The 57,671-nt window shown below is 40.9% G+C and carries 60 protein-coding genes, 9 pseudogenes, 1 riboswitch and 1 other annotated feature; all 69 genes and pseudogenes read right to left on the bottom strand.

Features of this window, described 5'->3' with window-relative positions:
- Positions 1-14 precede the first annotated feature (14 nt).
- The 69 genes and pseudogenes from JCM19043_RS08880 to JCM19043_RS08545 all read right to left on the bottom strand — a co-directional run bounded on the left by JCM19043_RS08880 (position 15) and on the right by JCM19043_RS08545 (position 57,531).
- Positions 15-811, bottom strand: a pseudogene (locus JCM19043_RS08880) (energy-coupling factor transporter transmembrane protein EcfT).
- A pseudogene (locus JCM19043_RS08875) lies at positions 811-1,673 on the bottom strand (energy-coupling factor ABC transporter ATP-binding protein). The pseudogenes JCM19043_RS08880 and JCM19043_RS08875 overlap by 1 nt, the downstream one beginning before the upstream one ends.
- Positions 1,649-2,485, bottom strand: a complete 837-nt coding sequence (locus tag JCM19043_RS08870; protein WP_062321818.1) for an energy-coupling factor ABC transporter ATP-binding protein — start codon at positions 2,483-2,485, stop codon at positions 1,649-1,651. The pseudogene JCM19043_RS08875 and the gene JCM19043_RS08870 overlap by 25 nt, the downstream one beginning before the upstream one ends.
- 268 nt (positions 2,486-2,753) lie before the next feature.
- Positions 2,754-3,107, bottom strand: a complete 354-nt coding sequence (rplQ, locus tag JCM19043_RS08865) for a 50S ribosomal protein L17 (protein ID WP_062321816.1) — start codon at positions 3,105-3,107, stop codon at positions 2,754-2,756.
- A 30-nt stretch (positions 3,108-3,137) separates the two neighbouring features.
- Positions 3,138-4,094, bottom strand: a complete 957-nt coding sequence (locus JCM19043_RS08860) for a DNA-directed RNA polymerase subunit alpha (protein WP_062321813.1) — start codon at positions 4,092-4,094, stop codon at positions 3,138-3,140.
- A 222-nt stretch (positions 4,095-4,316) separates the two neighbouring features.
- Positions 4,317-4,706, bottom strand: coding sequence for a 30S ribosomal protein S11 (rpsK, locus tag JCM19043_RS08855; RefSeq protein ID WP_062321811.1), 390 nt, complete (start codon positions 4,704-4,706; stop codon positions 4,317-4,319).
- Positions 4,707-4,731: 25 nt separating this feature from the next.
- A complete protein-coding gene (gene rpsM / locus JCM19043_RS08850) occupies positions 4,732-5,097 on the bottom strand; it encodes a 30S ribosomal protein S13 (RefSeq protein WP_062321809.1) in 366 nt (121 codons plus the stop codon).
- A 24-nt stretch (positions 5,098-5,121) separates the two neighbouring features.
- Complete coding sequence (rpmJ, locus tag JCM19043_RS08845; RefSeq protein WP_017473641.1) at positions 5,122-5,235, bottom strand: 50S ribosomal protein L36; 114 nt, start codon at positions 5,233-5,235, stop codon at positions 5,122-5,124.
- A gap of 33 nt (positions 5,236-5,268) precedes the next feature.
- Complete coding sequence (infA, locus tag JCM19043_RS08840) at positions 5,269-5,487, bottom strand: translation initiation factor IF-1 (RefSeq protein ID WP_062321807.1); 219 nt, start codon at positions 5,485-5,487, stop codon at positions 5,269-5,271.
- Positions 5,465-5,800 (bottom strand): KOW domain-containing RNA-binding protein, encoded by a 336-nt coding sequence (locus JCM19043_RS08835; RefSeq protein ID WP_062321805.1) that lies wholly within the window; start codon positions 5,798-5,800, stop codon positions 5,465-5,467. The genes infA and JCM19043_RS08835 overlap by 23 nt, the downstream gene beginning before the upstream one ends.
- A gap of 265 nt (positions 5,801-6,065) precedes the next feature.
- On the bottom strand, positions 6,066-6,716 hold the full coding sequence (locus JCM19043_RS08830; RefSeq protein WP_062321802.1) for an adenylate kinase: 651 nt from the start codon (positions 6,714-6,716) through the stop codon (positions 6,066-6,068).
- Between the two features lie 47 nt (positions 6,717-6,763).
- Positions 6,764-8,059, bottom strand: a complete 1,296-nt coding sequence (secY, locus tag JCM19043_RS08825) for a preprotein translocase subunit SecY (protein WP_062321800.1) — start codon at positions 8,057-8,059, stop codon at positions 6,764-6,766.
- On the bottom strand, positions 8,059-8,496 hold the full coding sequence (rplO, locus tag JCM19043_RS08820; RefSeq protein WP_062321798.1) for a 50S ribosomal protein L15: 438 nt from the start codon (positions 8,494-8,496) through the stop codon (positions 8,059-8,061). Before rplO ends, secY begins: the two co-directional genes overlap by 1 nt.
- Before the next feature lie 25 nt (positions 8,497-8,521).
- Positions 8,522-8,707, bottom strand: coding sequence for a 50S ribosomal protein L30 (gene rpmD, locus JCM19043_RS08815; RefSeq protein ID WP_062321796.1), 186 nt, complete (start codon positions 8,705-8,707; stop codon positions 8,522-8,524).
- Between the two features lie 13 nt (positions 8,708-8,720).
- Positions 8,721-9,212 carry a 30S ribosomal protein S5 gene (gene rpsE / locus JCM19043_RS08810; RefSeq protein ID WP_369813832.1) on the bottom strand — a complete coding sequence of 164 codons (492 nt, stop codon included), beginning with the start codon at positions 9,210-9,212 and terminating at the stop codon, positions 8,721-8,723.
- Between the two features lie 33 nt (positions 9,213-9,245).
- Entirely contained in the window at positions 9,246-9,608 is a 363-nt protein-coding gene (gene rplR, locus JCM19043_RS08805) for a 50S ribosomal protein L18 (RefSeq protein ID WP_062321792.1), read from the bottom strand.
- A gap of 64 nt (positions 9,609-9,672) precedes the next feature.
- Complete coding sequence (gene rplF, locus JCM19043_RS08800) at positions 9,673-10,209, bottom strand: 50S ribosomal protein L6 (RefSeq protein WP_062321790.1); 537 nt, start codon at positions 10,207-10,209, stop codon at positions 9,673-9,675.
- A 34-nt stretch (positions 10,210-10,243) separates the two neighbouring features.
- Complete coding sequence (rpsH, locus tag JCM19043_RS08795) at positions 10,244-10,642, bottom strand: 30S ribosomal protein S8 (protein ID WP_062321788.1); 399 nt, start codon at positions 10,640-10,642, stop codon at positions 10,244-10,246.
- Positions 10,643-10,670: 28 nt separating this feature from the next.
- On the bottom strand, positions 10,671-10,856 hold the full coding sequence (locus JCM19043_RS08790) for a type Z 30S ribosomal protein S14 (RefSeq protein WP_062321786.1): 186 nt from the start codon (positions 10,854-10,856) through the stop codon (positions 10,671-10,673).
- Between the two features lie 30 nt (positions 10,857-10,886).
- Entirely contained in the window at positions 10,887-11,426 is a 540-nt protein-coding gene (gene rplE / locus JCM19043_RS08785; protein ID WP_062321784.1) for a 50S ribosomal protein L5, read from the bottom strand.
- 26 nt (positions 11,427-11,452) lie between these two features.
- Positions 11,453-11,764, bottom strand: a complete 312-nt coding sequence (rplX, locus tag JCM19043_RS08780) for a 50S ribosomal protein L24 (RefSeq protein WP_062321782.1) — start codon at positions 11,762-11,764, stop codon at positions 11,453-11,455.
- Between the two features lie 63 nt (positions 11,765-11,827).
- Complete coding sequence (rplN, locus tag JCM19043_RS08775) at positions 11,828-12,196, bottom strand: 50S ribosomal protein L14 (RefSeq protein WP_062321780.1); 369 nt, start codon at positions 12,194-12,196, stop codon at positions 11,828-11,830.
- A 46-nt stretch (positions 12,197-12,242) separates the two neighbouring features.
- Positions 12,243-12,506, bottom strand: coding sequence for a 30S ribosomal protein S17 (rpsQ, locus tag JCM19043_RS08770; RefSeq protein ID WP_062321778.1), 264 nt, complete (start codon positions 12,504-12,506; stop codon positions 12,243-12,245).
- Between the two features lie 26 nt (positions 12,507-12,532).
- A complete protein-coding gene (rpmC, locus tag JCM19043_RS08765) occupies positions 12,533-12,733 on the bottom strand; it encodes a 50S ribosomal protein L29 (RefSeq protein WP_018934219.1) in 201 nt (66 codons plus the stop codon).
- Positions 12,723-13,157, bottom strand: coding sequence for a 50S ribosomal protein L16 (gene rplP, locus JCM19043_RS08760; RefSeq protein ID WP_062321776.1), 435 nt, complete (start codon positions 13,155-13,157; stop codon positions 12,723-12,725). The genes rpmC and rplP overlap by 11 nt, the downstream gene beginning before the upstream one ends.
- 17 nt (positions 13,158-13,174) lie before the next feature.
- Positions 13,175-13,816, bottom strand: a complete 642-nt coding sequence (rpsC, locus tag JCM19043_RS08755; protein WP_062321774.1) for a 30S ribosomal protein S3 — start codon at positions 13,814-13,816, stop codon at positions 13,175-13,177.
- A gap of 3 nt (positions 13,817-13,819) precedes the next feature.
- Positions 13,820-14,161, bottom strand: coding sequence for a 50S ribosomal protein L22 (rplV, locus tag JCM19043_RS08750; protein WP_062321772.1), 342 nt, complete (start codon positions 14,159-14,161; stop codon positions 13,820-13,822).
- A gap of 20 nt (positions 14,162-14,181) precedes the next feature.
- Positions 14,182-14,460 (bottom strand): 30S ribosomal protein S19, encoded by a 279-nt coding sequence (gene rpsS, locus JCM19043_RS08745; protein ID WP_062321770.1) that lies wholly within the window; start codon positions 14,458-14,460, stop codon positions 14,182-14,184.
- 57 nt (positions 14,461-14,517) lie between these two features.
- Complete coding sequence (gene rplB, locus JCM19043_RS08740; RefSeq protein WP_062321769.1) at positions 14,518-15,348, bottom strand: 50S ribosomal protein L2; 831 nt, start codon at positions 15,346-15,348, stop codon at positions 14,518-14,520.
- 31 nt (positions 15,349-15,379) lie between these two features.
- Positions 15,380-15,673, bottom strand: a complete 294-nt coding sequence (gene rplW / locus JCM19043_RS08735; RefSeq protein WP_062321767.1) for a 50S ribosomal protein L23 — start codon at positions 15,671-15,673, stop codon at positions 15,380-15,382.
- Positions 15,673-16,296, bottom strand: coding sequence for a 50S ribosomal protein L4 (gene rplD, locus JCM19043_RS08730; protein ID WP_062321764.1), 624 nt, complete (start codon positions 16,294-16,296; stop codon positions 15,673-15,675). Before rplD ends, rplW begins: the two co-directional genes overlap by 1 nt.
- A 20-nt stretch (positions 16,297-16,316) precedes the next feature.
- The gene (rplC, locus tag JCM19043_RS08725; protein WP_062321762.1) at positions 16,317-16,952 is read right to left on the bottom strand and encodes a 50S ribosomal protein L3; all 636 of its coding nucleotides are present in this window, start codon (positions 16,950-16,952) and stop codon (positions 16,317-16,319) included.
- Positions 16,953-16,980: 28 nt separating this feature from the next.
- The gene (rpsJ, locus tag JCM19043_RS08720) at positions 16,981-17,289 is read right to left on the bottom strand and encodes a 30S ribosomal protein S10 (RefSeq protein ID WP_062321760.1); all 309 of its coding nucleotides are present in this window, start codon (positions 17,287-17,289) and stop codon (positions 16,981-16,983) included.
- Between the two features lie 509 nt (positions 17,290-17,798).
- Complete coding sequence (gene tuf, locus JCM19043_RS08715; RefSeq protein ID WP_062321758.1) at positions 17,799-18,989, bottom strand: elongation factor Tu; 1,191 nt, start codon at positions 18,987-18,989, stop codon at positions 17,799-17,801.
- Between the two features lie 116 nt (positions 18,990-19,105).
- Positions 19,106-21,183: pseudogene (gene fusA, locus JCM19043_RS08710) on the bottom strand (elongation factor G).
- Between the two features lie 87 nt (positions 21,184-21,270).
- Positions 21,271-21,741 carry a 30S ribosomal protein S7 gene (gene rpsG / locus JCM19043_RS08705; RefSeq protein ID WP_062321755.1) on the bottom strand — a complete coding sequence of 157 codons (471 nt, stop codon included), beginning with the start codon at positions 21,739-21,741 and terminating at the stop codon, positions 21,271-21,273.
- A 45-nt stretch (positions 21,742-21,786) separates the two neighbouring features.
- Positions 21,787-22,206 (bottom strand): 30S ribosomal protein S12, encoded by a 420-nt coding sequence (gene rpsL, locus JCM19043_RS08700; RefSeq protein ID WP_062321752.1) that lies wholly within the window; start codon positions 22,204-22,206, stop codon positions 21,787-21,789.
- Between the two features lie 109 nt (positions 22,207-22,315).
- On the bottom strand, positions 22,316-22,567 hold the full coding sequence (locus JCM19043_RS08695) for a 50S ribosomal protein L7ae-like protein (protein WP_062321750.1): 252 nt from the start codon (positions 22,565-22,567) through the stop codon (positions 22,316-22,318).
- A 156-nt stretch (positions 22,568-22,723) separates the two neighbouring features.
- Positions 22,724-26,339 (bottom strand): annotated as a pseudogene (gene rpoC, locus JCM19043_RS08690) (DNA-directed RNA polymerase subunit beta').
- 70 nt (positions 26,340-26,409) lie between these two features.
- Positions 26,410-29,946: a DNA-directed RNA polymerase subunit beta gene (gene rpoB / locus JCM19043_RS08685; protein ID WP_062321748.1), complete on the bottom strand. Its 3,537-nt coding sequence runs from the start codon at positions 29,944-29,946 to the stop codon at positions 26,410-26,412.
- 467 nt (positions 29,947-30,413) lie between these two features.
- Positions 30,414-31,010, bottom strand: a pseudogene (locus tag JCM19043_RS08680) (class I SAM-dependent methyltransferase).
- A 127-nt stretch (positions 31,011-31,137) separates the two neighbouring features.
- The gene (rplL, locus tag JCM19043_RS08675) at positions 31,138-31,500 is read right to left on the bottom strand and encodes a 50S ribosomal protein L7/L12 (protein ID WP_062321746.1); all 363 of its coding nucleotides are present in this window, start codon (positions 31,498-31,500) and stop codon (positions 31,138-31,140) included.
- 59 nt (positions 31,501-31,559) lie between these two features.
- Entirely contained in the window at positions 31,560-32,060 is a 501-nt protein-coding gene (gene rplJ / locus JCM19043_RS08670; protein WP_062321744.1) for a 50S ribosomal protein L10, read from the bottom strand.
- A 51-nt stretch (positions 32,061-32,111) separates the two neighbouring features.
- Positions 32,112-32,260 (bottom strand) — a sequence feature (ribosomal protein L10 leader region).
- Between the two features lie 40 nt (positions 32,261-32,300).
- Positions 32,301-32,995 (bottom strand): annotated as a pseudogene (rplA, locus tag JCM19043_RS08665) (50S ribosomal protein L1).
- Positions 32,996-33,171: 176 nt separating this feature from the next.
- On the bottom strand, positions 33,172-33,597 hold the full coding sequence (gene rplK / locus JCM19043_RS08660; protein WP_062321740.1) for a 50S ribosomal protein L11: 426 nt from the start codon (positions 33,595-33,597) through the stop codon (positions 33,172-33,174).
- A gap of 164 nt (positions 33,598-33,761) precedes the next feature.
- The gene (gene nusG / locus JCM19043_RS08655; protein WP_062321738.1) at positions 33,762-34,298 is read right to left on the bottom strand and encodes a transcription termination/antitermination protein NusG; all 537 of its coding nucleotides are present in this window, start codon (positions 34,296-34,298) and stop codon (positions 33,762-33,764) included.
- A gap of 191 nt (positions 34,299-34,489) precedes the next feature.
- Complete coding sequence (secE, locus tag JCM19043_RS08650) at positions 34,490-34,669, bottom strand: preprotein translocase subunit SecE (protein ID WP_177220708.1); 180 nt, start codon at positions 34,667-34,669, stop codon at positions 34,490-34,492.
- A gap of 45 nt (positions 34,670-34,714) precedes the next feature.
- Positions 34,715-34,861 carry a 50S ribosomal protein L33 gene (rpmG, locus tag JCM19043_RS16030; RefSeq protein WP_082394497.1) on the bottom strand — a complete coding sequence of 49 codons (147 nt, stop codon included), beginning with the start codon at positions 34,859-34,861 and terminating at the stop codon, positions 34,715-34,717.
- Positions 34,862-34,951: 90 nt separating this feature from the next.
- Positions 34,952-35,629, bottom strand: a complete 678-nt coding sequence (gene sigH, locus JCM19043_RS08645; protein WP_255349951.1) for an RNA polymerase sporulation sigma factor SigH — start codon at positions 35,627-35,629, stop codon at positions 34,952-34,954.
- Positions 35,630-35,684: 55 nt separating this feature from the next.
- Positions 35,685-36,194 carry an NYN domain-containing protein gene (locus tag JCM19043_RS08640; RefSeq protein ID WP_062321737.1) on the bottom strand — a complete coding sequence of 170 codons (510 nt, stop codon included), beginning with the start codon at positions 36,192-36,194 and terminating at the stop codon, positions 35,685-35,687.
- Positions 36,194-36,940, bottom strand: coding sequence for a 23S rRNA (guanosine(2251)-2'-O)-methyltransferase RlmB (gene rlmB / locus JCM19043_RS08635; protein ID WP_062321735.1), 747 nt, complete (start codon positions 36,938-36,940; stop codon positions 36,194-36,196). The genes JCM19043_RS08640 and rlmB overlap by 1 nt, the downstream gene beginning before the upstream one ends.
- Positions 36,937-37,296 carry a ribonuclease III domain-containing protein gene (locus JCM19043_RS08630; RefSeq protein WP_062321733.1) on the bottom strand — a complete coding sequence of 120 codons (360 nt, stop codon included), beginning with the start codon at positions 37,294-37,296 and terminating at the stop codon, positions 36,937-36,939. The genes rlmB and JCM19043_RS08630 overlap by 4 nt, the downstream gene beginning before the upstream one ends.
- A gap of 18 nt (positions 37,297-37,314) precedes the next feature.
- Positions 37,315-38,736 (bottom strand): cysteine--tRNA ligase, encoded by a 1,422-nt coding sequence (gene cysS / locus JCM19043_RS08625; protein ID WP_062321731.1) that lies wholly within the window; start codon positions 38,734-38,736, stop codon positions 37,315-37,317.
- The gene (cysE, locus tag JCM19043_RS08620; RefSeq protein WP_062321729.1) at positions 38,733-39,386 is read right to left on the bottom strand and encodes a serine O-acetyltransferase; all 654 of its coding nucleotides are present in this window, start codon (positions 39,384-39,386) and stop codon (positions 38,733-38,735) included. The genes cysS and cysE overlap by 4 nt, the downstream gene beginning before the upstream one ends.
- 297 nt (positions 39,387-39,683) lie before the next feature.
- Positions 39,684-41,155: pseudogene (gene gltX / locus JCM19043_RS08615) on the bottom strand (glutamate--tRNA ligase).
- A 160-nt stretch (positions 41,156-41,315) separates the two neighbouring features.
- Entirely contained in the window at positions 41,316-42,419 is a 1,104-nt protein-coding gene (locus JCM19043_RS08610; protein ID WP_062321727.1) for a PIN/TRAM domain-containing protein, read from the bottom strand.
- Between the two features lie 107 nt (positions 42,420-42,526).
- Positions 42,527-43,893 (bottom strand): annotated as a pseudogene (radA, locus tag JCM19043_RS08605) (DNA repair protein RadA).
- A 203-nt stretch (positions 43,894-44,096) separates the two neighbouring features.
- Positions 44,097-45,731, bottom strand: a complete 1,635-nt coding sequence (locus JCM19043_RS08600) for an AMP-binding protein (protein WP_307725281.1) — start codon at positions 45,729-45,731, stop codon at positions 44,097-44,099.
- A gap of 27 nt (positions 45,732-45,758) precedes the next feature.
- Positions 45,759-46,478 carry an ABC transporter ATP-binding protein gene (locus JCM19043_RS08595; protein WP_062321726.1) on the bottom strand — a complete coding sequence of 240 codons (720 nt, stop codon included), beginning with the start codon at positions 46,476-46,478 and terminating at the stop codon, positions 45,759-45,761.
- Positions 46,475-47,311 (bottom strand): ABC transporter permease, encoded by an 837-nt coding sequence (locus tag JCM19043_RS08590; RefSeq protein WP_062321724.1) that lies wholly within the window; start codon positions 47,309-47,311, stop codon positions 46,475-46,477. Before JCM19043_RS08590 ends, JCM19043_RS08595 begins: the two co-directional genes overlap by 4 nt.
- A 12-nt stretch (positions 47,312-47,323) precedes the next feature.
- Positions 47,324-48,298, bottom strand: a complete 975-nt coding sequence (locus JCM19043_RS08585; protein ID WP_062321721.1) for an aliphatic sulfonate ABC transporter substrate-binding protein — start codon at positions 48,296-48,298, stop codon at positions 47,324-47,326.
- 70 nt (positions 48,299-48,368) lie between these two features.
- Positions 48,369-50,147, bottom strand: a complete 1,779-nt coding sequence (locus JCM19043_RS08580) for a PLP-dependent aspartate aminotransferase family protein (RefSeq protein WP_062321719.1) — start codon at positions 50,145-50,147, stop codon at positions 48,369-48,371.
- Positions 50,148-50,269: 122 nt separating this feature from the next.
- Positions 50,270-50,376: riboswitch (SAM riboswitch) on the bottom strand.
- A gap of 135 nt (positions 50,377-50,511) precedes the next feature.
- The gene (locus tag JCM19043_RS08575) at positions 50,512-52,944 is read right to left on the bottom strand and encodes an ATP-dependent Clp protease ATP-binding subunit (RefSeq protein ID WP_062321718.1); all 2,433 of its coding nucleotides are present in this window, start codon (positions 52,942-52,944) and stop codon (positions 50,512-50,514) included.
- A 14-nt stretch (positions 52,945-52,958) separates the two neighbouring features.
- A pseudogene (locus JCM19043_RS08570) lies at positions 52,959-54,026 on the bottom strand (protein arginine kinase).
- 1 nt (position 54,027) lies between these two features.
- Positions 54,028-54,561, bottom strand: coding sequence for a UvrB/UvrC motif-containing protein (locus JCM19043_RS08565; protein ID WP_062321717.1), 534 nt, complete (start codon positions 54,559-54,561; stop codon positions 54,028-54,030).
- A gap of 17 nt (positions 54,562-54,578) precedes the next feature.
- Positions 54,579-55,049: a CtsR family transcriptional regulator gene (locus tag JCM19043_RS08560; protein WP_062321715.1), complete on the bottom strand. Its 471-nt coding sequence runs from the start codon at positions 55,047-55,049 to the stop codon at positions 54,579-54,581.
- Positions 55,050-55,129: 80 nt separating this feature from the next.
- Complete coding sequence (locus tag JCM19043_RS08555; RefSeq protein WP_062321713.1) at positions 55,130-55,819, bottom strand: MgtC/SapB family protein; 690 nt, start codon at positions 55,817-55,819, stop codon at positions 55,130-55,132.
- Between the two features lie 137 nt (positions 55,820-55,956).
- Entirely contained in the window at positions 55,957-56,808 is an 852-nt protein-coding gene (locus tag JCM19043_RS08550; RefSeq protein WP_062321711.1) for a DegV family protein, read from the bottom strand.
- Between the two features lie 150 nt (positions 56,809-56,958).
- Positions 56,959-57,531: a hypothetical protein gene (locus JCM19043_RS08545; RefSeq protein WP_062321709.1), complete on the bottom strand. Its 573-nt coding sequence runs from the start codon at positions 57,529-57,531 to the stop codon at positions 56,959-56,961.
- Positions 57,532-57,671: the final 140 nt, after the last annotated feature.

The following is a 57,671-nucleotide window of genomic DNA, read 5'->3' as shown; positions in this document are numbered from 1 at the left end:
ACACGCGCCCTGAGTTACGTTCTAAGATAAAATAATCCTACCATTACAACTAAAAACAAACCAATGGCGACATAATCACGCGCAACAATCTCTAGTTCTCTTAAACGTGTACGTCCTTCCCCACCACGATAACCTCTTGCTTCCATAGCCATTGCTAACTCTTCGGCTCGCTTAAAAGCACTCACAAACAGAGGTACGAGTAATGGTACAACCGCTTGAATACGTTCTTTCAGTGGTCCGGTCTTAAAATCTACCCACGGGAGGCCTGTGCTTTTGAAATTTTTTCTGTTTCTTGCATTAAGGTCGGAATAAATCTTAAGGAAATCGACATCATCAAAGCCAATTCATGGACGGGAAATTTAATTTTCTTTAATGGATGCAGCAATGTTTCGATCGCATCGGTAATTTCAATCGGGGTCGTTGTTAATGTCAATAACGACGTGACTAAGATTAATAAGAAAAACCGCAATGAAATTTGGAAACCTTGAATCAGTGCCCCTGAATAAACAGGAAATCCTAGCAGCGTTGTTAACACATCTCCTTCGCGTGTCACAAACAAATGCAACAAGAAGGTAAATACAATTAAGAACCAGACGGGTTTAAGTCCTTTAAGTAAAAAGCGCGGTTTTACTTTTGTTAGTGCCGCAGCCGATAAACTAAAAACCGTTAGCCACAGATAACTATAGGCATTATTCGCAAAGAACACAATAATCACAAACGTAAAAATCATCATAATTTTCGTTCTCGGGTCGAGTTTGTGCACAACAGAATCAGCCGGCACATATTGGCCAATAATAAGTGAACTCGCCATTACCTGCCACCTCCTAATTGTGCTTTGATCTCTTTAACTAGGTCATCAATAGAATGCTTATCATAGGTTATTTTTATCCCTAGTCGCGCCTCTAAATCCATTAAAAACTGAATTTCTTCTGGCACATCAAGTTGGACTTGTTTTAAGCGATCTTTTGTACAAAAATCGTTTCAGGTTTACCTTCTAAATGTTTCTTTCCTTGTTCTAAAATAATCACATGATCGGCATACTTTAAGGCATCTTCCATACTATGCGTCACGAGGATTGTCGTTAAGCCTTTTTCATGATGTAATCGGTAAAACATATCCATCACTTCTTGTTGCCCCTTAGGATCAAGTCCTGCCGTTGGTTCATCTAAGACGAGAACCTCTGGTTCCATCGCCAAGACACCGGCAATCGCGACGCGACGCATTTGGCCACCACTAAGATCAAACGGCGAACGATTGAGTAGTGATGCGTCTATATTAACAGCTCCTAACACTTTAGGTAGACGGGCTTTGATCTCATCATCCGTTGCGCCAAAGTTTTTCGGTCCAAAGGCAATATCTTTTTCAATCGTTTCTTCAAACAGTTGGTGTTCAGGATATTGAAAAACGACACCTACTTTTTCACGTAATCCTTTAATATTTGCCGTTTTTTCATCTGCTTTTAACCGATAGTCACCAATCTTCACTTCGCCTGATGTTGGTTTTAATAAACCATTAAGATGCTGAATCAACGTTGACTTACCAGAACCTGTATGGCCAACAATCGCCACAAATTGTCCCGACTGAATATGAAAAGATAAATCTTTTAATGCATGATACTCAAAAGGGCTATTCGGTTGATACGTATGACTTACTTCTTTGAATGAAATGTCCATAGTTGATCTAATAGCTCCTTTTGTGTTAATGGTTGTTGATCAAAGTCCATTATATCTTTTAATCGATTCGTTACTTTCGCTGTAAATGGGACATCTAAGCCAATCTGGCGTAGTGCTTCTTCTTGTTTGAAAAGTTCCCGCGGCACAGTCTCTAGCCAGATTTCACCCTCATTCATAACAATAACGCGATCCGCTCCTACAATTTCATTTAGATCATGTGTGATGCTTACTAGATTAACCTTTGTCTCTTCTCTTAAATCATTGACGGTCATCATAATATCTTTTCTACCTCTTGGGTCAAGCATCGCTGTTGCTTCATCCAGGATAATCAGTTCTGGTTGAATCGCGAGGACACCCGCAATCGCCACGCGCTGTTTCTGTCCTCCTGACAGACGGTGGGGTTCATGGAATAAATAATCCGACATCCGTACACTCGTCAAACTATCTTCAATCCGATTCAGCATGATCCGACGGTCAATCCCGCGGTTTTCTAGTCCAAAAGCGACATCGTCTCTTACTGTGGTACCGACAAATTGGTTATCCGGATTTTGAAAGACCATCCCAACCTTTTCGCGAACATCCCATACCGTTTCAGGTGTAACCTCCATACCATGTACATAAATAGCCCCCTCATCAGGAAACAATAACCCATTCATTAATTTAGCAATCGTTGATTTACCCGAACCGTTGTGACCTAAAATGGCGACCCATTCATCTTGTTTGATTGAAAAGCTCACATTTTTAAGGACCCACGGTTGGTCTTCTGCATAACGAAATGACACATTGTCAAAGATTACTTGATTTAAAGTCATTTTCATTCCCCCAATATCGACAAATTATTTCCTAGGAAATGATTTATCAGTCTCTATAGTTATCGTATCATTGCGACGATTGATGCTCTTAACTGCTAATTTTATCACATTCTTAAAGCAATTGCTTATACAATAGCTAAATTAATGAATGGTTCACATCAATACCTTGACGACAGTACACACCACGATTTTTGTTTATTTAGCTACAAAAAAAGGGCCTGGAGTCACCTCGAAAGAGATCATCCTGCCCTTCATTCATCTTATTAAGTTAGACTAACTCAATAATCGCCATTTTAGCACCGTCACCGCGACGCTCTCCAAGTTTTAATACGCGAGTATATCCACCTTGGCGGTCTTCGTAACGTTTTGCGACATCATTAAATAACTTTTGTACAGCATCTTCAGTTTCGCTTGCATCTTTACGATAAAGGAATGAAGCTGCTTGACGGCGAGCATGAAGGTCACCACGTTTACCTAATGTAATCATTTTCTCAACTACTGAACGTAGATCTTTAGCTTTCGCTTCAGTTGTTTCAATGCGTTCATGAATAATCAAGTCAGTTGCAAGGTTACGAAGTAATGCCATACGTGCATCAGTCGTTCTCCCTAGTTTTCTAGCCATCGATTATCCCTCCTTTTATTTAAATCTCGATCAAGATTTAAGACTATTCTTCTTTACGAAGCCAAGCCCTAAGTCTGTTAACTTATTCTTCACTTCTTCAAGTGATTTACGACCTAAGTTACGAACTTTCATCATATCGTCCTCAGATTTATCGGCAAGTTCTTGTACAGAGTTAATACCTGCACGCTTTAAGCAATTATAAGAGCGAACGGATAAATCTAATTCTTCGATCGTCATTTCTAATACTTTTTCTTTTTGGTCTTCTTCTTTTTCGATCATGATTTCCGCATTTTGTGCTTCATCAGTTAAACCAACAAAGATATTTAAGTGTTCTGTCAGAATCTTCGCACCTAAAGACGTTGCTTCTTCAGGACGAATACTTCCGTCAGTCCATACATCTAATGTTAATTTATCGAAATTAGTCATCTGACCAACACGTGTATTTTCCACTTGGAATGTACAACGTGTGACTGGAGTGAAGATCGAATCCACTGGAATAACTCCAATTGGCTGATCGTCATGATTGTTGACGTCTGCCGGGCGGTAGCCACGACCACGCTCTGCAGTCATTTTCATACGCAAGTGCGCATTCGAACCTAAAGTGGCGATGTGTAATTCCGGATTAAGAATTTCTACATCACTATCATAAGTAATGTCCGCAGCCGTTACAACACCTTCTCCTGACACATCAATTTCAAGCGTCTTTGTCTCTTCTGAGTAGATCTTAAGCGCTAATTTTTTGAGGTTCAGAATGATTGTTGTCACATCTTCAACAACCCCATCGATTGTTGAGAATTCATGAAGGACGCCATCGATTTGGATAGATGTCACTGCAGCACCTGGTAATGAGGATAATAGAATACGACGTAAGGAGTTTCCTAGTGTAGTCCCATATCCACGTTCTAGTGGTTCTACGACAAATTTTCCAAAAGTAGCATCATCAGCGATCTCTACAATTTCTATTTTCGGTTTTTCGATTTCAATCATTAATAAAACCCTCCTTTGAACGTCGAAACCCCGGTTAGACGATTGTCTAACCGAAATTCCTCAGGTAGGCAGTTCCCGTATCTGCACTATCTTTTATTCGTATTTTTCTGTCAGTACTTTTCTGCTTAATTAAAACCGTTAAAGTTTTAAGTCTTTAATCTGTTTTACCGAAAGCATTTATCATCCATTATAGACAAGCTGACAAATCCTATACGGATAAAATTATACACGGCGACGTTTTGGTGGGCGACAACCATTGTGAGGAACTGGTGTTACGTCGACAATGGCAGTAACTTCGATACCTGCAGCTTGAAGTGAACGAATAGCAGCTTCACGACCAGCACCAGGACCTTTAACAGTTACTTCTAATGATTTAATACCGTTCTCTTGTGCAGATTTTGCTGCAGTTTCAGCTGCCATTTGCGCTGCAAATGGCGTAGATTTACGTGAACCTTTGAAACCTAATGCACCAGCACTGCTCCAAGCAATGGCATTACCTTGAACATCAGTAATTGTGACGATAGTGTTGTTAAATGTTGAACGGATATGTGCAATACCCGTCTCAATATTCTTTTTCACACGCTTCTTACGTGTATTAGTTTTACGAGCCATTAGAATCATTAACCTCCTTTATAGCTTATTTCTTTTTGTTAGCGATTGTTTTACTTGGTCCTTTACGTGTACGTGCGTTGTTCTTAGTCTTTTGACCGCGAACTGGCAACCCACGACGGTGGCGTAAGCCACGGTATGAACCGATCTCAATTAGACGTTTAATGTTAAGTGAAACTTCACGACGAAGATCCCCTTCAGTATTAAACTTGTCTACTTCTGTACGAATACGTGTTAACTCATCTTCAGTTAAATCACGTACACGTGTATCTTCTGATACATCAGCAGCTTTAAGAATATCTTGAGCTGTTTTCTTCCCGATACCATAAATATAAGTTAAAGAAATTACTACACGTTTCTCACGTGGAACATCAATACCTGCAATACGTGCCATACTATCGTTGCACCTCCTTATTGATTAGCCTTGTTTTTGTTTATGCTTAGGGTTTTCGCAAATTACCATAACTTTTCCGTTACGACGAATAACCTTACATTTTTCGCATATTGGTTTTACAGATGGTCTTACCTTCATCACCCATACCTCCTCTATATTCGGAGCTTATCATTATTTATAACGGTACGTAATACGCCCTCTTGTTAAATCATATGGAGAAAGTTCAACCGTTACTTTGTCTCCAGGTAAGATTCGGATAAAGTGCATACGAATTTTACCAGACACATGTGCTAGAACGGTGTGACCATTCTCTAATTCAACTTTGAACATTGCATTAGGTAACGTGTCAACCACGGTACCTTCTACTTCAATTGCATCGTCTTTGGCCATTGAGTTGATCTCCCTTCTTCAAATCAGTCACTACTTCTTTGACAAATTTTGATATAGCAAACCGTAGCTTACCATTCGTAACGCGACCTGTTTCTAGAAGGCTATTTTGAACCTCTGGAGATATATAATTCATCGGTACGATGTGACTAAAGTTCTTCTTCTTTGGTCGATCATACTTCCGTTTCTCTCCGTCTGCAAGCAGCACAAAATGATCATCAACAATCTCTATGACGATGGCAAATTGACCTGCTTCTCGTCCTTTGAAGATTTGAACTACTTGACCGATCTTGGGACGCGACTCCGTATCATTCAAACATGATCACCTTCACTTAAGTTTTTGTTATAAGATAACGAACTTATTTGTTCAAACATGTTGATTCTCAAGCTTATATTCTACCATGTTTTTGTGCACACGTCCAACGATTAGAATTATATCCGAACCAAGAACGGTGCTAAGTTTATCTAATTTCGAGACCAAAAGTAGCCTCTAATCATCACTTGATGATTGCTATATCATTGGTGCAAATCTAACCACGACATGACGGACATGTTCGTGGCAAATTTCGCACGATAACAGTTTATGCCAACGTTTGAAGTTGCTTGTCTACGTCTTCAAACACAACATTAATGTCTTGATCACCATTTATGTTCACAAGATAGTTTTTGTCTTCATAAAAATCTAGTAGTGGTTGTTGCTGAGCAATGTTCACTTCTAGACGTTTAGAAACCGTTTCAGGACGATCATCTTCCCGTTGGATAAGATCAGCTCCATCATTGTCACACTTTCCTTCAACCTTTGGTGGGTTGTAAAGAACGTGATAAGTCGCACCACATTCTGGGCAAACACGACGACCAGTTAAACGATCGACAAGCTTTTCCTGTGGTACATCAACATGTAAAACATAATCTAGTGGTGAGTCAAGTTCTTTCAATAAATTCTCAAGTGCTTCTGCTTGCGCAATCGTACGTGGGAACCCATCTAACAAGAAACCTTTCTCACAATCCGGTTTTTGTAATCGTTCTTTAACGATCCCAATGGTTACTTCATCAGGGACTAGTTCTCCTTGATCCATAAATGCCTTTGCTTTTTTACCAAGGTCAGTTCCTTCTTTAATTGCTGAACGGAACATATCTCCAGTCGAAATATGAGGGATCTGATATTTTTCTACTATCTTTTCAGCTTGTGTACCTTTTCCGGCACCTGGAAGACCCATTAGAATTAAATTCACTGCAATTCCCCTCGCTCTCATTTCATTCACATAGTTGTAGCGACTATTTATTTAATAAAGCCTTTATAATGGCGTTTTACTAATTGACTTTCTAGTTGTTTCATTGTTTGAAGTGCTACACCAACAACGATTAGCATGCTTGTACCGCCAATTTGGACAGACTGTGGAAGTCCCGCAAGTCCACCTAAAATAATTGGTAATACAGCGACTGTAGCTAAGAAAATCGCCCCTACAAAGGTTAAACGATAAAGAACGCGAGTAAGATACGTTTCAGTTTTCTTACCAGGACGGATACCAGGAATGTAACCACCTTGTTTTTTCAAGTTCTCTGCCATTTGCTCAGGGTTAGACTGAACAAATGTGTAGAAATATGAAAAGGCAATGATAAGAACAACATAGATGACCATACCAATCGGTTGCGTATAATCAAAGATGCGTTCGATGGTACTAGCAAAACCGCCATCGAAGAACCCTGCAATCGTTCTAGGTGCCATAATGAATGACACAGAGAAAATAACAGGAATAACACCTGCTGTATTCACCTTCAGTGGTAAGTGTGTTGAATGACCACCTACTGGCGAACGATTAACTAAACGTTTCGCATATTGAATGGGAATTTTCCGTGTTGCTTGTTGGATGAAGATAACACCAACTGTAACACCTAATACAACTAACGCAATCAAGGCAACGATGACAACGTTAATAAATAACTCGTCATCACTTACACCTGTAAAATATTGCGCGATAATTTGGTTGATTGTATTTGGAATAGCAGCAACAATACCTGCAAAGATAATAATTGAAATGCCGTTCCCAACACCGTATGCAGTAATTTGCTCACCTAACCACATTAAGAAAGCTGTCCCTGCTGTTAATACAAGTGCAATGACTAAGAATTTATCCACGCCCGGATCAGCGATTAAACCGCCGCCAACCATAGCATTAAATCCGATTGACATAGCAATTGCTTGAATAAAAGCAAGCACAATCGTTGCATAACGTGTCACTTGAGCTAATTTCCGACGACCAACTTCACCTTGTTTTTTCCACTCAGCAAACTTTGGTACGACATCCATTTGTAACAACTGCATAATAATTGAGGCCGTGATGTATGGCATAATCCCCATAGCTAAAATGGAGAAGTTTTGTAACGCCCCGCCTCCAAATGTGTTTAGGAATCCAAACACATTCTGTTGTTCATTCATCATACCTAACGCGGTGCGATCAGTGAAAGGTACCGGGATAAAGGTACCTAACCGAAACACAACCAACATTAGTAATGTAAATAAAATTTTGTCTCTGATATCCTTCACACGAAAGAAATTCGAGATTGTTTGGAACATTAGATCACCTCAGTTTGACCGCCCGCTGCCTCAATAGCTTCTTTTGCTGAAGCTGAGAACTTGTGAGCTTTTACAGTAAGTTTCTTATCAATCGAACCATTGCCAAGAACTTTAATGCCAGCTTTTAACTTGCTTACAAGACCTGTTTCAAGTAAAAGCTCAGGTGTTACCTCTGTACCTTCTTCAAATGTATTTAGTGCTGCTAAATTAATGACAGCATATTCTTTACGGTTGATATTTGTAAAACCGCGTTTTGGTAAACGTTGGAATAAAGGCATTTGGCCCCCTTCGAACCCTGGGCGAGTACCGCCGCCTGAACGAGAGTTTTGACCGCCATGTCCGCGACCTGAAGTCTTTCCGTTACCAGAGGACATTCCACGACCTACACGATTTCTGCTCTTGCGAGTTTGTGATGGCTTCAATTCATGAAGTTTCATGCGAGCACCTCCTCTTTGCGCTAAATTAATTTACTTCTTTCACCGTTACTAAGTGTGATACTTTATTGATGATACCTCGTACCGCAGGTGTATCTTCACGTACAACGGATTGATTTACTTTGTTCAAGCCTAAGGCTTTAACAGTTTGCTTTTGTGTTTCAGTTCTACCGATAACACTGCGCGTGAGGGTAATTTCTAACTTATTAGCCATTTATTTTCCCTCCTTATCCTAACAGTTCTTCTACTGATTTACCGCGTAATTTGGCGATGTGTTCAGCAGGCTTAAGTTCAGATAAACCTTGAACAGTTGCACGTACCATGTTGATTGGTGTGTTTGATCCTAATGACTTAGAAACGATATCACCAACACCAGCTAATTCTAGTACGGCACGAACTGGTCCACCAGCGATAACTCCAGTACCTTCTGGAGCTGGTTTGATTAAAATGCTTCCAGCACCAAAGCGTCCAGTGATTTCGTGAGGTGTAGTAGTACCTACACGTGGAACTTCGATTAAGTTTTTCTTAGCGTCATCGATTGCTTTTCTAATAGCATCTGGAACTTCCTGTGCTTTACCAGTACCAAAGCCAACGTGACCATTTTTATCTCCTACAACCACTAAAGCCGCAAAACGGAAACGACGTCCACCTTTTACTACTTTAGCTACACGGTTGATTGTAACAACGCGTTCTTCTAAATCTAAATTGTTTGGGTCGATATAGTTACGCAATGTGTGTCCCTCCTTTTACTATTAAAATTCAAGACCTGCTTCACGGGCAGCATCTGCTAATGCTTGTACACGTCCGTGATAGAGGTATCCTCCACGGTCAAATACCACGTTTTTGTGGCCTTTATCTAATGCGCGAGTCGCGATTAATGTTCCTACTTGTTTAGCAGCTTCAACGTTACCAGTAGCTTCGCCTTCGAATGCTTTGTCAACAGTTGATGCACTAGCTAAAGTTACACCATTTACATCATCAATTAATTGTGCGTAAATGTTTTTGTTTGAACGGTATACGTTTAAACGTGGACGTTCAGGCGTACCAAAAAGGTTTTTACGTACACGTAAATGTCTTTTCTTACGCACCATGTTTTTGTCTGGCTTTGTGATCATCTAGGTCACTCCTTTCTGTTCCCTAACTAACCTAACGTGAATTAAGTTATCAGATTAAGCTGCCTTATTTAGCAGTTTTACCTTCTTTACGACGAACATATTCGTCAACGTAGCGAATCCCTTTACCTTTGTAAGGTTCTGGCTTACGTACGGCACGAATGTCAGCTGCTACAGCACCGACTAATTGCTTGTCGATCCCTTTAACAATAACTTTTGTGTTCGCAGGTACTTCAATTTCAATACCTTCTGGTTGGTCAATCTCAACTGGGTGAGAATAACCAGCGTTTAATACAAGCTTAGTTCCTTGCTTTGCAGCACGGTAACCAACACCTTGGATTTCTAATGCTTTTTCATAGCCTTTGTGTACACCTTCAACCATATTTGCGATCAGGCTGCGAGTTGTACCGTGTAAAGCTTTGTGTAATTTATTATCTGACGGTCTTGCAACCGTTAATTCATTACCATCGATGTTAATTGTCATATCTTCGTGAAGTTGACGTGTTAAAGTTCCTTTAGGACCTTTCACTGTCACAAAGTTGTTCTCATTTTTGATTTCAACGCCTTCAGGAATTACGATAACTTTAAGACCTATACGTGACATCTACATGGCACCTCCTATCTTAATTAAAAACTACTTACCAAACGTACGCGAGAACCTCGCCACCAATGGCTTGTTCACGTGCTTCTTTATCTGTAAGAATACCTTTTGAAGTTGAAACGACTGCGATACCAAGTCCGTTAAGTACACGTGGAAGCTCATCAGCTTTCGCGTAAACACGTAGACCAGGTTTAGAAATACGTTTCAAACCAGTAATTACACGTTCATCAGCTGCACCGTATTTCAAGAACATACGAAGTACACCTTGTTTATCATCTTTAATCACTTCGTAATCGCGAATAAAGCCCTCACGTTTTAAAATATCTGCAATCTGAGTCTTGATGTTTGATGCAGGAAGCTCAAGCTTCTCATGGCGGACCATATTAGCATTACGAATACGTGTTAACATATCTGCAATTGGATCTGACATTGTCATAAAATTTACCTCCTTCCTCAATCGGGTTTTACCAGCTTGCTTTTTTGACACCAGGAATTTGACCTTTATAGGCAAGTTCACGGAAACAAATACGGCAAAGTTTGAATTTACGATAAACTGAGTGTGGACGCCCACAACGCTCACAGCGGGTATACTCTTGTACTGGGTACTTAGCTGTCCGCTTTTGTTTTGCAATCATAGATTTTTTAGCCACTATTTTCCCTCCTTGTTTTAGCCTGTTAGCTTATTTTTGGAAAGGCATGCCAAGTGAAGTGAGTAATTCACGAGCTTCTTCGTCAGTGTTAGCTGTTGTAACGATGACGATATCCATACCGCGAACCTTGCTTACTTGATCATAATCTATTTCCGGGAAAATCAATTGTTCTTTCACACCTAATGTGTAGTTTCCACGACCATCGAATGCTTTTTTAGAAATACCACGGAAGTCACGTACACGTGGAAGAGAAACATCAATAAGTTTTTGTAAAAACTCATACATACGCTCACCACGAAGGGTTACTTTAGCCCCGATTGGCATACCCTCACGTAAACGGAATCCTGCAATTGATTTTTTAGCTTTTGTGATTAATGGTTGTTGACCTGAAAGCAGCTTTAACTCTTCTACAGCAGCATCAAGTGCTTTTGTGTTCTGTACTGCATCACCAACACCCATGTTGATTACGATTTTTTCTACTTTCGGTACTTCCATTACCGAATCATAGTTAAATTTTTCTGTTAGAGATGATACGATATCATTTTGGTACTTTGCTTTTAATGCGTTCATCTGAGTAGCCCTCCTTTCGTCGCTAATTATTTATCTAACGCTTCACCAGATTTTTTAGCGATTCGAACTTTCTTTCCATCACGATCTTCATATCCGACACGAGTTGGCTCGCCTGATTTAGGATCAATTGGTAATACATTAGAAACATGGATCGGCGCTTCTTGTTCAAGAATACCGCCCTGTGGATTATCTTGTGAAGGTTTTTGGTGTTTCTTAACGATATTCACACCTTCAACAAGTACACGTTCTTTCTTTGGGTATGCTTCAAGGATGACACCTTGTTTACCCTTATCTTTACCAGATAACACTTGTACTTTATCACCTTTTTTTACATGCATGCTAGACGCACCTCCTTACAAGGCTTTTCATTAAAACGATTATATTTCACATGTGAGTTGAACTTACAATACCTCTGGTGCTAATGAAACAATCTTCATAAACTTCGCATCACGTAGTTCACGTGCTACAGGTCCAAAGATACGTGTTCCTCTTGGGCTTTTATCATCGCGGATGATAACCGCTGCATTTTCATCAAACTTGATATAAGATCCGTCTTTACGACGCACGCCAGACTTAGTGCGGACGATAACAGCCTTAACAACTTCACCTTTTTTGACAACGCCACCAGGTGTTGCTTGTTTTACTGAACAGACGATCACGTCACCGATATTAGCAGTTTTACGACCAGATCCGCCTAGTACTTTAATAGTTAAGACTTCACGCGCGCCAGAGTTGTCTGCTACTTTCAAACGAGTTTCTTGCTGAATCATACTGTTGTTACCTCCCTTCGGAATCAATCCGAGCGATTCTTTTCAATTAGATAATTACGGCTTCCTCTACTACTTCAACTAGACGGAAACGTTTAGTTTTAGATAGTGGACGAGTTTCCATAATTGTTACGATATCATTAATTTTTGCTTGATTGTTTTCATCATGTGCTTTGTACTTTTTAGAATACTTTACACGCTTACCATATAATTTATGGAATTTATAAGTTTCTACTAATACTGTGATTGTTTTGTCTGTTTTATCAGAAACAACACGACCAGTATACACTTTACGATTATTACGTTCTGTCATTTGAGGCTAACCTCCTCTCAAGTTTACTAGTTATTTACGCTAAGCTCTCTTTCACGAACGACAGTTTTCATACGAGCAATTGATTTACGAACTTCACGAAGACGTGCAGTGTTCTCCAATTGACCTGTAGCTAACTGGAAGCGTAGGTTGAAGAGCTCTTCTTTTAATGACTTGATTTTTTGTTCAATTTCGGCAGTGGTTAGTTCTCTGATTTCATTAGCCTTCATTGATTTCACCACCAATTTCTTCACGTTTTACAAACTTAGTTTTAATTGGAAGTTTGTGTGATGCTAGACGAAGTGCCTCTCTCGCAACTTCCTCTGAAACTCCCGCGATTTCAAACATAATCTTACCTGGTTTTACTACTGCTACCCATCCTTCAGGAGCACCTTTACCAGAACCCATACGAACTTCTAAAGGTTTTTTAGTGTAAGGCTTGTCTGGGAAAATTTTGATCCAAACTTTACCACCACGTTTCATGTAACGAGTCATCGCAATACGAGCAGACTCGATTTGACGACTTGTAATCCATGCAGCATCAACTGCTTGTAAACCATATTCACCAAATGCTACTTCCGTACCACCTTTGGCTTTACCTTTTAAACTTGTACGATGTTGTCTACGATATTTAACACGTTTAGGCATTAACATAAGTTGTGCCCCCTTCCTTACTTATTATTTTTAGTTGGAAGGACTTCACCACGATAGATCCACACTTTAACACCTAACTTACCGTAAGTAGTGTCTGCTTCTGCAGTACCATAATCGATATCAGCACGAAGTGTGTGTAGTGGAACAGTTCCTTCACTGTAACTTTCCGCACGAGCCATATCTGCGCCACCAAGACGACCAGAAACTTGAGTACGAATACCTTTAGCTCCCATACGCATAGCACGTTGAATAACTTGTTTTTGCGCACGACGGAATGATACACGGTTTTCTAATTGACGAGCAATATTATCTGCTACTAATTTAGCATCGATATCAGGTTTTTTGATTTCAACGATGTTGATATGAACTCGTTTACCTGTTAATTCATTTAATGATTTACGAAGTGCTTCAACTTCAGAACCACCTTTACCAATAACCATACCAGGTTTAGCAGTTGAAATTGAAATATTAACACGATTTGCTGCGCGCTCGATTTCTACTTTAGATACTGAAGCATCTTGTAGACGAGTCTCAACGAAATCACGAATCTTAATATCTTCATGTAATAAGTCTGCATAATCTTTGTCAGCGTACCATTTTGAATCCCAATCACGGATAACGCCAACACGAAGTCCTATCGGATTAACTTTTTGACCCACAGATTATCCCTCCTTCTTTTCTGATACAACCACTGTAATGTGGCTTGTTCTCTTATTGATTGCACTAGCACGGCCTTGGGCACGTGGACGGAAACGTTTAAGGGTAACCCCTTCGTTTACGAATGCTTCTGATACGTAAAGATCTTCTACGTTCATGTCATAATTGTGTTCTGCATTTGCGATCGCAGAGTTTAGTACTTTTTCTACAACTGGGCTTGCACCGCGTTGTGTATTTTTTAAAATTGCAATTGCTTCTCCAACATTTTTGCCTCGAATTAAATCAACGACTAAACGAACCTTGCGAGGAGCAATTCTAACAGTTTTTGCAACAGCTTTTGCTTGCATCAAGAGCGCCTCCTCTCCAATTAGCGTTTTGTTTTCTTGTCATCGCTCGCATGTCCTCTGAACGTGCGTGTCGGTGCGAATTCACCTAATTTGTGTCCAACCATATCTTCTGTTACATAAACCGGTACGTGTTTGCGTCCGTCATAAACAGCAATAGTGTGTCCTACAAAGTTAGGGAAAATAGTAGAACGACGAGACCAAGATTTCACAACTTGTTTCTTGTTGTCCTCGTTCAATTTTTCAACTTTTTTCATTAAATGGTCATCTACGAAAGGTCCCTTTTTTAAACTACGACCCATACATAAACCTCCCTTCGTGATTGTCGGACGGGTGTTAATGCCCGCCTTTCAACCCCGTTATTTTTTACGTTTACGAACGATAAATTTATCTGACTGCTTGTTACGTTGACGCGTTTTCTTACCAAGAGTTGGTTTACCCCATGGTGACATTGGTGATTTACGACCGATTGGTGCGCGACCTTCACCACCACCGTGTGGGTGATCATTAGGGTTCATTACAGAACCACGAACGGTTGGGCGGATACCTTTCCAACGTGAACGACCAGCTTTACCAACACGAATAAGTTCATGTTCAACATTACCTACTTGACCGACAGTTGCACGGCAAGTACCTAATACTAAACGAACTTCACCAGAAGATAAACGTACTAATACGTATTTTTCTTCACGGCCTAAAATTTGCGCTTCAGCACCAGCTGAACGAGCTAATTGTCCACCGCGACCTGGTTTTAATTCGATGTTGTGGATAACAGTACCCACTGGAATACTCATAAGTGATAGGGCATTACCTACTTTAATATCTGCATCTTCTCCTGAGAAGATCTGTTGTCCTACTTGAATACCTTTTGGAGCTAAGATGTAACGTTTTTCACCATCTGCATAGTTAATTAACGCAATGTTAGCTGAACGGTTTGGATCGTACTCGACAGTAGCAACGCGACCTGGTATACCATCTTTGTCACGTTTAAAATCGATGACACGGTATTGACGCTTATGGCCACCACCTTGATGACGAACCGTTAATTTACCTTGGTTGTTACGACCACCACGCTTTGAAAGTGGTTGTAATAGTGATTTTTCCGGCTTATCCGTCGTGATTTCTGCGAAATCTGACGTTGACATGTTACGTCTACCGTTAGAAGTTGCTTTATACTTCTTAATCGCCATCTTTATTCCCTCCTTCTCTAACTAATTGAAATTATTCTACTGATTCAAAGAAATCTAGTTCTTTGCTGTCTTCAGATAATTGAACCACAGCTTTTTTACGATTTGGACGGTAACCTCCGTGGCGACCCATGCGCTTGAATTTACCTTTAATGTTAGAAGTATTAATTTTAACAACCTTCACGCCAAAGATTTCTTCAACAGCATCTTTGATTTGATTTTTGTTAGCTTTTGTACTTACTTCAAAAGTATATTTCTTATCAACCATTTGGTCGGCAGAGTGTTCCGTAATAATCGGGCGCTTAATAATATCTCGTGCATCTCTCATTATGCAAGCACCTCCCCTGCTTTTTCCGCTGCATCTTTAGTGATGATCAGCTTGTCATGTGTAAGTAAATCAAGAACATTAAGACCACTTACAGTTAATACCTTAGCATTTGGTAAGTTATTAGCACTCTTAGCTACAACGTCATCTTTATCAGCTGTAACGATTAATACTTTTTCACTTACGTTTAATGCGTCTAGTACCTTTACAACTTCTTTTGTTTTAGGTGCATCAAATGCTAAACCTTCTAAAACAACAAGACTGTTTTCATTTACTTTTGATGAAAGTGCTGATTGAAGTGCTAATCGGCGAACTTTCTTCGGTAATTTATAGCCATAGCTGCGTGGTGTTGGGCCAAATACGACGCCACCGCCAACCCATTGTGGTGAACGGATTGAACCTTGACGGGCACGACCTGTACCTTTTTGACGCCATGGTTTACGACCTCCGCCTGCTACTGCTGAACGATTTTTAACAGCGTGTGTACCTTGACGACGTGATGCTTGTTGCATAACGACCGCATCGTGTAACACATGCTCGTTTGGCTCAATACCAAACACGCTATCGTTTAATTCTACATCCCCTACTTGCGAACCGCTTTGGTTATATAGTGCTACTTTAGGCATGACATATCCTCCTTCGGTTATTATTTGCTAGCCTTTATTGCACTCGTAATTTTCACGAATGATTTTTTAGGTCCAGGAACGTTACCTTTTACTAATAGAAGATTACGCTCTGCATCTACTTTTACTACTTCAAGGTTTTGAAGAGTTGTTACAACGCTACCCATGTGTCCAGGTAATTTTTTACCCTTCATAACACGCGCAGGCTCTGCAGCTGCTCCCATTGAACCTGGTGCTCTGTGGAAATGTGAGCCGTGCCCCATTGGTCCACGTTGTTGATTGTGGCGCTTAATCGCACCTTGGAAACCTTTACCTTTTGATGTACCTGTTACATCAATAATATCTCCAGCTTGGAATGCCTCTACGTTGATTTCTTGACCTACTTCATACTCATCAAGATTCACGTTACGGAATTCACGAATGAAGCGCTTAGGAGTAGTGCTCGCTTTTGCAGCATGTCCTGTCGCTGGCTTGTTTGCATTAACCGGTTTTTGGTCTGCAAACCCAACTTGAATCGCTTCATAGCCGTCGTTTTCTAAAGTTCTTTTTTGCAATACCACGTTAGGTTCTGCTTGAACTACTGTTACTGGAATTAATTCGCCATCTTCACTAAAGATCTGTGTCATGCCGACTTTACGACCTAAGATTCCTTTCGTCATCCGTTACACCTCCTATAAATTGTATAAATTATAATTTGATTTCGATATCCACACCAGACGGTAAGTCTAAACGCATAAGCGCATCCACTGTTTGTGGTGTTGGATTAACAATATCAATTAAACGTTTGTGCGTACGCATCTCGAATTGCTCGCGAGAATCTTTGTACTTGTGCACCGCACGTAAAATTGTATACACTGATCTTTCTGTTGGTAACGGGATTGGACCCGATACACCAGCACCTGAACGCTTAGCAGTGCTTACGATTTTTTCAGCTGACTGATCAAGAATACGGTGATCATAAGCTTTTAAACGAATTCTGATTTTCTCATTTGCCATTATTTTCCCTCCTTTTCGCCCATTTTAATAATAGACATTCTCCGCGGAAATTTCTAAGCTACCTTACCCATGGCAAAGGGGCCGGGTGTGCCAACAACCTTCCACATCATCGCCTTTAATGACCAACATTGTTCATTATATAGAATAACAACCCCGATTGCAAGGGAAAACAACAAAAATATCAACTTTTTTTCATAGTTTTTTTAGCGGGCGCTTTCATTGACACATCACCGTTTCAAAGGCACCCACGTCAAATTTCAAATGAGCCATTTTCATTGTTTCTTCGCTAGTATTCTATTTCTTTTTGCACTGTGTTCTAGCCCATTATTATAGTGCTTGATTTTTATGAATATAACCATCTTATCTTTCTCTGCTTTAATCGTCTATCCCTAGATCTATATAATAGAAGCAATGCGATGAGCAACACCCACTCTACCTGACGTAAAACTTCCCAAATAAAAAAAGGCAGCACCGAAGTGCTACCTTTTCTTTATGAAAGTAAGTAAAACTTACTTAGTGATTGTTGCTACAACACCAGCGCCTACAGTACGGCCACCCTCACGGATAGAGAACTTAGTACCTTCTTCAATAGCGATTGGTGAGATTAATTCTACAGTCATTTCTACGTTGTCACCAGGCATAACCATTTCAACGCCTTCAGGAAGACGGATTATACCAGTTACGTCAGTTGTACGGAAGTAGAACTGTGGACGGTAGTTATCGAAGAATGGCGTATGACGTCCACCTTCTTCTTTTGATAATACATAAACTTCCGCTTGGAAAGTTGTATGTGGAGTGATTGTACCTGGCTTAGCAAGTACTTGACCACGGTTGATGTCTTCACGAGCAACACCACGTAGTAACGCACCAATGTTGTCACCAGCTTCAGCATAATCAAGAAGCTTACGGAACATCTCAACACCTGTTACAGTAGTTTTAGATGGCTCTTCAGCAAGACCGATGATTTCGATTTCGTCACCAACTTTAACTACACCACGCTCAACACGTCCTGTAGCTACAGTACCACGACCAGTGATTGAGAATACGTCCTCAACTGGCATCATGAATGGCTTTTCAACGTCACGGTCTGGACGAGGGATATACTCATCAACAGCATCCATTAGTTCATAAATAGCATTTACATATTGCTCTTCGCCTTCAAGTGCTTTAAGAGCTGAACCTTTGATGACTGGTACATCATCACCTGGGAAGTCATACTCAGATAATAGGTCACGAACTTCCATTTCTACTAATTCAAGAAGTTCTTCGTCGTCTACCATGTCACATTTGTTTAAGAATACAACAATAGCAGGTACACCTACTTGACGAGAAAGTAAGATGTGCTCACGAGTTTGTGGCATTGGACCATCAGCAGCAGATACTACTAAGATCGCACCATCCATTTGTGCAGCACCAGTGATCATGTTTTTAACATAGTCAGCGTGTCCTGGGCAGTCTACGTGTGCATAGTGACGCGTATCAGTTTCGTACTCAACGTGTGCAGTTGAGATTGTGATCCCACGTTCACGTTCTTCTGGCGCACCATCGATTTGGTCGTAAGCCATTGCTGTACCGAAACCAGATTTGTTGTGTAATACAGTAGAGATTGCTGCAGTTAAAGTTGTTTTACCATGGTCAACGTGTCCGATTGTACCAACGTTAACGTGGTCTTTTGAGCGGTCAAATTTTTCTTTACCCATTATATAATTCCTCCTAAAAATAAATTGTTTTTATTATTTACTTGTATTGTTCGCTTCATTACCTTAGTAATGAAGCTTACAATACAAGTTATACTTTAAATTGCGAAAAAAATCAATTATTGTCCAGTATTTTTCTTGATGATTTCTTCAGAAATACTCTTAGGTACTTCTTCGTAATGATCAAATGTCATCGTGTAAGTACCACGACCTTGTGTGTTTGAACGTAATGCAGTCGCATAACCGAACATTTCTGATAATGGAACATAGGCGCGAACAACTTGTGCTGTACCACGTGCTTCCATACCATCCACACGTCCACGGCGTGATGTTACATCACCCATGATATCACCCATGTATCTTCAGGAATAACGATTTCAACACTCATCATTGGCTCAAGAATAACAGGATTACATTTGTTTTTCGCGTTCTTAAGCGCCATAGAAGCCGCTACTTTAAACGCTGTTTCGTTAGAGTCGACATCGTGGTAAGAACCATCGTAAAGTGTCGCTTTAACGTCGATCAATGGATAACCAGCTAAAACACCGTTTTCCAATGACTCTTTAATACCTGACTCAACAGCTGGTACGTATTCACGAGGAACGACACCACCAACGATGTTGTTAACGAATTCGAATCCAGCACCTTCTTCGTTTGGCTCAAACTTAACCCAAACGTGACCATACTGTCCACGACCACCTGATTGGCGGACGAACTTACCTTCAACTTCCGCAGATCCACGGAATGTTTCACGGTAAGATACTTGAGGAGCACCAACGTTAGCTTCAACTTTAAATTCACGTCTCATACGATCAACAATGATATCAAGGTGTAATTCACCCATACCAGAGATGATTGTTTGTCCCGTTTCAATGTTTGTTTCTGTTCTGAATGTTGGATCCTCTTCAGCTAATTTACCTAATGCAATTGACATTTTGTCTTGGTCTGCTTTAGATTTTGGTTCAATAGCTACAGAAATAACCGGTTCTGGGAATTCCATTGATTCTAAGATAACAAGTTCCTTCTCATCACATAGAGTATCGCCAGTACTTGTATCTTTTAAACCTACCGCACCAGCAATATCGCCAGCGTATACTTCTGAAATTTCTTCACGTGAGTTAGCGTGCATTTGTAGGATACGACCTACACGTTCACGTTTACCTTTAGAAGAGTTTTGTACATAAGAACCAGCCTTTAATGTACCAGAGTATACACGGAAGAAAGTAAGTTTACCTACGAATGGATCTGTCGCAACTTTAAACGCTAAAGCTGAGAACGGTTCTGAATCATCCGCATGACGTTGAATGGCTTCATCAGTTTCAGGAACAATCCCTTCGATTGCTTCGATGTCAAGTGGTGATGGCAAGTAATCTACTACACCATCAATCATTAATTGAACACCTTTATTCTTGAAGGCAGAACCTACGAAGACTGGGTAGAACTCAACAGAAAGCGTCGCTTTACGAATCGCTGCTTTGATTTCATCTTCAGTAAACTCTTCACCTTCAAGATAACGCATCATCATATCTTCATCTAATTCAGCAACAGCTTCAATTAGACCTTGACGAAGTTCTTCTGCTTGATCTTTAAGATCTTCAGGAATTTCTTTTGCTTCTGCACGGGTACCTAAATCATCTTCATAGAAGTAGGCTTCCATAGAAACAAGGTCAATAATTCCGTTAAAATCATCTTCAGCACCAATTGGATATTGAACTGGGTGCGCATTCGCCCCAAGACGGTCTTTTAATGTACCGACTGAGTATAGGAAGTCTGCACCTGTTTTATCCATTTTGTTGATGAATACAATACGAGGTACCCCGTATGTAGTCGCTTGGCGCCAAACTGTTTCAGTTTGTGGTTCTACACCTGATTGAGCATCAAGTACAGTTACCGCACCATCAAGTACACGAAGTGAACGTTCTACCTCTACAGTGAAGTCCACGTGTCCTGGTGTATCGATAATGTTAATTCGGTGACCTTTCCACTGAGCAGTTGTTGCAGCAGAGGTAATAGTGATACCACGCTCTTGCTCTTGTTCCATCCAGTCCATTTGTGAAGCACCTTCGTGCGTTTCACCAATTTTGTGGATACGACCTGTGTAGAATAAAATACGCTCAGTAGTTGTTGTTTTACCGGCATCGATGTGAGCCATGATTCCGATATTACGCGTATTCTCCAAGGAGAATTCTCTAGGCATATGTGTTTCTCCTTCCTTTATTTCAATCTAGTTTATTATTAACAAGTGAACCTAAGCTGTTTGTTCATAGGAACAAACCAAATCAGATTACCAACGATAGTGAGCAAATGCTTTATTCGCTTCAGCCATTTTATGCATGTCTTCACGTTTCTTAACTGCTGCACCAGTGTTGTTAGATGCATCAAGAATTTCGTTTGCTAGGCGTTCTTCCATTGTTTTTTCTCCGCGTAAGCGAGAGTAGTTCACAATGTAACGAAGACCTAAAGCTTGACGACGCTCTGGACGTACTTCAACTGGTACTTGGTAGTTAGAACCACCAACACGGCGAGCACGTACTTCAAGTACAGGCATAACATTTTTCATTGCTTGTTCGAATACTTCAATCGCAGGTTGACCGCTACGTTCTTGAACAAGATCGAATGCTGAATAAAGAATTTTTTGTGACTTACCTCTTTTACCGTCAACCATCATTTGGTTGATTAAACGAGTAACAAGTTTAGAGTTGTGTAACGGATCAGGTAAGACATCACGTTTAGCTACAGGACCTTTACGTGGCATAGTCTAACCTCCTTTCATCTATTTATAGTTATTATTAAACATTCATTACTTTTTCTCTTTTGGACGCTTCGTACCGTATTTAGAACGACCTTGCATACGTCCATCAACACCAGCAGTATCTAATGCACCACGAACGATATGGTAGCGCACACCAGGTAAATCTTTTACACGTCCCCCACGGATAAGAACAACACTGTGCTCTTGTAGGTTGTGACCAATACCAGGGATATATGCTGTAACTTCAATACCGTTAGTTAAACGAACACGCGCATACTTACGTAGGGCCGAGTTCGGTTTCTTAGGCGTTAATGTACCTACACGTGTACAAACACCGCGCTTTTGTGGAGATGATTGGTTAGTCAGTGACTTTTTGAAACTGTTATAACCTTTATTCAAAGCTGGTGAGTCAGATTTTTTAGACTTAGACACACGACCTTTACGGACTAATTGATTAATAGTTGGCATAACTTTTTTCCTCCTCTCATTACTTTTTGTAATACCACACATCCAGGTGGTTCATTTATAAGCAAAAAACAAAGTTTTCATGAATTAACACCGTTAATTCACCAAAACTCTATTGCTTTATCGCTACGGCTGCTGTTCCTACTTCAATTCCGCAAGCTTTCCCAAGTTTAATCTTAGAGTCCACCATTGTATACGGAATATCCATTTTTTCTACTAGCTGTAGAAGTTTCTCAATCATGAACGGATCAACATCCGATGCAATGATCACTTCTTCTACGTGCCCGCTCTTAATCGCTTTAATTGTTTGTTTTGTACCAACAACTAATTGATTTTTAGCTTGGGTAACTTTTTCATAAGACATTTACATATCCTCCAAAGCCATGAAGGTAACAGAAGCACCTTGAATATAGTACCACGTATGAAAAGTAATTGTCAACTCAAAATATAAAAGTTCGACAACTATTTTCATCAGCGCGTAGCACGAATTCAAGGGCCCTTCGTTTTACCTTAATACCATTTATTCAATCGTTTCTTTCGCTTCTGTTTCTTCTTCTACTACATTCACTACCGGTATTTCTGTCTGCGCTTGGATCTTGCGGTAACGTTGCATCCCTGTACCTGCAGGCACAAGCTTACCGATGATGACATTCTCTTTAAGGCCGAGTAATTCATCGCGTTTTCCTTTGATTGCTGCATCCGTTAATACCCGTGTTGTTTCTTGGAATGATGCGGCAGATAAGAATGAGTCAGTTTCAAGTGAAGCTTTTGTAATACCGAGTAAGACTGGGCGTCCAACAGCTGGCTCATCACCATTCATTAACGCTTTCTTATTCGCATCTTTAAATTGGTGAATTTCAAGTAAGGCACCTGGTAAAACATCTGTATTACCAGACTCTGTGACACGTACTTTACGCAACATTTGACGTACCATGACCTCAACGTGCTTGTCGCCAATTTCCACCCCTTGCATACGGTATACTTTTTGCACCTCTTTAAGGAGATACGACTGAACACCGTCTACACCTTGGAACTTCAGTAACTCTTTTGGATCAATTGAACCTTCTGTGAGAGCTTCACCAGAAACAACCTCATCCCCAATTTCCACCTTCACGCGCGCACCGTAAGGAACGGTATACGTACGTGGTTCAATGATACCTTGAACAACAATTTCTTGTTTATCTTTTACTTCAGTAATATCTGTCACTGTACCTTCGATTTCACTGATGAGCGCTTGACCTTTCGGATTACGCGCTTCAAAGATCTCTTGGATACGCGGTAAACCTTGTGTGATATCACTACCCGCTACACCACCGGTGTGGAATGTACGCATTGTTAACTGTGTACCAGGCTCACCAATTGATTGAGCGGCGATAATACCAACAGCTTCCCCAACTTCAACCTCTTGACCCGTCGCAAGGTTACGTCCGTAACACTTCTTACACGCACCATGTTTCGTGTTACATGTAAAGACTGTACGAATAAGACTTCGTCGATACCAGCTTCGTCGATAAGACGGGCAGTATCCTCATTAATGACCTCATTCTTCTCAATCATTACCGCACCTGTTTCAGGATGTTTCACCGTCTCAAATGCTGTACGACCAATTAAACGGTCAATTAATGGCTCGATAATCTCGGTTCCTTCAGTAATCGCCTGCACCGGAAGACCACGGTCAGTGTGACAATCATCTTCACGGATAATGACATCTTGAGCAACATCAACGAGACGACGGGTTAAGTAACCAGAGTCGCTGTCTTCAGGGCGGTATCGGCAAGACCTTTACGCGCACCGTGAGTTGAAATAAAGTATTCTAAGACCGTTAAACCTTCACGGAAACTGGACTTAATCGGTAACTCGATAATACGACCAGCCGGGTTGGCCATCAGACCACGCATACCAGCAAGTTGCGTAAAGTTCGATGCGTTACCACGGGCACCAGAGTCACTCATCATAAAGATTGGGTTACGGTGGCTAAGTGATTTCATCAATTTCTCTTGAATAACATCTTTCGCTTGTGACCAGATAGAAATAACGCGTTCATAGCGTTCATCTTCTGTGATCAGACCACGACGGAATTGTTTCATAACTTTATCTACTTTCGTTTGTGCTTCTTCAAGGATTTCTTTCTTCTCTTCAAGTACAACGATGTCAGCAACACCTACAGTGATACCGGCTTTTGTAGAGTATTTGAAACCTAAGTCCTTCATACGGTCAAGCATCTTAGATGTTTCACTAATCTTGAATTTCTTAAACACTTCAGCAATGATATCCCCTAAGATCCCTTTCTTAAATGGTAAGATACGTTCACGCTTTTGAATTTCTTCTTTTACATTTGTCCCTTTTGGTACAAAGTAATGCGCAGGCGTTTCTACCTCTAAATTGTGCATCGTCGGTTCATTCATATATGGGAATGATGGTGGTAAGATTGAATTAAAGATTAATTTACCGACTGTCGTTAACAACAATTGGCTATTTTGCTCTTCAGTAAACCTTGGGTTATTGAGTGATGATGCTTGAACGGCAATACGCGTGTGTAAATGAACATAACCATTTTGATACGCAATCATCGCTTCATCCATATCTTTCACGATCAACCCTTCACCAATTGCTCCTTCACGTTCTAAGGTTAAGTAATAGTTACCTAATACCATATCCTGTGATGGTGTAACAACCGGCTTACCATCTTTCGGGTTAAGAATATTTTGTGCTGCTAGCATTAAAATGCGCGCTTCTGCCTGAGCTTCTGCCGATAACGGTACGTGAACAGCCATCTGGTCACCATCAAAGTCAGCGTTATACGCTGTACATACTAATGGGTGCAAACGAATCGCACGCCCCTCAACAAGGGTTGGCTCGAACGCTTGAATACCTAAACGGTGAAGCGTTGGGGCACGGTTTAGGAGTACTGGGTGTTCTCTAATAACATCCTCTAATACTTCCCAAATCTCATCATGCAGGCGTTCAATCTTACGTTTAGCTGATTTAATGTTGTGCGCAAGACCACGCTCAACGAGTTCTCTCATAATAAACGGCTTGAACAATTCAACCGCCATTTCTTTCGGTAAACCACACTGATACATCTTCAAGTTTGGTCCAACAACGATAACCGAACGACCTGAATAGTCGACACGTTTACCTAATAAGTTTTGACGGAAACGCCCTTGCTTACCTTTAAGCATATGGGATAGCGATTTTAACGGACGGTTACCTGGTCCAGTTACTGGACGGCCACGGCGACCATTGTCAATTAAGGCATCCACAGCTTCTTGAAGCATACGCTTCTCATTTTGTACAATAATCGTTGGTGCACCCAAATCTAATAGACGCTTCAAACGATTGTTACGGTTAATCACACGACGATATAAGTCGTTTAAGTCTGATGTCGCAAAACGTCCGCCATCAAGCTGAACCATTGGACGTAGTTCCGGCGGAATGATTGGCAAGACATCTAAAACCATCCATGAAGGATCATTACCAGAATGTCTAAACGCTTCAACGACTTCTAAACGTTTAATCGCACGCGTACGACGTTGACCTTGAGCTGATTTTAACTCTTCACGAAGCATATCTGCTTCTTTGTCTAAGTCTAAATCTTGTAAGATTTTTTTGACCGCTTCTGCGCCCATTTGCGCCTGGAAACTTTGTCCGTACTTATCACGGTACGCACGATATTCTCTTTCAGATAACAATTGTTTCTTTTCAAGTGCTGTATCACCAGCATCTGTCACTATATAAGCCGCAAAGTAAATAACTTCTTCAAGCGCACGCGGTGACATATCAAGGACAAGTCCCATACGACTCGGAATCCCTTTAAAGTACCAAATATGTGATACAGGTGCGGCGAGTTCAATGTGACCCATACGTTCACGACGTACTTTTGCCTTTGTGACTTCTACACCACAACGGTCACAAACAACACCTTTATAACGGACACGTTTGTACTTTCCACAGTGACATTCCCAGTCCTTCGTTGGACCGAAAATTCTCTCACAGAATAAACCATCTTTTTCTGGTTTTAACGTACGATAGTTAATCGTTTCTGGCTTTTTAACTTCCCCAAATGACCATGACCGAATTTTGTCTGGTGATGCCAAACCTATTTTCATAAATTCGAAATTATTTACATCTAGCAAGGGGTCTACCTCCCTTTTAGTATGTGGTAGCCTAGCGATGGCTAGGCCATTAAACAGTATCTAAACGACCTTACTTTTCTTCAAGTTCTAAATTAAATTGTTCTTGTGAGGTATCGTCCTCATCTTCAATGTCACGCAGTTCGATTTCTTGTTCGTCTGCTGACAACATCTTCACATCCATACCTAAACTCTGTAACTCTTTGATCAATACTTTGAATGATTCAGGGATACCTGGTTCAGGAATGTTTTCGCCCTTAACGATTGCTTCGTATGTTTTCACACGACCAACAACATCATCGGATTTTACTGTTAAAATCTCTTGCAATGTGTAAGCAGCACCATATGCTTCAAGTGCCCATACCTCCATCTCACCAAAACGCTGTCCACCGAACTGCGCTTTACCACCAAGTGGCTGTTGAGTAACAAGTGAATATGGACCGGTTGAACGGGCGTGAAGTTTATCATCAACCATGTGCGCGAGTTTGATCATATACATAACCCCAACAGATACACGGTTATCAAAAGCTTCACCTGAACGTCCATCATAAAGAATGGTTTTCGCATCACGTGACATACCAGCTTCTTCGATCGTCTCCCAGACATCTTCCTCTGTTGCCCCATCAAATACTGGCGTTGCTACATGAATACCGAGTTGACGTGCAGCCATACCCAGGTGTAACTCTAATACTTGTCCGATATTCATACGTGATGGTACCCCTAGTGGGTTAAGCATGATATCAACTGGTGTACCGTCTGGTAAGTAAGGCATATCTTCTTCTGGCAAGATACGTGAGATAACACCTTTGTTACCGTGACGCCCCGCCATCTTATCACCTTCGTGAATCTTACGCTTTTGAACGATGTAGACACGCACCAACTGGTTCACACCTGGTGGTAACTCATCGCCATCTTCACGGTTAAAGATTTTCACATCAAGGACAATACCGCCAGCACCGTGCGGAACACGTAGTGATGTATCACGGACTTCACGTGCTTTTTCACCGAAAATGGCATGGAGAAGGCGTTCCTCTGCTGAAAGTTCCGTCACACCTTTAGGTGTTACTTTACCAACAAGCAAGTCGCCGTCTTCTACTTCAGCCCCAACCCGGATAATCCCGCGTTCATCTAAGTCACGTAAGGCATCTTCACCAACGTTAGGAATATCACGTGTGATTTCTTCAGGTCCAAGCTTCGTATCACGTGCTTCTGATTCATATTCTTCAATATGAATTGACGTATAGACGTCGTCTTTTACAAGGCGCTCACTCATAATGATCGCATCCTCGTAGTTGTAACCATCCCAAGTCATAAACGCAACGAGGACGTTTTGACCTAGAGCTAATTCTCCGTCTTCCATTGAAGGACCATCCGCTAGGATTTCACCTTTTGTGACGCGGTCACCAACACTAACGATTGGACGTTGGTTATAACACGTTCCTTGATTAGAACGAATGAATTTTTGTAATTTATAGCGATCAACATCACCTTTAACTTCTTGTCCATCGACGACTGAAATACGTCTGACACGTACTTCTTTTGCTTCGACGCGTTCAACGATTCCCTCGTAACGCGCAACAACAGCAGCACCTGAGTCTTTACCAGATACGTATTCCATACCTGTACCAACAATAGGTGAGCGTGGTTGAATAAGTGGAACAGCCTGACGCTGCATGTTCGCACCCATAAGCGCACGGTTCGAGTCATCGTTTTCTAAGAACGGAATACATGCTGTCGCCGCAGATACAACCTGCTTAGGTGACACGTCCATGTAATCAATTTTTTCACGTACAACACTCTTGTTTTCACCGCGGAAACGAGAAATAACTTCTTCATCTAAGAAACTTCCATCTTCACCGAGGCGCGCATTCGCCTGAGCAACAACGTAGTTATCTTCTTCATCAGCGGTTAAATAATCATATTCTTCGGTTACTTTACCTGTTTCCGTATCAACACGGCGGTAAGGTGTTTCAATAAAGCCAAACTTGTTTACTTTCGCAAATGATGACAACGAGTTAATCAAGCCGATGTTTGGTCCCTCTGGCGTTTCAATTGGACACATACGCCCGTAGTGAGAGTAGTGAACGTCACGCACTTCAAAACCGGCACGTTCTCTCGTTAAACCACCAGGCCCTAAGGCAGACAAACGACGCTTATGCGTTAATTCAGCTAGTGGATTCGTTTGATCCATGAACTGTGATAACTGCGAGCTACCAAAGAACTCTTTAATTGAGGCAATAACCGGACGGATATTGATCAATTGTTGCGGTGTAATCGCAGATGTATCTTGGATTGACATTCTTTCACGTACTACACGTTCCATCCGTGATAAACCGATACGGAATTGGTTTTGTAAGAGCTCCCCAACATTACGCAGACGACGGTTACCTAAGTGGTCAATATCATCTGTTGAACCGACGGTATGCAAGATATTAAAGAAGTAGTTAATCGCCGCTAGAATATCTGCTGGTGCAATATGTTTCACGTCGTCTGGTACAATCGCATTACCGATGACGTTTAACGTACGCTCTCCTTCTGGGTCGGTTGGGTCAACAATCTTAATTTGTTGCAAGCGCACATCCTGATCAATGACGCCTTCTTCTGGTGTGACATACATATCACCTAAGCGGTCTTCTTCACGCTCAAGTAATGGTAACAATTTATTGAGTAAACGACGATCAATTGTCGCACCTTTTTCAGCGATGATTTCGCCTGTTTCAGGGTCCGCAATTGTTTCGGCTAATGTCTGGTTAAAGAGACGGTTTTTAATGTGTAGTTTCTTGTTCATCTTATAACGACCGACATGCGCTAAGTCATAGCGTTTTGGATCGAAGAAGCGTGATACAAGCAAACTTTTCGCATTCTCTACTGTTGGCGGTTCACCTGGGCGAAGACGCTCATAGATTTCAAGCAAGGCTTTTTCTGTTGTCTCTGTGTTATCTTTTTCTAATGTATTACGTAAATATTCATTATCTCCGATTAAATCAATGATGTCTTGATCTGTGCCGAAGCCTAATGCCCGTAATAGAACAGTAATTGGTAATTTACGTGTACGATCGATACGAACATGTACAACGTCTTTGGCGTCTGTTTCAAACTCAAGCCATGCCCCGCGGTTAGGAATAACCGTTGCACCGTAACCACGTTTACCATTCTTATCAATTTTATCGTGGTAGTATACACTTGGTGAACGAACAAGCTGAGAAACGATAACACGCTCCGCACCGTTAACAATAAATGTACCGGTATCTGTCATGAGTGGGAAATCACCCATAAAGACTTCTTGCTCTTTTACTTCACCTGTCTCGTTATTTAATAATCGGACTTTTACCCGAAGTGGCGCATTATACGTCACATCGCGCTCTTTTGATTCATCGACAGAATACTTTGGTTCACCCAAATTGTAATCGACAAACTCAAGTGATAGATTCCCTTGGAAATCTTCGATTGGAGAAATATCTTTAAACATTTCTCGTAAACCTTCGTCTAAGAACCATTGGTAAGAAGCTGTTTGAATCTCAATTAGATTCGGTAATTCAAGTACCTCATGAATTCGTGCGTAGCTTCTGCGCTGGCGGTGTCGTCCATACTGAACTAGTTGACCTGTCAACTGCTTCACCCCTCAAATCAAGAATAAAAAACAAAAAAGCTTAATCAAGAAAAATTTTGTTAAGCCCTATACCGCAAACTCATCTAACTGTCAACTATTGACTTATAGAATGAAATCGGTATAATTTAAGTCAGATAATACGTTCGGAAAAAACCAGAACGCCTACCCGTTAAATATTTATAGTAAACATCGCTTGCTGACGACTAAAGTCGCAAATCAACAACCGCTGTTTAGCGACGATACAACTAGTAGATTTCTGAGCATATAAAAATAAGGATTAGTTCTTGACTACTTTCATCAATGATGGTTAATCCTTGTCCTCTCTTTAACTCCATATCTACGCTACATATACATCATACACGTCCATTCATGTTCAAAACGATTAACTAAACATGAAAAACGTGCTATTGGCATTTTTCTATATTATCACAATAGGAACCGATAGTCAATTTTTTTGGGCCTATTTATCATTTTTTTACTGCTCGGAGAATATAATAACCTTTATTCTTTAGCACGACCTGAACATCTTGAGAGAATTCTTCAAGCTTTTTCATTGCTGACGGTGCGCCTTGTTTCTTTTGAATGACAACCACAGCGCGCCACCAGGCAACAAATGATCAAAACTTTCTTCTAACATAAGATGCACCGTTTGTTTTCCTGCTCGAATGGGCGGATTAGTCAAAATGGCCGCAAAGGCTTGATTCACATTTTCAAAACGATCGCTCGAATAAATGTTTACATTATCAACTTGATTCACTCGGGCATTTTCTTTCGCTAAAGCAATCGCACGTTCGTTCACATCAACTAAATGACAGACCCTTGTTCGATCAGCTTTAGCCAAACTCAACCCTATCGGCCCATAGCCACATCCTAAATCAAGATAATCCCCTTCAATTTCCGGCGCCTCGAAAGCATCAATTAAAGTTCTCGAACCAAAATCCACTTCATTTTCGAAAAACACCTGTATCACTTGTAAACGTAAACCGGTGACCTTTAAGCATGAATGCCCATGTTTTTGGGTCACTTTTTATTTGAGGATTATGTGTAAAGTATTGTTCTGACACGTGATCACCTACTTTTTTGTGGTTAACTTTAGTTGTAGTAACACTTGGAGGATGGATGGATGATTTAAACGAAAAATAAAAGCCCGCCTATAAAGACGAGCCCTTATTACTTCAGATAGTCAACAGACTATTTTAATTCTACAGATGCGCCTGCTTCTTCAAGTTTAGCTTTCATTTCTTCAGCTTCTTCTTTAGCAACGCCTTCTTTGATAGCGCCAGGAGCGTTATCTACTAAGTCTTTAGCGTCTTTAAGACCAAGACCAGTGATTTCACGTACTGCTTTAACAACTTTAATCTTAGAAGCGCCAGCGCTTTCTAATACTACGTCAAATTCAGTTTTTTCTTCAGCAGCTTCGCCACCTGCAGCACCTGCTACCGCTACTGGAGCAGCTGCAGTTACACCAAATTCTTCTTCAATTGCTTTAACTAAATCGTTTAATTCAAGAACAGTCATTTCTTTGATTGCTTCGATAATTTGTTCGTGAGACATGTTTGTTTCCTCCTAGAATTTTTTTGAGTTTTTTAAGCCCTTATTAGGCTACGACGCTATTAAGCACCTTGTTCTTCTTTTTGCTCGGCAACAGCTTTTGCTGCGTAAGCGAAGTTGCGCATTGGCGCTTGTAGTACGCTGAGTACCATTGAAAGTAGACCTTCGTAACTTGGTAAGTCTGCAAGTTCTTTGATCTGATCAACAGATGCAACATTACCTTGAATGACGCCACCTTTGATCTCCAATGCTTCATGAGTTTTCGCAAAGTTGTTTAATACTTTGGCTGGCGCTACGACATCTTCATTACTGAAGGCGATCGCAGTAGGTCCTACTAGCACTTCATTTAATTCTGAAAGTTCAGCTTCTTCAGCTGCACGACGAGACATTGTGTTTTTGTACACTTTGAATTCCACGCCAGCTTCACGTAGTTGTTTACGTAGTTCAGTAACTTCCGCTACATCAAGACCACGGTAATCAACTAAGATTGTTGATTCACTTTCACGAAGTTTTGTTGCGATTTCAGAAACAACCTGTTTCTTTTTCTCGATAACTTTTGACATTGTTCCACCTCCTACCAGAATTAAACATCATACCGATCCGCGTTCTTTTATTGAAATCAATAAAAAACCTCACGCCGAAAGTAGACGTGAGGGGAAATTGCGTGAATAGATAAGAGAACACCGTTCTCTTTATTCAACACCTCGGCAGGCTAATTAAGCTTACAAGCCCCTGCTGTCTACGGTATAACGTATTATTTTAACCTTATTGATTGTAACGAAACAATTAATAAAAGTCAAGTATTATTTTGCAAAGTTTGATGGGTCGATTTTAACACCAGGCCCATCGTTGATGTTACAGACACGTTCTTCATGTAGATACCTTTTGAAGATTGTGGCTTAGCTTTAACAATTGTGTTAGCAAGTGCGTTAAAGTTTTCAACAAGTTTCTCTAAATCAAATGACGCTTTACCAATTGGTACGTGTACGTTTGATTGACGATCCACACGGTATTCAACTTTACCTGCTTTAATTTCGTTAACAGCTTTTTCAACATCAAATGTTACTGTACCTGTTTTAGGGTTTGGCATAAGACCTTTAGGTCCTAATACACGACCAAGTTTACCAACTTCAGCCATCATGTCAGGTGTTGCTACGATCACGTCGAAGTCAAACCATCCTTGGTTAATTTTGTTGATAAGATCTTGTTCACCTACGTAATCTGCACCAGCTGCTTCAGCTTCTTTCGCTTTGTCACCTTTAGCAAATACTAAAACAGTTTGTGTTTTACCAGTTCCGTGCGGAAGTACCATCGCACTACGGATTTGTTGGTCAGCTTTCTTAGGATCGACACCTAAGCGGAATGCCGCTTCAACTGTTTCGTCGAAGTTAGCTGTTGCATTTTCTTTAACTAATTTAAGCGCTTCTTCTACATCATACAATTTTGTACGATCCACTAATTCCAAAGCCGCTTGTTGCTTTTTTGATTTTTTAGCCATTTTCATTTCCTCCTTGAATGTGGTTTTAACGGTTAAACCTCCCACTTAAAAAAGCGGACCTTACGCAACATGCGTAAGCACTAGTTGACTATGCCCCTAGCTTATCTGCCTACAAAAAGGTTGCGAAATGACTAACGCCATAAACGCAACCTTCTTCACAAATCATTACACGTATATTAGTCTTCGATAACGATACCCATACTACGTGCAGTACCTTCAACCATACGCATAGCTGCTTCAACATCTGCTGCGTTTAAATCAGGCATTTTTGTTTCAGCGATTTCTTTTACTTGATCGCGCTTCAACGTTGCAACTTTGTTGCGGTTTGGTTCACCTGATGCAGTTTCGATACCCGCTGCTTTCTTAAGCAATACAGCAGCCGGCGGAGTTTTTGTGATGAATGTAAATGAACGGTCTTCAAATACCGTAATTTCTACCGGAATAATCAATCCAGCTTGCTCTTGCGTACGAGCGTTGAATTCTTTACAGAATCCCATGATGTTAACACCTGCTTGACCTAATGCTGGTCCAACTGGTGGTGCTGGGTTTGCTTTGCCCGCTGGAATTTGAAGTTTTACTACTTTGATTACTTTTTTAGCCACGAGACACACCTCCTTAAGTCCGTGATGTGGTCACAGGGTTTGACCCCTCCCACTCAATTTCATATTCTATCTAACCTTATACTCGAGGCATATAAGAACATTAGAATTTTATCATGCTCATCAAAATAATGCAAGGGTCGAGTGAATAAAAATAAATAAAAATCTTAATCCATATGTTTGATTTGTTTGAAATCTAACTCAACCGGCGTTTCACGACCAAAGAGGTCGACAAGCACTTTCGCCTTCTGATGATCCATATCAAGTTCTTGCACAACCGCTTCACGACCTTCAAATGAACCATCGGTCACAGTCACTTGATCACCAATATTAAAATCAATCTCAATGACTGTTTCTTTCATACCCATGCGTTTTAGAATCGTTTCTGCTTCTTCAGGTAGTAATGGTGTCGGCTTTGAGCCTGAACCCGTTGAACCAACAAACCCTGTCACACCTGGTGTGTTTCTAACCACATACCAAGAATCATCCGTCATGATCATTTCAGCTAAGACATAGCCAGGGAAGACTTTTTTCATCGCGACTTTTTTCTTACCATCTTTGACTTCTGTTTCTTCATCTTCAGGTACGAGAATACGGAAAATCTTATCCTCCATGCCCATCGATGCTAAACGTTTTTCTAAGTTTGTCTTAACTTTATTTTCATACCCTGAATACGTATGAACAACATACCACTGTTTCTCCATCTTTTTTCCCTCCTTTTTAGTGTCTGACTTATTCTTTGTTTTATCTTAAACATAGCTACATCACAGTTGATGTCACTTGCCAAGTTTATTTTTCCCCAATTTAAAAAACCCGCATAAAGTGGACGGGTTTTTGACAGGTCAACATACATCTTTCTTAACGACATTACTAGTATAACATAAAAGATCATCTTCTACTCAAAAAATAGATTTAAAATTTGGGTAATACCTAAATCAACAACGACAAAGAATAGTGCGATAAAAGTAACAGTTGCCACAACTGTAATGGTGGAATTCGTTAATTCTTTACGTCTCGGCCAAGATACCTTTTTCATTTCGCGTGAAACATCTTTAAAAAATGATACAATTTTCACTAATGGTTCCTCCAAACTCGGTTGAATTGATCTTCGTACAGCTCGTTACTTCGTTTCACGATGTACGGTGTGTTTATTACACTTTTTGCAGAACTTCTTTAGTTCTAATCGTTCTGCCTCTTGTGTATGTTTATCTGAGTGATAATTTCGACTCAGGCATTCTGTACAAGCGAGTACAATTTTCTTTTTCATCGTGTTCACCCTCTAGTAAGATAGATTACTATCTTACTTAATGTAGCACCTTCATTCTTATGTGTCAACGCTCTCAAGGTAAATTATCAATCATAATAAGACAACAACATCTTCTAGATGACGCTCAAATTTTTTCTTAATCCGCTGCAAGGCGTTATCAATCGCCTTGACGTGACGGTCAAGCAACTCAGAGATTTCTTGATAACTTCGCCCATCTAAATAGAGCATTAATACTTCTCGCTCTAATTCACTCAAAACCGCGCCAAGTTTTTCTTCAACCACTTGATAGCGCTCACGACTAATCAACAATGCTTCAGGGTCAACGGTATCTTGTTGATTAGCAATGACATCAATCAAAGTCCGCTCAGAATCTTCATCAAAGACCGGCTTATCTAACGAGACATATGAATTAAGTGGTCCATGTTTCATTCGCGTAGCAGACTTAATTGCCGTAATAATTTGCCGCGTCACACAGACCTCCGCAAACGCTTTAAACGATGCTTCTTTATCCTGTTTATAATCACGAATTGCTTTATATAAACCTATCATGCCTTCTTGAATGAGATCATCATAATCCGCACCGACAAGAAAATAAGTGCTTGCTTTTGCACGGACAAAACCACGATATTTTCGAATTAAAAAGTCTAAGGCAGTCGAATCACCTTGTTGAACAGCGTCAATTAAACCTACGTCATCCATTTGTTTATAAGCAACTTGCTGACCGTTAAGCGTGTCATGAACTCGTTCAAAAGATTTCCCTCCTGCAATAAACACATAATAGAAATATTATACAGTAAGCGCTTCCTGTGCGTCAACAACTAGTTTAATCTTTGCCTCGGCGCATTTTTTCTAGCGTCTCCCAAGTCTTGAGATCAATGATAGGATTACGCGACGATTGTTTATTCTGATAGTCTTCCAAATCTTCTAAAATTTCTCGTTGAATATGTCCCACTTCTAACTTCAGCTCACGCGCACTTTTACGGTACGCTCCTTGTTGAAAGATGGTGCGTTGTTCAGCATAATCTGATGTCGCTACATACACTTTCGTCCTAACATTTTTTAATGATTTGACTAATCGTTCGATACATTCATCAGCGGTTTCTTTTTCTCTCGTATAAATCACTTCGACCCCGAATCGATCTTCATTCGAACCTAATCCTTTGACTTCATAAGCGTCAAACACAACAATCACCCGATAACCGCGATACGCTTTATACTCCGCCATCTTTTCAATCAACAATTTTCGCGCTTGATCAAGGTCTTTATCTCTTAGGCGACTGAGTTCATCCCAGTCGCCAATAATGTTATAACCATCAACCAGTAACACATCCATTACGCATCACCTAATAGATTCCTTTTTCTAAACACTTCATACATCAATAAGCTTGCCGCCACTGATGCATTCAGCGATGACACTTTCCCTGTCATCCCTAGTTTAATAGTCCAATCGCACTTTTCTCTGACTAAGCGGCTCATACCTTTCCCTTCGTTACCAATCACTAACGCCAGTGGCATATCACCTTCTAATTCACGGTAGTCTTTATCCGCTTCCGCTTCTGTACCAACAACCCAAACGTTGCGCTCTTTAAGCTCATCAATCGTTTTTGCGATATTTGTTACCCGAACAACCGGCACATACTCAATCGCACCCGCTGATGTTTTAGCGACCGTTGCAGTCAAACCAACAGCGCGGCGTTTAGGAATAATGACCCCATGACAACCAGACGCATCAGCCGTCCGTAAGATTGATCCTAAGTTATGCGGGTCTTCAATCTCATCTAATATCATAAAGAACGGGGCTTCCTCTCGTTCTTCTGCGACCTTGAATAAATCGTCTAATTCGTAATACCGATACGCCGCCACACTTGCGACAATTCCTTGGTGTTGCCCTTCAACAAGTTGATCAAGTTTTTTCTTTGGGACTTTTTTAACTATCACACCCGCTTCTTTAGCTAAACGCATTAATTGCTGGGTTGTTTTTGGATTTAATTGATCTTGAATAAATAATTTATTAATCGACCGGCCACTTTTTAATGCTTCTGTGACAGGGTTCTTTCCGATAATCCATTCATCATTCATGGTGTTTCACTTCCTTTTTCTATATAGTTGATTGCCGCTTCTACTAGCCACATCAATCGGTCATGATTCTCTAAAAAGTAATGATAACCGAGTAACGCTTCGAATGCCGTCGAATAACGGTACGTCATGACATCCGTATTTTTTGGTACCGAGCCAGACTTTGCATTACGCCCTCGTCTGACGACACCTTGTTCATCTTCGTCAAGTAACGATTGGTCAAGCCAATACCGCAAGACTTTCGCCTGTTGTTTTGCCTGAACAAACCTGACGGCTGATTTATGCAACGTGTTAACATTTACTTTGCCTTGACGGAGGAGATAATCACGAACATAGTACTCGTAAACAACATCCCCCATATAGCAAGGCTAAACTCTTCATCTGTAAAACATGTATTTTTTCCATTGCTTAACCCCGACGCAACGTGTGCCATTGGCCGTATCTTCTAAAATGATATTTTCTGCTTTTAATTGATCACGAATCTCATCAGCCCGGTTGAAATCCCGGTTTTTACGTGCTTCTTCCCGCTCAACTAACAATTGGTCAATCTCTTCATCAAGCAGTTCTTCCTCCGCTTCTATCTCTAACCCTAGTACGTCAAAGAAACGTTTCAGCATGTCAGCATAAGCTTCTAAATCAGCCGAAAGAACCACTTGTTTTGCTAAATACGTATTGATCACTTTAACCGCATCAAAAATAACTGCGATGGCGTTAGCCGTATTAAAGTCATCATCCATAGCCGCTTCAAACTTGCGCGTTAAATCGTCAATCTCTTTGGCAACAGATACTTTTCCACTTATTCCTGTGTCTGATCGCTCTATTAAACTTTTGACCGTATTTTCAATGCGCTTGAGCCCTTGTTCTGATTGCTTAATGAGCTCATGACTAAAATTAATTGGGCTGCGGTAATGCACACTCAGCATAAAGAAACGTAACAACACACCCGAATACTGATCAATCAACTCGCGCGCTAACACGACATTGCCAATTGATTTCGACATTTTCTCGTTATCAATATTAATATACCCGTTATGCATCCAGTAATGGCTAAATGGATGACCATTACATGCTTCTGATTGGGCGATTTCATTCTCATGGTGCGGAAACGTTAAGTCTTGTCCACCCGCATGAATATCAATGGTCTCTCCTAAGTGCTCTTTTGCCATCGCTGAACATTCAATATGCCAACCTGGACGCCCATGTCCAAATGGGCTTTCCCAGTAAGCTTCGTCCGGCTTTGCCTTCTTCCATAGCGCAAAGTCAATCGGATCTTCTTTTCGCTCGTCTACTTCCACACGCGCACCGCTCTGTAAATCATCTAGCGACTGATGGCTAAGCTTTCCATATGCTTCAAACTTACGCGCTCTAAAATACACATCACCTTCAGATTCATAAGCAAATCCTTTATCAATCAGCGTCTGAATAAAAGTAATAATCTCATCCATTGACTCCGTCACACGTGGATACACCGTCGCTTCTCTCACCCCTAAACGAGTCACATCTTCTTGGTAGGCGGCGATGTATCGATCACTTAATTGTTTTAAATCCATGCCTTCTTCTTTTGCGGCACGAATGATTTTATCGTCGACATCGGTAAAGTTTAAAACGTAGGTCACCCGATACCCGCGGTACTCTAAATAACGTCTTACTGTATCAAATACAATCGCGGGTCTTGCGTTACCAATATGAATATAGTTATACACTGTTGGTCCACAGACGTACATGCTTACTTTATCTGTTTCAATCGAGTTAAATATTTCTTTTTGACGCGTGAGTGTATTATATAATCGCAGTGTCATGGCTTCTTCTTCTCCTTTAACTCCTGTAGTTCTTGTTTTAACTGACGGACTTCATCTTTTAATTCCTCTAAGCAATCATCTACTGGGTCAGGCAATTTATTATGCTGCAAGTCGCGTTTGATTTTCTTACCATTTTGCATCACGACATGTCCCGGGATACCAACAACGGTTGAATAATCTGGCACATCTTTTAATACAACCGAGCCAGCCCCAATTTTAGACTCTTCACCAATCGTAATTGCCCCAAGCACTTTCGCACCAGATGCTACTAATACATGGTTCTTTAACGTCGGATGGCGTTTACCTTTTTCTTTGCCCGTTCCACCTAATGTGACGCCTTGATAGATCGTGACATTGTCACCAATCTCACACGTCTCACCAATCACAACACCCATCCCATGGTCAATAAAGAAACGACGACCAATTTTAGCACCTGGATGAATTTCTACCCCGGTAAAAAACCGACTAATTTGTGAGATGACACGCGCAATAAAGAAAAACTTCTTCCGGTAAAAAATATGGGCAAGTCGATGTGACCAAACTGCGTGTAGGCCGGCATACGTTAAAATCACTTCTACATAAGACCGGGCGGCTGGATCTTGATCAAAAATCACATCCACATCTTCTTTTAATTGTTTGAAAAAACGCATCAATCCATCACCTCTATTTCTGCTTTAACGTAATACAAAAAACGTCTCTGTGACAAATAGGCACAGAGACGCTCCTTTAGCGTGGTTCCACTCTGTTTAGGTTTTAAACCCCAAACTCATTCGTTGATAACGGTCAATCTGACCGCTCTAGCCTACTCCAATGTTCAACTAAAGACTCCGAGGGGCAACGTCAAGCAATAGCAACCCGTCACTTCCAGCCTTGGTGACGTTCTCTAGTCGTTACTTTCTTTGCTTTTCGATTCCTCATCTACGCGATTTATTTATTCTTTTGATAGTCTATTCTTCTACATCTTGATGTAGTACTTGACGTAAACGTGTGGATACAACATCTAGCCCTAATAAGGCAATCGCTTGTGGTAGTTCAGGTCCATGCATCTGACCTGTTGTCGCGACACGGATTGGCATAAAGAGGCCTTTTCCTTTTACACCGGTTGCTTTTTGTGTATGTTTGATTGCTTTTTTAATTTCCGCTGCTTCAAACGACTCTAAAGCAACAAGTTCGGTTAAGAAATGACTAAGGACGATTGAAACATCCTCACCCGAAAGAATCTCTTCTTCTTTTTCACCGTGACTGATTTCTTCTTGGAAGAACAGTTCAGTTAGTTCGACAATTTCTTGACCGTAGCTTAACTGATCTTTATACAGTAAAATAACTGCCTCCGCCCAGCTTCTTTCATCCGCTGTCATATCTTCTGTTAATTTACCTGCGGCAATAAGATGTGGCATCGCAAGGTCGATAACCTCTTGTTCTGATAGTTGCTTAATATATTGATTGTTCATCCATTTTAATTTAACCGGATCAAAAATGGCCGGTGATGTTGATAAGCGTTTCGCATCAAACATCTCAATAAATTGTGCTTGAGTGAAGATTTCTTCTTCACCTACTGGCGACCAACCGAGTAAGGCGATAAAATTAAACATCGCTTCTGGCAAGTAGCCTAAGTTTTTATACTGTTCGATGAACTGTAAAATATGTTGATCACGTTTAGATAACTTTTTACGGTCTTCATTTAGAATCAAGTCATATGACCGTAACGCGGTGCTTCCCAACCAAACGCATCAAAAACCATCATCTGTTTCGGTGTATTAGAAATATGTTCTTCGCCGCGTAGGACGTGAGAAATGGCCATTAAGTGATCATCGATTACGACCGCAAAGTTATACGTTGGTACGCCATCTTTTTTCACGATAACCCAATCACCAAAGTCACTTGATTGGAAGGTAATATCTCCACGTACCATGTCATCAAAGGTATAGGTTGTCTCTTCTGGCACACGGAAGCGAATACTATATGAACGACCTTCCGCTTCAAACGCTTTGATTTGATCATCCGTTAAATCTCGGTGCGCACCTGAATACTTCGGCACTTCTCCGTTGGCGCGTTGTGCTTCTCGTTCTTTTTCTAATTCTTCTTCTGTCATATAACATTTATATGCAAGACCACGGTCAAGTAAGTCCTCTACATATTTATTATAAAGATCTAACCGTTCCATTTGACGATAAGGACCGTATTCGCCGCCGATATCTGCCCCTTCATCCCACGTAAGACCTAACCATTTTAAATAATTTAACTGACTTTCTTCTCCGCCCTCTACATTACGCTTTTGGTCAGTATCTTCCGTACGGATAATGAATTTCCCGCCTTGGTTTTTCGTAAATAAGTAATTAAATAGTGCCGTTCTTGCATTTCCAATGTGTAAGTGCCCCGTTGGACTTGGAGCATAACGTACACGCACGTCGTTTGTCATTTTTGTATGTTCCCCTTTCATCGTTTCCACATATCTTTATTTATTTTATCACTTTTTCTCGTGCTTTGCCTTAAATATGCGCGATTTCTCTTATTTAAGGTCACAAAGAAAAGTGATAACGATCGTTATCACTTCACTCTTCTTTATTGTTATACCTTTTTTATTGAACTTTTTCAAGTGCTTTTGGCTTCGCGAAAATCATACGCCCTGCCGATGTTTGTAAGACACTTGTAATTAAAACGTCAATCGTTTGATGGATATAATTGCGTCCTTCTTCTACGACAATCATCGTGCCGTCATCTAAGTACGCTACCCCTTGATTTTGTTCTTTTCCGTCTTTAATCACTTGAACGACGAGCTCTTCACCCGGTAACACCACTGGTTTCACCGCATTAGCTAAGTCGTTAATATTTAAAACAGGCACATTTTGAAACTCACACACTTTATTTAAGTTAAAGTCGTTCGTGACGACAATCCCGTCCATCACTTTTGCGAGTTTCACCAGTTTACTATCGACTTCTTGAATCTCTTCAAAGTCACCGTCATACATCTCAACATCAACATCAATCTCTTTTTGTAGACGATTTAAAACGTCTAATCCACGACGCCCGCGATTACGTTTTAGAGCATCAGATGAATCTGCGATATGTTGTAATTCCTCTAACACAAACATCGGAATAATAAGCGTACCTTCTAAAAAGGCTGTCTGACAAATATCCGCAATCCGTCCGTCAATAATCACTGACGTATCGAGTAATTTTGGTTTCACGCTTGGTTTTTTGTTTTCTTCGTCTTTATTATCAGTTTTTTGGTCTTTATCTTTTCTCTGGATTAGGAATAAAAATTCATCCCGGCGTCTAAAGCCGACTTGGAAGCCTAAATATCCGAGTAAGGCCGTCACGAATAACGGACCCACTTGAGATATCACGAGAACATCAAAGTCTTGAATTGGCTGGGAAATAAAATACGCAATGACTAGTCCGAAAATTAATCCAAAACCTCCGAAAAACAAATTGGTTAACGGTGCTTTCATCAGCACCTCCTCAAACCATTGAATAAACTCTACGATGTGGTCAACAAACCAAAAAGATAATAAATATAAAATAAGTGCACCTAAGACGAGACCTACATACGGAGCAATATACATCCGGTCAATAAAACTACCATCTAATAACTCAACAGCATTGACAAACGCCGGAAAGTATAAAAACCCAATCGTTCCCCCAGTGACCAGTATAAACAATTGCACAAATCTTTTTAGCACCACATTCACCCCCTTATACATAATTGTCTGACACATGCAGTCTGGTCAGCTTTTCAATATTTTAATCATCAAGATGAGAAAAATCATACTGATTCATTTTAAAATCATCACTCGTTTAATGTTGCTTTTAACGCTTGTTGGATTGACTCAACACCGATCACTTCAATATCACCTTTTACTACTAAGTCATCGACATTTCGTTTTGGAATGATCGCCCGCTTAAACCCAAGTTTAGCGGCTTCTTGGACGCGTTGTTCCATCCGTGATACCCGGCGGATTTCTCCCGTTAAACCAACCTCTCCAATGAGCACATCATGTGCGCGGCATGGCTTATTCTTAAAACTCGAGGCAATGCTAATAGCAACAGCTAAGTCAATCGCGGGCTCATCTAGTTTCACACCACCCGCTACTTTAACATACGCATCTTGATTTTGCATCATCAGACCGACACGTTTTTCTAGCACCGCCATCAATAACGGTACCCGGTTATGGTCAATCCCGGTTGCCATACGGCGCGGATTACCAAAACTTGTCGGTGAAATCAGCGACTGAATTTCAACAAGGACCGGACGCGTTCCTTCCATTGACGCGACAACACAAGAGCCCGCAACGCCTTCTGAACGTTCTTCTAAAAAGATTTCAGACGGATTCATGACTTCTTTTAATCCTTCTTCTTTCATTTCAAAAATACCCATCTCATTCGTACTACCAAAACGATTTTTCACCCCGCGTAAAATACGGAAACTGTGGTGACGCTCGCCTTCGAAGTATAAAACAACATCGACCATATGCTCAAGCATTCTGGGACCAGCAATGGCCCCTTCTTTTGTTACGTGGCCGACAATAAAAATCGGGACGTGTTTCGTTTTAGCAATGCGCATCAGTTCACTCGTGCATTCTCTTACTTGTGAGACACTGCCGGGTGCACTGGTGACTTCATCTTTAAAAATCGTTTGTATCGAATCAATGACGATAAAGTCCGGTGACAGTTGTTCAATTTGCGCCTTAATTAAATTCAAGTTCGTCTCGGATAACACATACAGCTCATCACTCATTGCCCCGAGCGATCGGCCCTTAGTTTTGTTTGACGCGTCGATTCCTCACCTGAAATATATAACACGGTAACTTTTTTATCTGCGAGTTGTTGCGAGATTTGTAGCAGCAGGGTCGATTTTCCAATACCTGGATCTCCGCCAATTAAGACGAGTGATCCCGGCACAACACCGCCACCTAATACGCGGTTAAACTCTGGCATTTGAGTTAATATTCTTGCCTCATCTTTCGTTTCGATCGAGGTGATTTTTTCTGGTTTTTGACTAGTATTTGAACCAATCCCAGTATGTTTCGGTGATGATGTGACCACCATTTCCTCTACTAATGTATTCCATTGTTGGCAACTTGGACATTTCCCCATCCATTTTGCACTTTCATATCCACATTCTTGACAGACAAATCGTGTTTTTGACTTTGCCATACACTCACCTCTTATTTGTTATTATACATGAAATCCCGCCCGCCATGGTTACAAACCGATAAATTAATTGTGTAAAAAAGATGGAATTTTCCCTGATTATTTTTAGGGATGCGATAATTAAAAAACTGTAACATAGCTCCATATGTATAAAAAGACCGTAAACAAACAAAAAAGACACCTATTTTAAGGTGCCTGTCACATCATTATTGCTTAACGAGGTTTTCACGCCTTCTTAATTCTCTACGTAAGATCTTTCCGCTAATTTGTGTTTTCGGTAAGTCATCGAGCACATCGATTTCTTTTGGCGCACTATGGAATGAGAGCTGATGCTTTACGAACGTTTTAATCTCCTCAATCAATCCCTCCGTCTCGGTGAAGTGATCGTTTAATGTAATAAAGGCTTTCACAATCTCACCGCTAAGCTTATCTGGTTTTCCAATCACCCCCGCTTCTTTGACTGCCGGATGTTTGACTAGGGCGCTTTCTACTTCAAATGGACCAATTCTCTCGCCACGAGCATTGATCATATCATCGACTCGACCGGAAAAGAAAATATAGCTGTCTTCATCTTGGTAACATAAATCACCCGATAAATAATAGCCTGATAGATTAAAATATTGATTGAACTTAGCGTTATTTTGCCAAATTGCGTGCATCAGTCCTGGCCATGGGGCTTTTACCGCCAATTGACCGACAGTCCCGCGAGGGACTTCTTTGCCGTCATCATCCAGGATTTTAACGATAATTCCTGGGAAAGCCCGTCCCATTGAACCAGGTTTAATCACTTCAGATGGGAAGTTAACAACAATATGTCCGCCCGTTTCTGTCATCCACCACGTATCATGAATTCGCACATCAAAGACGTCTTTAGCCCACGTGATAACTTCTGGATTAAGTGGTTCACCGACGCTTAACACATGTCTTAATGAATCCAGTTGAAATGATTGATAGACATCACCAGCCGACTTTAATAACCGAAAAGCCGTTGGGGCACTATATAAGACCGTTACCTTTAACCGTTCAATCACATGGTACCATGCCTTCGCATCGAATCGGCCAGCTTGCACAACAATCGTTGCGGCATTCAACCACGGCGCAAATAAGCCGTAGACACTCCCTGTTACCCAACCAGGATGTGACGTACACCAATAGATGTCATCTGGTTTTAAGTCAAGTACCCAATGACCTGATAACTGGTGATGAAGGTAAGCTCGGTGAGCATGAATCACTCCTTTTGGTTGTCCTGTTGACCCGCTTGTATAATGCATGAGAAACGGAGTATCTGGTGCTGCCCAGTAGACATATTCATCTTCTACCGTTAAGTCAATAAGGTCTTCTTCATATAAGACGTCCGTCACTGACGGAACAGCCCGAAGATCTATCCGTGACATAAAGGCGTTTGTCGTTATTAAGACACTACCTCTACTATCATTGATGCGCTCATGCAAGGCATCGGTCATAAACCCTTCAAAGAGAGGGACCGCAATGGCACCGATTTTAATGGCCGCAAGCATCGCAAAATAGTTGGTTGGATTTTTCGGTAAGAAGATATACACCCTTTCTCCTACTTTCACCTTACGCTGCCTTAAAACGTGCACAAGCTGGTCTACCCGCTGCTTAACTTCACGAAAGGTGTAGGACACCACTTCTTCTCCATCCACGTAGTGAAGGGCTATTTTATCCCCTATGCCGCTTCTGACATGTTGGTCCACACAAAGATCAGCCACATTTATCTTTTCTATTTTATGTGCTTCTTGATAATCAGAAAAATCAAATGAGTGATACGTCTTCTCGTAATCAGTTAAGTTATAGTTTCCTGGTTGCGCTAATAAAACCATTGTCATCCCCCATTGTGTCATTGATTACTACACGTGTAATATTGTTAAGATCTCTTTTTTCACTTGTTGCAAATCTTGACTTGTCCGCGTCCGTTGACGCGGGCTATTTATATCAATGATGTCTTTAATCATTCCCGGTTGACTAGATAAAACGACAATACGATCCGCAAGGTAAAGGGCTTCATCGATGTCATGCGTCACCATCACCATCGTCGTATTATATTTGGCCTGTATTTTCAGTAATAAGTCTTGTAGCTCGAGCTTCGTAAAGTGATCGAGGGCACTAAATGGCTCATCTAACAGTAACACCTCCGGGTCGCAAACAAGTGAACGCGCAATCGCGGCCCGTTGGCTCATTCCCCCTGAGAGCGCTTTTGGATAGAGCTTTTCTTTACCCGTAAGACCGACATACTCAATAAAGCGATTGACCCGGTTGAGTGTCTCTTGTTCATGGTCTTTTAATCCAAAGCGAATATTTTCTAATACAGTTAGCCACGGTAAGAGCCGTGACTCTTGAAAAATAATGCCAATCTCTTCCCTCACGCCCGTGAGCGGGGTAGCGTTATAAGAAACGGTGCCTTCATAATCTAAATCGAGACCGGATAACGTTCTTAATAACGTACTTTTACCACAGCCACTTTTTCCGAGTAAGCAGACAAATTCACCGTTTTGAACCTTAAGATCAATATCTTTAATGGCCGTCATACCATTAAATGTACGGGTGAGGCGATCAACGGTTAAGCTCATTTACTTCTCCCCCTTATTTCTGTGTCTTGCCAGTGAAGCAACCTTTGTTCTACAAGCTTTAGGCCGCCATCGGTTACTTTACCGATGATTGCAAATAAAATAATGCTGACTAGAATCGTATCGGGTTGTAGGGTGTTTTGTCCTAAGACAAGCAAGTAGCCTAATCCTTCACTTGCCCCCATCAGTTCTGCCGCAACGACAAACATAAAGCCAAGACCGAGACCGGTTCTGATGCCAGTAAAGAAGGACGGTAAGACGGCAGGTAAAATAATCTTCGTGATTTGACTACGCTTTGATAAGCCAAACACTTTACCGACTTCAAGCCATTTTCTATCGACGGTGACAATACCGGCGAGTAAATTTAAATACACTGGGAAAAAGACCCCAACCGCAATCATCGTCACTTTTGACGTTTCCCCAATCCCCATCCATAGAATAAATAGCGGTACCCAAGCGAGCGAAGGAATCTGTCTGAGCGCTTGGATAGTTGGATCAATGAACTTTTCAAGTAATGGCCAGAAACCAACAAGGACACTTAAGATAACGGCCGCTCCGGTCCCAAATACAAATCCGATTGTGACACGTGTGAACGTCGCTACGATATGTGGTAAGAGTTCACCACTTTGATACAATGCGATGCCTTTAAATAGAACAGCACTCGGTGCGGGAAGTTGGTAACTTTCAAAGACTCCGATTTGACTGAGCACTTCCCATATTAAGATGATGATCACTGGAAACACACTGCTAATCATCAGTCGTTTAATGAGGGGTGTTACACCGATTTTGTTTAGTTGAATAGTCGGATATATAGATTGATTCACCTCTTTTGCCATAAATTCTCCTCCCTAGTTGATAACGTCTTCTGCGATACTTGGATGAATTAAGCTGTGAACGACTTCCTCTAAGTCATGTTCTTCATCAATGACTTCGCCTGCCTGCAAGACTTTACCCGCTTCAATAATATGTGCGATATGCGTATCACTAGGTACGGGCTCAGAAAAGTCATTCCGTTCAAGTTGACGGGCGGCAACTTCTTTTGAGATATCAGCTTTCTCACTTATCAGTTCAATCGCTTCTGCTTCATTTTCGATAATCCATGTTCTTGCTTTTTCATATAGGCCAATCACTTCCGCTACATAATCTGGATACGCTTCTAAGAAGTCACTGCGCACATTAAGGAAGCCATACGTATTAAAGTCCGGTTCTCTAAAGAACAATTCCGCTTGTTGGTCGAGTTCTAACTTGGCCATATGCGGATCAAGTCCAGCCCATGCATCGACTTGGTTTTGTGATAAACTTACTGCCCCGTCCCCGTGTTGGAGGTTGACAAGCTCAATATCACTTGCGGTTAACCCGTATTCATCGAGGGCGCGTAGTAAGAAAATATACGGGTCTGTTCCAATCGTTGCGGCGACTTTCTTTCCTTTTAAATCTTCGACTGACTGGATCTCACTGTCTTTATTCGTAACAAGAGCGGTCCACTCTGGTTTTGAGTAAATATATACTGTTTCTATGGGTGACCCATTTGTTTTTGAAATAAGAGCGGCAGCACCAGCGGTTGAACCAAAGTCCACACTGTTAGAATTTAAAAACTCTAATGCCTTATTACTGCCTTGACTGAAGGCCCATTCCACTTCAATGCCTTCTTCCTCAAACAACTCTTCCGCCCAACCAAATTCATGTAAGACTAAACTCGTCGGTGAATAGTGCGCATAATCTAAACGGATTTTTTCTGGTGTTCCTTCACCTGCTTCTGACTGATTACATCCAACCAGTGTCAGTGTTAATAAGATAAGTCCAACAACAATAATTTTTTTCATTACCTATCGTCCCCTTTATTTGGTTAATTTTGATTATTTCTGTTCTTTTAGTCTATACGCTAGCTTGACGTCAAATTTCACATTGGTAAGTCACAACCGAACCTCGAAGGCGCTGGGCTTCTTTAAAAGTACAACGGTTATGAACAACCTCTAACCCGGCTTGTTTAGCGATGTGACACGCCTCGTCATTCACAACACCTTCTTGGAGCCAAAACACTTTCGGTTTTACTTGGATAGCTTCTTTCGCAATACCAACGGCCGCTTCTGGCGCGCGGAAGACTTGAACAATATCTATCGCTTCTGGCACACTTTGAAGATCCGGATAGGATATTTCACCTAAAATCGCCGTTTCTCGTGGATTGACCGGGATGATTTTATAGCCGAGTCGCTGCATTTTCTCCGCTAAACGATAACTCGGTCGCTCCTTTTTACCGCTTAAGCCTACAACCGCAATCGTTTTAGGCTTTACTTCTCCTTTCTCTGTCTTATGACTCGATGATAATGACCACTGGATGACCGCTTCATCATTAATTTTAATCGATCGCGGTCCATCTAATTCAATCCCGGTGGCAATTGTTAGAGCACGGTCTAAATCATGAATTAAGTCATCAATATGTTCGAGACCGACTGAGAGACGAATCAAGTCGTCTGTGACCCCGGTTTGTTTCAGTTCTTCTGTTGATAACTGTTGGTGCGTCGTGGAAGCAGGATGAATAATCAGTGATTTCGCATCGCCAACATTAGCAACATGTGACCATAAACTCACCGCTTCAATGACCGCTTTCCCTTCCTCTCGTCCGCCTTTAATGCCAAAGGTAATAATGGAGCCAAAACCATTATTCAGACGTTTTCTCGCTGCCACGTGAGATGGATGAGACGGGAGACCCGGGTAATTCACCCAATCAATCGCGGGATGTTTGTCTAAATAAGTGGCTAACTTTAATGCGTTCTGATTGTGGCGCTCCACTCGGAGGTGTAACGTTTCTAATCCTTGCAGTAAGCGAAAAGCCGAATCAGGACTTAAACACGCACCGAAGTCTCTTAAGAGTTGTACCCTTAATTTAACCGAGAAGGCAAGTCCACCAAACTCATTCGCATACCGAATATTGTTGTAACTTGGGTCAGGCTCGGTGAAGCCTTTAAATTTGTCCTGTTGCCACTTAAAGCGTCCCCCATCAACGACAATGCCACCCACCGTTGTTCCATGTCCACCAATCCACTTCGTCGCTGAGTGAATCACGATATCGGCGCCCTTTTCAATTGGCTTAATTAAGTAAGGTGTCGCAAAGGTGTTATCAATAATTAAAGGGATTTGATAGCGATGAGCAATCTCACTGACACCTTCTACATCAAAGACATCTAAACTTGGATTGCCAATAATCTCACCGAAAATCGCTTTGGTCTGGTCATTAATCGCTGCTTCAAATCCCACTAAATCATTTGGTTCAACAAAACGCACCGTAATTCCATAACGTTTTAACGTTGTTTTAAATAAATTGTATGTCCCACCATACAGATTAATTGCTGCGACAATCTCATCACCTGATTCACACAAATTAAGAATTGTTAAGGTAATGGCCGCCATACCAGATGACGTCGCCACAGCGGCAACACCACCTTCTAGTAAGGCGACTCTTTTTTCAAAAGCATCGACCGTTGGGTTGCCAATGCGGGAGTAAATATGACCGGTTTCTTCTAAGCTAAACAGTCTTTCGGCATGGGTTGTGTCTTGAAAAACAAAAGATGTGGATTGATAAATGGGGATCGCCCGCGCGCCAGTCGTTGGATCAGGCGCTGTCCCTCCGTGTAAAGATAGTGTGTCAAGTTGATACGTATCTTGATTTGTCATCTGTCATTCTCCTCTTCGCATATTTTTTAAATGAAGACAAAAAATTGTTATACCTAAGGGCTAAAACAATAAAAAAATGCCCTTTAAGCAGCTTGGATGCTTAAAGGACACGTCCTTAATAGAACTCATCATCCAAAGCAGTTACTGCTTTGCTGGTAGGGGCACCTTAGCATAAGCCAGGTTGCCGTGAAGTCGTAGAGCCAGATCTCTCGTTCACTCTTGATAATTGTTTATAAAATTTTGAATAAACTGATTATAACACAAAACACCAACGTGTCTAGTCTGTTTTAAAAGTTTTTTTGTTGAGTAATTAAAAAAAGAGCTCAATCACTTGTTTTAACAAATGATTGAGCTTAACACTTCCTTAACTGTTTAAAATAATGAACTTACCTTTACTGTTGAGACCAATCCGGGTTGTTTCACCTTTTTTAATCTCTTCCCGAAGTAAAGCTTCTGAAAGCAGATCTTCGATATTTTTTTGAATCGAACGACGAAGTGGTCTCGCGCCGTATTCTGGATCAAAACCTTCTTCTGCAATTTTTTCAATCGCCTTTTCAGACATCGTAAAGTCTAAGTCTTGTTCGTTTAGACGTTTTTTCAATTGATCCAACATTAATGTCACAATATCTTTCATATGTTTCTTCTCAAGTGAGTGGAAGACAATCGTTTCATCAATTCGGTTTAAGAACTCTGGACGGAACGCTTTCTTTAAAGCGTCGGTCACTTTTGATTTCATATCTTTATAATCACGCGTTTCATCTTCTAAGTTAAAACCAACAAATTTGTTTTGTTTTAACTCACTGGCACCAACATTAGATGTCATAATCAGCACCGTATTTCTAAAGTCAATCAGACGACCTTTAGAGTCAGTTAACCGTCCATCTTCTAATACTTGAAGTAGAATGTTAAAGACTTCTGGGTGCGCTTTTTCAATCTCATCCAATAACACGACCGAGTAAGGCTTACGACGAACTTTTTCTGTCAGTTGACCGCCCTCTTCATATCCGACATAACCTGGAGGTGAACCAACAAGACGTGACGTATTATGTTTTTCCATATACTCACTCATATCAATGCGAATCATCGCATCCTCATCACCAAACATCGCTTCAGCTAAGGCGCGTGCCAGTTCCGTTTTACCGACACCCGTTGGTCCAAGGAAAATAAATGAGCCAATTGGACGTTTCGGGTCTTTCAGTCCTGCACGTGCGCGACGAATCGCTTTTGATACGGCATCGACCGCTTCTTCTTGACCAATCACACGGCCGTGTAACGTTTGTTCTAAGCTTAAGAGACGGTCGCTTTCATCTTTTGTCAATGATTTGACTGGGACGCCTGTCCACGTTGAGACAACTGTCGCAATATCGTCTGTCACAACTTCTGAATCTACTTGCCCTTGTTTTTCTTTCCACTTACCTTTTGTTTCTTCTAATTCCTGACGCAGTTTTTGTTCCGCATCTCTAAATGAGGCCGCTTTTTCAAACTCTTGTGATTGGACTGCCGCATCTTTTTCTTTTTTAGCCTCTTCTAAACGTTGTTCCAACTCTTTTAAGTTAGGTGGTGCGGTATATGAGCGAAGTCTTACACGTGACCCAGCTTCATCAATCAAATCAATCGCTTTATCCGGCAAGAACCGGTCGGTAATATAACGGTTCGATAAGTTAACCGCCGCGTCAATCGCTTCATCCGTAATCGTCACACGGTGGTGCGCTTCATAACGATCGCGTAAACCTTTTAAGATTTGAATGGACTCTTCTACTGTCGGTTCATCGACTTGAATCGGTTGGAAACGCCGTTCTAAGGCAGCATCTTTTTCGATATGCTTACGATATTCATCTAATGTTGTGGCACCAATGCATTGGAGTTCACCCCTGGCAAGAGACGGTTTTAAGATATTTGAAGCATCAATCGCTCCTTCAGCACCACCAGCACCAACAAGTGTATGCAGCTCATCAATGAATAAGAGGACATTTCCTGCTTGACGGATTTCTTCCATGACTTTTTTCAAGCGATCTTCAAATTCCCCGCGGTATTTTGTACCCGCTACTACTGTTCCCATATCTAGTGTCATGACGCGTTTGTCACGTAACAACTCCGGAACATCATTGGAGACAATCTTCTGTGCTAAACCTTCTGCGATAGCGGTTTTACCGACACCCGGTTCCCCGATCAGCACCGGATTATTCTTAGTTCGACGGCTTAGTACTTGAATGACGCGCTCAATTTCTTTTTCGCGGCCAATAACCGGATCAATATGACCTTCTTTAGCGATCACCGTTAAGTCACGAGCTAAGGAATCTAATGTCGGTGTTTCAGCCGTATTATTTTGTGATTGACGGCCGTTGCCTTTACGATTTGATTCAGAAGCACCGAGTAATTGTAAGACTTGTTGACGAGCGCGGTTGAGACTCACATCTAGATTACGTAGTACACGTGAGGCGACACCTTCATCTTCTCTAATCAAACCAAGTAAGATATGTTCTGTCCCAACATAGCTGTGGCCAAGTTTACGGGCTTCATCCATTGATAACTCAATGACTTTCTTTGCACGCGGTGTATAGTGAATCGTTTGGGATTGTTTTTGTCCTGTACCGATTAAAATCTCAACCTCTTCTTGAATATCTTCAAACTTCAGACCAAGAGATGTTAAAGCTTTTGCCGCAATCCCGTCGCCTTCTTTAATGAGTCCGAGTAAAATATGTTCTGTTCCTATATTCGTATGTCCTAAGCGAATCGCTTCTTCTTGCGATAGCGCAAGGACTTTTTGGGCGCGTTCAGTAAATCGTCCAAACATCATCATTGTTTCCTCCTTTAGTGATCTTTCTCTAACGTTAACCGTTCACGAATCATTGTCGCCCGTTTCTGGTCACGTTCATATTGATTTAAGTGGCGTTTAGCATACTGTTGTAAAAAGGCTGGCTGGGTTAGAACCATCAGCTCACTTAAAATCGTTTTTGATATATCTGTTATATACTACATCTATACCCAATCTAACATCGGATATACATTTTGCGGCTTCTTTTGATTCAATCAATCGGCTATATTTAAGCGTACCATATGATCGGTAGATCCGATCTTCTAACTCGACACCCGATTGCTTCGTCAATACTTCTCTGACAGCACGCTCATGTTCAATCAGTTTTGCGATAACACTTGATAAGTTATCAATGATATCTTTTTCTGTGCGGCCAAGCGTGACTTGGTTCGACACTTGGTAAATGTTACCAATCGCTTCTGTTCCTTCTCCGTAAATGCCTCTGACAACAAGACCAAGCTGATTAATGGCTGGGATCATTTTCTGCAATTTATTCGTCATTGACAATGCTGGTAAGTGGACCATCACCGACGCACGCAGCCCTGTGCCTACATTGGTAGGGCATGTTGTTAAGTAGCCGTATGTCTCATGAAAAGCATAGCTTAACTTACTTTCAATCGCATCATCAACTAAAAAGGCTTCTGTTAATGCTTGTTCAAGTTGTAAGCCTGGGAAGTAGAGTTGAATTCTTAAATGATCCTCTTCATTTACCATAATCGATAATTGTTCATTCGTTGATAACAGGACCCCACTATGATTGATATGTTCAACGAGATAGGGACTGATTAAATGTTTTTCTACTAAGGCACGTGTATCTAAGGCACTTAAATCAGGCAATGACAAGAACTGCAAGTCTTCATAATGACTCATCGTTTCACCGACAAGCGCCTCCGTAACATGATGACTTACTTTCTTTAACGCTTCTGAAGAGGCTGTTAGTGGGAAAGGACTATCGCTTAAATTACGGGCTAAACGAATGCGTGTACTTAAGACAATATCATCAGCCGGCCCACCTTCTTGCATCCAAGGCTAATCGCCCGGTCAATAAAGGATTGAAGTGACATCTCATTCAGCCTCCCCTACGTTGGGCTCGGTTTGTTCCAACGCTTTAATCATATCACGTAGTTCCGCCGCTTCTTCAAAACGTTCTTCCTCGATGAACGTTTTCATTTGTTCACGATACATTTTGATTTGTTGAAGTTTTGATACGTGAGCGTGTTGGTGTTTGGGTACTTTACCAACATGAGTGGTATTACCGTTATGTACCCGTTTTAACACGGGTTCAAGCTCCGCGCTAAATGTTTCATAACAATCTTTGCAACCAAACTTATAATGCTTCACAAATTGCGTATACGTCATTTGACACGTTGGGCACGTTTTTGTCTCCCGTGCGGATGTTTGTCTTTGACTATTACTTAGTGCTGAATTCATTTTGAATAAATCACTCAATAAATCATGAATCGGATAGTGATCGTTGGCTTCGATTAAACCGAGATCATGTGCGCATGTATGACACAAATGTTGTACGTGTTTTTTACCATGAGCGTACTGAGTAAAGTGCAAGGTTGCTGGACGCTCATGACAGTGTTCACATTCCATTTCGCATTCCTCCAAACTTAATACTCTTCGTGATATTTTAACGTCGTTAACATCGCACTGAGAATACGCGCACGTATATCATCACGATAAGGTAATTTAAACCGTAAGGTTTCACGATCGATTGCTGCCTTCATAATCTTAGCCTCACGTAAGGTAATATAATCAGCCTCAACTAAACGACTGAGAATAGCCTCACCGATAGATTGAGAGACACGGGGTTCAATTAAATCAATCAATTCATCCAACAAGACATTTTGATCATTCTCGACGGCTCGTTGAATTCTAATATAGCCACCACCCCCGCGTTTACTTTCAACGAGATAACCTCGTTCTTTTGTAAATCGAGTATTAATGACATAATTAATTTGAGAAGGAACACAAGAAAACTGATCAGCAATTTCACTACGCTTAATTTCTATATGATTATGCTTCGCTTCTTCAAGAATCATTTTTAAATGCGCTTCGATAATATCTGAGATGTTACGCATAATCCTCTTCCTTTCTTGACTTTGACTATCTTTGACTTTATCTATATTTTATAATGCCAACAAGAAAGATGCAACTGATATCATCCATGATACACTTCTCTTACGTCATCGAGTTTGGACAACACGACCACAAGTTCACTTTTCGTAATGGCTTTACTTAAAGTTACATCTGTTGTGACGATAGGATAGTCTGATTCATCCGTATTCACATTAATATTTTGAATCACGACCCCGTTTTGATTGTACTTTTTTAAGATGTCTTCAATAGCTTGCACAGAGTTCACTAAGATAGTCAGTTGTGCAGATTGACCGCGTTTAGTCACACGTTGTTCAAAGTTATTTAAAAAGATTAAACTTAAAAGAATAATGAGTGTCGTCATAATCGCAACACCGTACATCCCTATCCCCACAACAAGTCCGAGACCTGCGACAGCCCAAATGGAGGCGGCCGTCGTTAAGCCTTTAACTGTCATACCATTGACGATGATAGTTCCGGCACCTAAAAAGCCAATTCCGCTCACCACATATGAAGGAATCCGGGCAGGGTCAAAGTTGACTATGTCTTGATGCTCGGTAATATAATCGGTAAAACCGTATAAAGACATTAACATCAGTAGGGTGGAACTCACCCCAACTAAAATGTGGGTTCGAAAACCCGCTGAATGTTTATTGATTTCTCGTTCAAAACCTATCAGACCTGAAAGTACAAGGGCTAATACGAGTCGAATACTCATCGTTACAAAATGTTCTCCTAAAAGAATGTCAATCATCAGTTTCTCCTTACTTTTCGTTATTTTAAAAAATAGACCGCCGAATGGTGATCTATTCTTAATGTTTTATGAAGTTATTTCATGCGTCATTAACTCATGAAAGAAGTCGCCAGGGCCCAAGCTCATTCCTTAAGCGATTAATTCTCTTTCAACCATGAAATAGCCATCGTCCCATGGCCCGCATGAACACCCGCTACCGGTACAAGTGGCTCAACTTGAATCTTTAAATTTTCATACATATTTAGTAATTCTTGTTTCCATTCCTCTGCTCTTTCTTTAGCACCTGCATGCATAATACCTAGCTCTGTTAGCTCGCCAGAATTATAAGCTTGGTCAATCGCTTGGAATAGATAACGAACGGCTTTCTTTTTACTTCTTATTTTATCATCAATAATAATTTTACCCTTATCAAAGCGTAAAATAATATTGATGCTTAATAAGTTAGCAAACACCGACTGTGTGGTACTCACGCGTCCACTTTTTCGCATCTGTTCTAAGCTTTGTGGCAATAAATACATTTCTAAATGATCGGTGTAATGATGAATGGTCTTCACAATCTCATCCATGCTTTTACCTGTCTGAGCCATATGAATACCTTTACGTATCATTTGCCCAAGCGCAAATGAACCCACTTTAGAATCAATCACTTCCACATCTAAATCCACCATTTGAGAGGCACTCACAGAACTTTGATAGGTTCCTGTTAAGGCACTTGAGGCATGAATCGCAATCACTTTATCATACGTGTCTGCTTCCGCAAGCTGTTCATACAATGTCACAAACTCACCATATGCTGGTTGGCTTGTTTTAGCACCTTCTCCGTATTGTTTCAATAATTCATATATTTCTTCTTTACTAATTTCAATGTCTTCTCGATAAGAGATGTTATTGATATCAACAATCATCGGTAAGACATGAATGTGATGTTCTTCAATAAATGACTGAGGTAATCCACATGTACTATCTGTGACCCATGCAATCTTTTCCATACGTAATACTCCTTTGGTATAAGGCTAACGCCTCACTTTTTTCTGCTGATTCCTATACTATAGCATACTCTCTTACCTTCTCCAATATAAGCAAGAAGATTCTTTTTTGATTTACATATTACAATCTGTTATGACTCATGACTAGAATTTTCACTCAGCAACTCTATCACCTACATGAATCGATTCACTCGATAGTGTCACATAATGAACAGTCACGTCATTACTTTCCGTTACATAAGTCAGTTTAAGTTTTATCTTCTCTAACTGTTTGGTGATTTCATCGACATCTTCATCTGTCAACCTCTGTTTTAATGGGCGTTCAACTTGTACTTGAATCGTTTGATCATCACTTGGCGTTAATATAAAGTATTCACGCATCTCTTCTTCGATGTCAAAATGATTAGAGAACGGTAACTGTGGTTCACCCGTCACAAAATACTCGCGTAAATCGTCCGGTAATACGGCGGTGACTTGTACCTCTCTTACCATTTCTTCTGAGTTTAGCAAGGTTAATTCAAGCGAGAGTTGATATGTATCAGTCTCTATCTCCGTTTCGCTCACATCTAAATGAACGGTGAAGGGTAACTGAGCTATTGTTTCAAACTGTTCGAGTGGACGATTATTTAATTCGACGACAATATCTGCTGCTGTCAGCGCTGTTCGTTCTGAACATCCTGTCAAAATTAATAAAAAACCAATCAACATCATGATTTTCCATTTCATCTAATCCCTTCTCTCTTATTTGATTGTCCTGATTCCTTAATTTATAGCTATGTTTTTTATTATAACATAGAAAAACCCCCTTTTAAGGAACACCTTAAAAGGGGGTTTTAGTTGCTTAGCGACGTCCTACTCTCGCGGAG

Origin of the sequence: Halolactibacillus sp. JCM 19043 (assembly GCF_001310395.1) — a bacterium.
GTDB classification, from domain to species: domain Bacteria; phylum Bacillota; class Bacilli; order Bacillales; family Amphibacillaceae; genus Halolactibacillus; species Halolactibacillus miurensis.
Note: the sequence above shows the minus strand (reverse complement) of the source record. Positions and strands in the feature narration are given on the sequence as shown.

What these genes read in the sequence shown, in the direction of transcription:
- rpmD (WP_062321796.1), bottom strand. Translation starts at nt 8,707, where the DNA reads ATGGCTAATAAGTTAGAAATTACCCTCACGCGCAGTGTTATCGGTAGA.
- rpsG (WP_062321755.1), bottom strand. Translation starts at nt 21,741, where the DNA reads ATGCCACGTAAAGGTCCTGTAGCTAAACGTGATGTCTTACCTGATCCG.
- rplV (WP_062321772.1), bottom strand. Translation starts at nt 14,161, where the DNA reads ATGCAAGCAAAAGCTGTTGCAAAAACTGTTAGAATTGCTCCTCGCAAG.
- rpsH (WP_062321788.1), bottom strand. Translation starts at nt 10,642, where the DNA reads ATGACAATGTCAGATCCAATTGCAGATATGTTAACACGTATTCGTAAT.
- rplF (WP_062321790.1), bottom strand. Translation starts at nt 10,209, where the DNA reads ATGTCACGTATAGGTCTTAAAGTTATCGTAATTCCTGAAGGCGTTGAA.
- rplE (WP_062321784.1), bottom strand. Translation starts at nt 11,426, where the DNA reads ATGAACGCATTAAAAGCAAAGTACCAAAATGATATCGTATCATCTCTA.
- JCM19043_RS08870 (WP_062321818.1), bottom strand. Translation starts at nt 2,485, where the DNA reads ATGACTTTAAATCAAGTAATCTTTGACAATGTGTCATTTCGTTATGCA.
- rpmJ (WP_017473641.1), bottom strand. Translation starts at nt 5,235, where the DNA reads ATGAAGGTAAGACCATCTGTAAAACCAATATGCGAAAAATGTAAGGTT.
- rplO (WP_062321798.1), bottom strand. Translation starts at nt 8,496, where the DNA reads ATGAAACTTCATGAATTGAAGCCATCACAAACTCGCAAGAGCAGAAAT.
- cysS (WP_062321731.1), bottom strand. Translation starts at nt 38,736, where the DNA reads ATGACACTGCGATTATATAATACACTCACGCGTCAAAAAGAAATATTT.
- rplQ (WP_062321816.1), bottom strand. Translation starts at nt 3,107, where the DNA reads ATGGCTAGAAAACTAGGGAGAACGACTGATGCACGTATGGCATTACTT.
- rpsK (WP_062321811.1), bottom strand. Translation starts at nt 4,706, where the DNA reads ATGGCTCGTAAAACTAATACACGTAAGAAGCGTGTGAAAAAGAATATT.
- infA (WP_062321807.1), bottom strand. Translation starts at nt 5,487, where the DNA reads ATGGCCAAAGACGATGCAATTGAAGTAGAAGGTACCGTGGTTGACACG.
- rpmC (WP_018934219.1), bottom strand. Translation starts at nt 12,733, where the DNA reads ATGAAGGCTAATGAAATCAGAGAACTAACCACTGCCGAAATTGAACAA.
- rpsL (WP_062321752.1), bottom strand. Translation starts at nt 22,206, where the DNA reads ATGCCAACTATTAATCAATTAGTCCGTAAAGGTCGTGTGTCTAAGTCT.
- JCM19043_RS08560 (WP_062321715.1), bottom strand. Translation starts at nt 55,049, where the DNA reads ATGCGTAACATCTCAGATATTATCGAAGCGCATTTAAAAATGATTCTT.
- JCM19043_RS08600 (WP_307725281.1), bottom strand. Translation starts at nt 45,731, where the DNA reads ATGGTTTTATTAGCGCAACCAGGAAACTATAACTTAACTGATTACGAG.
- rlmB (WP_062321735.1), bottom strand. Translation starts at nt 36,940, where the DNA reads ATGAATGATGAATGGATTATCGGAAAGAACCCTGTCACAGAAGCATTA.
- rpsJ (WP_062321760.1), bottom strand. Translation starts at nt 17,289, where the DNA reads ATGGCAAATGAGAAAATCAGAATTCGTTTAAAAGCTTATGATCACCGT.
- rplB (WP_062321769.1), bottom strand. Translation starts at nt 15,348, where the DNA reads ATGGCGATTAAGAAGTATAAAGCAACTTCTAACGGTAGACGTAACATG.
- JCM19043_RS08585 (WP_062321721.1), bottom strand. Translation starts at nt 48,298, where the DNA reads ATGAAAAAAATTATTGTTGTTGGACTTATCTTATTAACACTGACACTG.
- JCM19043_RS08565 (WP_062321717.1), bottom strand. Translation starts at nt 54,561, where the DNA reads ATGGAATGTGAACACTGTCATGAGCGTCCAGCAACCTTGCACTTTACT.
- rplW (WP_062321767.1), bottom strand. Translation starts at nt 15,673, where the DNA reads ATGAGAGATGCACGAGATATTATTAAGCGCCCGATTATTACGGAACAC.
- rpsQ (WP_062321778.1), bottom strand. Translation starts at nt 12,506, where the DNA reads ATGACAGAACGTAATAATCGTAAAGTGTATACTGGTCGTGTTGTTTCT.
- rplR (WP_062321792.1), bottom strand. Translation starts at nt 9,608, where the DNA reads ATGATCACAAAGCCAGACAAAAACATGGTGCGTAAGAAAAGACATTTA.
- rplX (WP_062321782.1), bottom strand. Translation starts at nt 11,764, where the DNA reads ATGCATGTAAAAAAAGGTGATAAAGTACAAGTGTTATCTGGTAAAGAT.
- tuf (WP_062321758.1), bottom strand. Translation starts at nt 18,989, where the DNA reads ATGGGTAAAGAAAAATTTGACCGCTCAAAAGACCACGTTAACGTTGGT.
- JCM19043_RS08630 (WP_062321733.1), bottom strand. Translation starts at nt 37,296, where the DNA reads ATGGGGGATGTTGTTTACGAGTACTATGTTCGTGATTATCTCCTCCGT.
- rplD (WP_062321764.1), bottom strand. Translation starts at nt 16,296, where the DNA reads ATGCCTAAAGTAGCACTATATAACCAAAGCGGTTCGCAAGTAGGGGAT.
- rplL (WP_062321746.1), bottom strand. Translation starts at nt 31,500, where the DNA reads ATGTCTCACGAACAAATTATCGAAGCAATCAAAGAAATGACTGTTCTT.
- nusG (WP_062321738.1), bottom strand. Translation starts at nt 34,298, where the DNA reads ATGGAGAAACAGTGGTATGTTGTTCATACGTATTCAGGGTATGAAAAT.
- JCM19043_RS08545 (WP_062321709.1), bottom strand. Translation starts at nt 57,531, where the DNA reads ATGAAATGGAAAATCATGATGTTGATTGGTTTTTTATTAATTTTGACA.
- rpmG (WP_082394497.1), bottom strand. Translation starts at nt 34,861, where the DNA reads ATGAAAAAGAAAATTGTACTCGCTTGTACAGAATGCCTGAGTCGAAAT.
- rplP (WP_062321776.1), bottom strand. Translation starts at nt 13,157, where the DNA reads ATGTTAATGCCTAAACGTGTTAAATATCGTAGACAACATCGTACAAGT.
- rplJ (WP_062321744.1), bottom strand. Translation starts at nt 32,060, where the DNA reads ATGTCAAAAGTTATCGAGAAAAAGAAACAGGTTGTTTCTGAAATCGCA.
- JCM19043_RS08555 (WP_062321713.1), bottom strand. Translation starts at nt 55,819, where the DNA reads ATGATTGACATTCTTTTAGGAGAACATTTTGTAACGATGAGTATTCGA.
- rplC (WP_062321762.1), bottom strand. Translation starts at nt 16,952, where the DNA reads ATGACGAAAGGAATCTTAGGTCGTAAAGTCGGCATGACACAGATCTTT.
- rpsM (WP_062321809.1), bottom strand. Translation starts at nt 5,097, where the DNA reads ATGGCACGTATTGCAGGTATTGATGTTCCACGTGAGAAACGTGTAGTA.
- JCM19043_RS08580 (WP_062321719.1), bottom strand. Translation starts at nt 50,147, where the DNA reads ATGACAAATCAAGATACGTATCAACTTGACACACTATCTTTACACGGA.
- JCM19043_RS08575 (WP_062321718.1), bottom strand. Translation starts at nt 52,944, where the DNA reads ATGATGTTTGGACGATTTACTGAACGCGCCCAAAAAGTCCTTGCGCTA.
- cysE (WP_062321729.1), bottom strand. Translation starts at nt 39,386, where the DNA reads ATGCGTTTTTTCAAACAATTAAAAGAAGATGTGGATGTGATTTTTGAT.
- rplN (WP_062321780.1), bottom strand. Translation starts at nt 12,196, where the DNA reads ATGATTCAGCAAGAAACTCGTTTGAAAGTAGCAGACAACTCTGGCGCG.
- rpsS (WP_062321770.1), bottom strand. Translation starts at nt 14,460, where the DNA reads ATGGGTCGTAGTTTAAAAAAGGGACCTTTCGTAGATGACCATTTAATG.
- JCM19043_RS08860 (WP_062321813.1), bottom strand. Translation starts at nt 4,094, where the DNA reads ATGATTGAAATCGAAAAACCGAAAATAGAAATTGTAGAGATCGCTGAT.
- JCM19043_RS08550 (WP_062321711.1), bottom strand. Translation starts at nt 56,808, where the DNA reads ATGGAAAAGATTGCATGGGTCACAGATAGTACATGTGGATTACCTCAG.
- JCM19043_RS08640 (WP_062321737.1), bottom strand. Translation starts at nt 36,194, where the DNA reads ATGGATGTGTTACTGGTTGATGGTTATAACATTATTGGCGACTGGGAT.
- JCM19043_RS08590 (WP_062321724.1), bottom strand. Translation starts at nt 47,311, where the DNA reads ATGGCAAAAGAGGTGAATCAATCTATATATCCGACTATTCAACTAAAC.
- JCM19043_RS08695 (WP_062321750.1), bottom strand. Translation starts at nt 22,567, where the DNA reads ATGTCTTATGAAAAAGTTACCCAAGCTAAAAATCAATTAGTTGTTGGT.
- JCM19043_RS08595 (WP_062321726.1), bottom strand. Translation starts at nt 46,478, where the DNA reads ATGAGCTTAACCGTTGATCGCCTCACCCGTACATTTAATGGTATGACG.
- secY (WP_062321800.1), bottom strand. Translation starts at nt 8,059, where the DNA reads ATGTTCCAAACAATCTCGAATTTCTTTCGTGTGAAGGATATCAGAGAC.